The sequence below is a fragment of the Romboutsia sp. genome (assembly GCF_056995035.1).
Genome location: NZ_JBXKIW010000074.1, coordinates 115,344 through 173,014 on the forward strand (window position 1 = coordinate 115,344; position 57,671 = coordinate 173,014).

57 protein-coding genes and 1 riboswitch (2 of these 58 cut by a window edge) are annotated in these 57,671 nt (G+C 27.2%); of the genes, 46 read left to right on the plus strand and 11 right to left on the minus strand.

The annotated features are described in order from the left end of the window. The 4 genes from AC11VW_RS11935 to AC11VW_RS11950 all read left to right on the plus strand — a co-directional run. A protein-coding gene (locus AC11VW_RS11935; RefSeq protein ID WP_484301648.1) for a hypothetical protein crosses the window boundary here: on the plus strand, window positions 1-141 show its 3' portion. 504 nt of this gene lie to the left of the window's left edge; only the last 141 of its 645 coding nucleotides appear in the window; its start codon lies beyond the left edge, outside the window; its stop codon occupies window positions 139-141. Between the two features lie 203 nt (window positions 142-344). Continuing rightward, entirely contained in the window at window positions 345-869 is a 525-nt protein-coding gene (locus tag AC11VW_RS11940) for a dihydrofolate reductase family protein (RefSeq protein WP_484301649.1), read from the plus strand. Window positions 870-882: 13 nt separating this feature from the next. After that, complete coding sequence (locus AC11VW_RS11945; RefSeq protein ID WP_484301650.1) at window positions 883-1,041, plus strand: hypothetical protein; 159 nt, start codon at window positions 883-885, stop codon at window positions 1,039-1,041. Between the two features lie 525 nt (window positions 1,042-1,566). Then, entirely contained in the window at window positions 1,567-1,704 is a 138-nt protein-coding gene (locus AC11VW_RS11950) for a DUF2651 family protein (protein ID WP_484301732.1), read from the plus strand. Window positions 1,705-1,746: 42 nt separating this feature from the next. Here the strand turns inward: AC11VW_RS11950 and AC11VW_RS11955 are convergent, their stop codons facing one another. The 5 genes from AC11VW_RS11955 to AC11VW_RS11975 all read right to left on the minus strand — a co-directional run bounded on the left by AC11VW_RS11955 (window position 1,747) and on the right by AC11VW_RS11975 (window position 3,117). Further along, entirely contained in the window at window positions 1,747-1,893 is a 147-nt protein-coding gene (locus AC11VW_RS11955; protein ID WP_147540072.1) for a YvrJ family protein, read from the minus strand. 98 nt (window positions 1,894-1,991) lie between these two features. Next, window positions 1,992-2,123, minus strand: a complete 132-nt coding sequence (locus AC11VW_RS11960) for a DUF2922 family protein (RefSeq protein ID WP_484301651.1) — start codon at window positions 2,121-2,123, stop codon at window positions 1,992-1,994. A gap of 136 nt (window positions 2,124-2,259) precedes the next feature. Next, a complete protein-coding gene (locus AC11VW_RS11965; RefSeq protein WP_484301652.1) occupies window positions 2,260-2,472 on the minus strand; it encodes a hypothetical protein in 213 nt (70 codons plus the stop codon). A 17-nt stretch (window positions 2,473-2,489) separates the two neighbouring features. Beyond that, the gene (locus AC11VW_RS11970) at window positions 2,490-2,702 is read right to left on the minus strand and encodes a helix-turn-helix transcriptional regulator (protein WP_484301653.1); all 213 of its coding nucleotides are present in this window, start codon (window positions 2,700-2,702) and stop codon (window positions 2,490-2,492) included. 13 nt (window positions 2,703-2,715) lie between these two features. Continuing rightward, window positions 2,716-3,117, minus strand: coding sequence for a DUF2178 domain-containing protein (locus AC11VW_RS11975; RefSeq protein WP_484301654.1), 402 nt, complete (start codon window positions 3,115-3,117; stop codon window positions 2,716-2,718). Between the two features lie 487 nt (window positions 3,118-3,604). Here AC11VW_RS11975 and AC11VW_RS11980 point away from each other — a divergent pair, with 487 nt between their 5' ends. The 4 genes from AC11VW_RS11980 to AC11VW_RS11995 all read left to right on the plus strand — a co-directional run bounded on the left by AC11VW_RS11980 (window position 3,605) and on the right by AC11VW_RS11995 (window position 8,988). Beyond that, the gene (locus AC11VW_RS11980; RefSeq protein ID WP_484301655.1) at window positions 3,605-4,402 is read left to right on the plus strand and encodes an alpha/beta fold hydrolase; all 798 of its coding nucleotides are present in this window, start codon (window positions 3,605-3,607) and stop codon (window positions 4,400-4,402) included. Window positions 4,403-5,000: 598 nt separating this feature from the next. Continuing rightward, window positions 5,001-5,089, plus strand: a riboswitch (ZMP/ZTP riboswitch). Window positions 5,090-5,150: 61 nt separating this feature from the next. Continuing rightward, entirely contained in the window at window positions 5,151-7,385 is a 2,235-nt protein-coding gene (pflB, locus tag AC11VW_RS11985) for a formate C-acetyltransferase (protein ID WP_484301656.1), read from the plus strand. 105 nt (window positions 7,386-7,490) lie between these two features. Next, complete coding sequence (pflA, locus tag AC11VW_RS11990) at window positions 7,491-8,234, plus strand: pyruvate formate-lyase-activating protein (protein ID WP_484301657.1); 744 nt, start codon at window positions 7,491-7,493, stop codon at window positions 8,232-8,234. A 208-nt stretch (window positions 8,235-8,442) separates the two neighbouring features. Beyond that, window positions 8,443-8,988, plus strand: a complete 546-nt coding sequence (locus tag AC11VW_RS11995; RefSeq protein ID WP_484301658.1) for a histidine phosphatase family protein — start codon at window positions 8,443-8,445, stop codon at window positions 8,986-8,988. Between the two features lie 334 nt (window positions 8,989-9,322). Here the strand turns inward: AC11VW_RS11995 and brnQ are convergent, their stop codons facing one another. Beyond that, entirely contained in the window at window positions 9,323-10,612 is a 1,290-nt protein-coding gene (brnQ, locus tag AC11VW_RS12000) for a branched-chain amino acid transport system II carrier protein (protein WP_484301659.1), read from the minus strand. A 443-nt stretch (window positions 10,613-11,055) separates the two neighbouring features. On the opposite strand from brnQ, the gene AC11VW_RS12005 reads away from it, so the two are divergent. The 9 genes from AC11VW_RS12005 (at window position 11,056) to AC11VW_RS12045 (ending at window position 15,424) form a co-directional block, all read left to right on the plus strand. Further along, window positions 11,056-11,286, plus strand: a complete 231-nt coding sequence (locus tag AC11VW_RS12005; protein ID WP_484301660.1) for a sigma 54 modulation/S30EA ribosomal C-terminal domain-containing protein — start codon at window positions 11,056-11,058, stop codon at window positions 11,284-11,286. Window positions 11,287-11,479: 193 nt separating this feature from the next. Then, window positions 11,480-11,776 carry a hypothetical protein gene (locus AC11VW_RS12010; protein WP_484301661.1) on the plus strand — a complete coding sequence of 99 codons (297 nt, stop codon included), beginning with the start codon at window positions 11,480-11,482 and terminating at the stop codon, window positions 11,774-11,776. 549 nt (window positions 11,777-12,325) lie between these two features. Further along, window positions 12,326-12,646 carry a MazG-like family protein gene (locus tag AC11VW_RS12015; RefSeq protein WP_484301662.1) on the plus strand — a complete coding sequence of 107 codons (321 nt, stop codon included), beginning with the start codon at window positions 12,326-12,328 and terminating at the stop codon, window positions 12,644-12,646. A gap of 130 nt (window positions 12,647-12,776) precedes the next feature. After that, window positions 12,777-12,908 carry a hypothetical protein gene (locus tag AC11VW_RS12020; protein ID WP_484301663.1) on the plus strand — a complete coding sequence of 44 codons (132 nt, stop codon included), beginning with the start codon at window positions 12,777-12,779 and terminating at the stop codon, window positions 12,906-12,908. A gap of 266 nt (window positions 12,909-13,174) precedes the next feature. Continuing rightward, window positions 13,175-13,507: a hypothetical protein gene (locus AC11VW_RS12025; RefSeq protein ID WP_484301664.1), complete on the plus strand. Its 333-nt coding sequence runs from the start codon at window positions 13,175-13,177 to the stop codon at window positions 13,505-13,507. Between the two features lie 31 nt (window positions 13,508-13,538). Then, on the plus strand, window positions 13,539-14,069 hold the full coding sequence (hpf, locus tag AC11VW_RS12030; protein ID WP_484301665.1) for a ribosome hibernation-promoting factor, HPF/YfiA family: 531 nt from the start codon (window positions 13,539-13,541) through the stop codon (window positions 14,067-14,069). Between the two features lie 254 nt (window positions 14,070-14,323). Then, window positions 14,324-14,527 (plus strand): hypothetical protein, encoded by a 204-nt coding sequence (locus AC11VW_RS12035; RefSeq protein ID WP_484301666.1) that lies wholly within the window; start codon window positions 14,324-14,326, stop codon window positions 14,525-14,527. A 57-nt stretch (window positions 14,528-14,584) separates the two neighbouring features. Next, the gene (locus AC11VW_RS12040; RefSeq protein ID WP_484301667.1) at window positions 14,585-15,121 is read left to right on the plus strand and encodes a YcxB family protein; all 537 of its coding nucleotides are present in this window, start codon (window positions 14,585-14,587) and stop codon (window positions 15,119-15,121) included. Window positions 15,122-15,208: 87 nt separating this feature from the next. Then, window positions 15,209-15,424: a hypothetical protein gene (locus AC11VW_RS12045; RefSeq protein ID WP_484301668.1), complete on the plus strand. Its 216-nt coding sequence runs from the start codon at window positions 15,209-15,211 to the stop codon at window positions 15,422-15,424. Between the two features lie 737 nt (window positions 15,425-16,161). Here the strand turns inward: AC11VW_RS12045 and AC11VW_RS12050 are convergent. Then, entirely contained in the window at window positions 16,162-16,401 is a 240-nt protein-coding gene (locus AC11VW_RS12050) for a hypothetical protein (protein ID WP_484301669.1), read from the minus strand. 190 nt (window positions 16,402-16,591) lie between these two features. Continuing rightward, window positions 16,592-16,738 carry a YvrJ family protein gene (locus AC11VW_RS12055; protein WP_484301670.1) on the minus strand — a complete coding sequence of 49 codons (147 nt, stop codon included), beginning with the start codon at window positions 16,736-16,738 and terminating at the stop codon, window positions 16,592-16,594. Between the two features lie 455 nt (window positions 16,739-17,193). Between AC11VW_RS12055 and AC11VW_RS12060 the strand changes: the two genes are divergently transcribed. The 23 genes from AC11VW_RS12060 to AC11VW_RS12170 all read left to right on the plus strand — a co-directional run bounded on the left by AC11VW_RS12060 (window position 17,194) and on the right by AC11VW_RS12170 (window position 47,289). Next, a complete protein-coding gene (locus AC11VW_RS12060; RefSeq protein WP_484301671.1) occupies window positions 17,194-17,391 on the plus strand; it encodes a helix-turn-helix transcriptional regulator in 198 nt (65 codons plus the stop codon). Between the two features lie 27 nt (window positions 17,392-17,418). Then, window positions 17,419-17,805 carry a hypothetical protein gene (locus AC11VW_RS12065; RefSeq protein WP_484301672.1) on the plus strand — a complete coding sequence of 129 codons (387 nt, stop codon included), beginning with the start codon at window positions 17,419-17,421 and terminating at the stop codon, window positions 17,803-17,805. 36 nt (window positions 17,806-17,841) lie between these two features. Then, complete coding sequence (locus AC11VW_RS12070) at window positions 17,842-18,366, plus strand: DUF2815 family protein (protein ID WP_484301673.1); 525 nt, start codon at window positions 17,842-17,844, stop codon at window positions 18,364-18,366. Beyond that, complete coding sequence (locus tag AC11VW_RS12075; protein ID WP_484301674.1) at window positions 18,363-20,276, plus strand: DNA polymerase; 1,914 nt, start codon at window positions 18,363-18,365, stop codon at window positions 20,274-20,276. The genes AC11VW_RS12070 and AC11VW_RS12075 overlap by 4 nt, the downstream gene beginning before the upstream one ends. Before the next feature lie 94 nt (window positions 20,277-20,370). Continuing rightward, window positions 20,371-22,842: a virulence-associated E family protein gene (locus tag AC11VW_RS12080; RefSeq protein WP_484301675.1), complete on the plus strand. Its 2,472-nt coding sequence runs from the start codon at window positions 20,371-20,373 to the stop codon at window positions 22,840-22,842. Window positions 22,843-23,225: 383 nt separating this feature from the next. Beyond that, a complete protein-coding gene (locus AC11VW_RS12085) occupies window positions 23,226-23,489 on the plus strand; it encodes a Mor transcription activator family protein (protein ID WP_484301676.1) in 264 nt (87 codons plus the stop codon). Window positions 23,490-23,817: 328 nt separating this feature from the next. Beyond that, window positions 23,818-24,612 (plus strand): RES family NAD+ phosphorylase, encoded by a 795-nt coding sequence (locus tag AC11VW_RS12090; protein ID WP_484301677.1) that lies wholly within the window; start codon window positions 23,818-23,820, stop codon window positions 24,610-24,612. A 48-nt stretch (window positions 24,613-24,660) separates the two neighbouring features. Continuing rightward, complete coding sequence (locus tag AC11VW_RS12095; RefSeq protein WP_484301678.1) at window positions 24,661-26,397, plus strand: hypothetical protein; 1,737 nt, start codon at window positions 24,661-24,663, stop codon at window positions 26,395-26,397. Between the two features lie 272 nt (window positions 26,398-26,669). Beyond that, window positions 26,670-26,813, plus strand: a complete 144-nt coding sequence (locus AC11VW_RS12100) for a winged helix-turn-helix domain-containing protein (RefSeq protein ID WP_484301679.1) — start codon at window positions 26,670-26,672, stop codon at window positions 26,811-26,813. A 278-nt stretch (window positions 26,814-27,091) separates the two neighbouring features. Next, the gene (locus AC11VW_RS12105) at window positions 27,092-27,622 is read left to right on the plus strand and encodes a restriction endonuclease (protein WP_484301733.1); all 531 of its coding nucleotides are present in this window, start codon (window positions 27,092-27,094) and stop codon (window positions 27,620-27,622) included. Window positions 27,623-27,658: 36 nt separating this feature from the next. Further along, entirely contained in the window at window positions 27,659-29,116 is a 1,458-nt protein-coding gene (locus tag AC11VW_RS12110; RefSeq protein ID WP_484301680.1) for a hypothetical protein, read from the plus strand. Window positions 29,117-29,228: 112 nt separating this feature from the next. After that, the gene (locus AC11VW_RS12115) at window positions 29,229-30,146 is read left to right on the plus strand and encodes a sce7725 family protein (protein WP_484301681.1); all 918 of its coding nucleotides are present in this window, start codon (window positions 29,229-29,231) and stop codon (window positions 30,144-30,146) included. A gap of 459 nt (window positions 30,147-30,605) precedes the next feature. After that, window positions 30,606-33,584, plus strand: coding sequence for an SIR2 family protein (locus tag AC11VW_RS12120; protein WP_484301682.1), 2,979 nt, complete (start codon window positions 30,606-30,608; stop codon window positions 33,582-33,584). A gap of 182 nt (window positions 33,585-33,766) precedes the next feature. After that, window positions 33,767-37,696, plus strand: coding sequence for an AAA domain-containing protein (locus AC11VW_RS12125; protein WP_484301683.1), 3,930 nt, complete (start codon window positions 33,767-33,769; stop codon window positions 37,694-37,696). A 199-nt stretch (window positions 37,697-37,895) separates the two neighbouring features. Then, complete coding sequence (locus AC11VW_RS12130) at window positions 37,896-40,826, plus strand: DEAD/DEAH box helicase family protein (protein ID WP_484301684.1); 2,931 nt, start codon at window positions 37,896-37,898, stop codon at window positions 40,824-40,826. A gap of 182 nt (window positions 40,827-41,008) precedes the next feature. Next, window positions 41,009-41,167 (plus strand): hypothetical protein, encoded by a 159-nt coding sequence (locus AC11VW_RS12135; RefSeq protein ID WP_484301685.1) that lies wholly within the window; start codon window positions 41,009-41,011, stop codon window positions 41,165-41,167. Between the two features lie 30 nt (window positions 41,168-41,197). Beyond that, complete coding sequence (locus AC11VW_RS12140; RefSeq protein ID WP_484301686.1) at window positions 41,198-41,362, plus strand: hypothetical protein; 165 nt, start codon at window positions 41,198-41,200, stop codon at window positions 41,360-41,362. A 526-nt stretch (window positions 41,363-41,888) separates the two neighbouring features. Continuing rightward, on the plus strand, window positions 41,889-42,635 hold the full coding sequence (locus AC11VW_RS12145) for a nitroreductase family protein (protein ID WP_484301687.1): 747 nt from the start codon (window positions 41,889-41,891) through the stop codon (window positions 42,633-42,635). A 209-nt stretch (window positions 42,636-42,844) separates the two neighbouring features. Beyond that, entirely contained in the window at window positions 42,845-43,888 is a 1,044-nt protein-coding gene (locus tag AC11VW_RS12150) for an ADP-ribosylglycohydrolase family protein (RefSeq protein WP_484301688.1), read from the plus strand. Window positions 43,889-43,910: 22 nt separating this feature from the next. Next, window positions 43,911-44,558 (plus strand): hypothetical protein, encoded by a 648-nt coding sequence (locus AC11VW_RS12155; protein WP_484301689.1) that lies wholly within the window; start codon window positions 43,911-43,913, stop codon window positions 44,556-44,558. A gap of 399 nt (window positions 44,559-44,957) precedes the next feature. Continuing rightward, window positions 44,958-45,350, plus strand: coding sequence for a GntR family transcriptional regulator (locus tag AC11VW_RS12160; RefSeq protein WP_484301690.1), 393 nt, complete (start codon window positions 44,958-44,960; stop codon window positions 45,348-45,350). 14 nt (window positions 45,351-45,364) lie between these two features. Then, on the plus strand, window positions 45,365-46,762 hold the full coding sequence (locus AC11VW_RS12165; RefSeq protein WP_484301691.1) for a PH domain-containing protein: 1,398 nt from the start codon (window positions 45,365-45,367) through the stop codon (window positions 46,760-46,762). A gap of 113 nt (window positions 46,763-46,875) precedes the next feature. Beyond that, window positions 46,876-47,289 carry a peptide deformylase gene (locus AC11VW_RS12170; RefSeq protein ID WP_484301692.1) on the plus strand — a complete coding sequence of 138 codons (414 nt, stop codon included), beginning with the start codon at window positions 46,876-46,878 and terminating at the stop codon, window positions 47,287-47,289. Window positions 47,290-47,327: 38 nt separating this feature from the next. Here the strand turns inward: AC11VW_RS12170 and AC11VW_RS12175 are convergent, their stop codons facing one another. Then, the gene (locus AC11VW_RS12175) at window positions 47,328-47,489 is read right to left on the minus strand and encodes a hypothetical protein (protein ID WP_484301693.1); all 162 of its coding nucleotides are present in this window, start codon (window positions 47,487-47,489) and stop codon (window positions 47,328-47,330) included. Window positions 47,490-47,508: 19 nt separating this feature from the next. Between AC11VW_RS12175 and AC11VW_RS12180 the strand changes: the two genes are divergently transcribed. After that, the gene (locus AC11VW_RS12180; protein ID WP_484301734.1) at window positions 47,509-47,856 is read left to right on the plus strand and encodes a DUF559 domain-containing protein; all 348 of its coding nucleotides are present in this window, start codon (window positions 47,509-47,511) and stop codon (window positions 47,854-47,856) included. Between the two features lie 458 nt (window positions 47,857-48,314). Here AC11VW_RS12180 and AC11VW_RS12185 read toward each other — a convergent pair whose 3' ends face one another. After that, complete coding sequence (locus AC11VW_RS12185) at window positions 48,315-49,151, minus strand: cupin domain-containing protein (protein ID WP_484301694.1); 837 nt, start codon at window positions 49,149-49,151, stop codon at window positions 48,315-48,317. A 185-nt stretch (window positions 49,152-49,336) separates the two neighbouring features. On the opposite strand from AC11VW_RS12185, the gene kynU reads away from it, so the two are divergent. The 5 genes from kynU to AC11VW_RS12210 all read left to right on the plus strand — a co-directional run bounded on the left by kynU (window position 49,337) and on the right by AC11VW_RS12210 (window position 57,021). Then, window positions 49,337-50,620, plus strand: coding sequence for a kynureninase (gene kynU, locus AC11VW_RS12190; protein ID WP_484301695.1), 1,284 nt, complete (start codon window positions 49,337-49,339; stop codon window positions 50,618-50,620). Window positions 50,621-50,696: 76 nt separating this feature from the next. Next, the gene (locus AC11VW_RS12195; RefSeq protein ID WP_484301696.1) at window positions 50,697-52,037 is read left to right on the plus strand and encodes an APC family permease; all 1,341 of its coding nucleotides are present in this window, start codon (window positions 50,697-50,699) and stop codon (window positions 52,035-52,037) included. A gap of 479 nt (window positions 52,038-52,516) precedes the next feature. Further along, window positions 52,517-54,064 carry a diguanylate cyclase gene (locus AC11VW_RS12200; protein WP_484301697.1) on the plus strand — a complete coding sequence of 516 codons (1,548 nt, stop codon included), beginning with the start codon at window positions 52,517-52,519 and terminating at the stop codon, window positions 54,062-54,064. A 266-nt stretch (window positions 54,065-54,330) separates the two neighbouring features. After that, on the plus strand, window positions 54,331-56,532 hold the full coding sequence (katG, locus tag AC11VW_RS12205) for a catalase/peroxidase HPI (protein WP_484301698.1): 2,202 nt from the start codon (window positions 54,331-54,333) through the stop codon (window positions 56,530-56,532). A 66-nt stretch (window positions 56,533-56,598) separates the two neighbouring features. Next, window positions 56,599-57,021, plus strand: coding sequence for a YbaN family protein (locus tag AC11VW_RS12210; RefSeq protein ID WP_484301699.1), 423 nt, complete (start codon window positions 56,599-56,601; stop codon window positions 57,019-57,021). A gap of 311 nt (window positions 57,022-57,332) precedes the next feature. Here the strand turns inward: AC11VW_RS12210 and AC11VW_RS12215 are convergent, their stop codons facing one another. Continuing rightward, a protein-coding gene (locus tag AC11VW_RS12215; protein ID WP_484301700.1) for an N-acetylmuramoyl-L-alanine amidase crosses the window boundary here: on the minus strand, window positions 57,333-57,671 show its 3' portion. 366 nt of this gene lie beyond the right edge of the window; 339 of the gene's 705 nt are visible here — the last part of the coding sequence; the start codon falls outside the window, past its right edge; the stop codon is at window positions 57,333-57,335.

Below are 57,671 nucleotides of genomic sequence, written 5' to 3' on the forward strand. Positions count from 1 at the left end.
GGAATAAGCTTAGGTAATGACAGTTATAGCAGTAACAATATAGAACTAGGAGTTCCTATTGATAGAAAAAATCTTAAGCAAATTGTAAAGAAAACTGAAGGAGAAGTTTTTATTAAACTTGTATATAAAGAAGCTAAATAGCAATTATGAAAAAACTAGGGTAAAACCTAGTTTTTTGTGAGCATATTTAATTCAGCTAATGGGATATGTAAAAGTATTTATATATATTTATCATAATATTATTTAACATAGCCTAATTTTATTAATTAAGAATATAAAAATTCCACAAACAAACAATAAATAAATTATGAATTTAAATATATATAAATGAGAGGATTAATGATATGGGCAGAAAAATAATATTAAATTTAGCAATGAGTGTTGATGGATATATAGCATCAGAGGATGGTGGATTTGACTGGATAGTTGGAGATGGTGATGATAAATTAGATACTGAAAAAAAATGGGACTATGCTGAATTTGTAAATAATGTAGATGTTGTAGTGATGGGTAAAAACTGTTACGAACAAAATTTCCATAATGACTTTAAGGATAAAAAAGTATACGTAGCAACTTCACAAAACTTAGAAGACTATGAAAATATACATTTTGTAAATGGTGACATATGTAAGGTAATAGAAGAAGAAAGAAAAAAAGAAGGTAAAGATATATTCTTATTCGGTGGAGGAGGCCTTGTTGACAACTTTATTAAGGCTGATATTATAGATGAATATATAGTTGGTATAATACCTACTATCTTAGGAAAAGGAAAATCGTTATTTTTAGAAAATAACCCGAAGATAGATTTACATTTACAAGATTGTATTATAGATAAGGGTGTAATGATATTAAGGTATTCAAAAAGATAAAGTAATTGGAACTATGTTGCTAGTTATTGGAATATTTTTATCATCTATATTCTTTGGACTATGTCATGCTAAAGATTCTATCGTAGATAAGTTAGCAATAGGATTTAGAAAATTCGATGAACCAATTACAGTGGGTAAAGAGTTTTTAATTTATGATGGACATAAAGTTTAATAAATAACTGTATCTTAAAACGTAAAGTATTGGAATTACTAAGATATAGTTATTTTCACAGCGTATTTATCACAAAGTTAGCTAACATAGCCAAAATTAATAGTAAGTGCCTTATGCTCTACATTAATTAGGCAATAAAAAAAGACTGTTTCCGTTACAGTCTTCATCAAAAGGGGGTATGGGATTATAAATATTATTTATGGGGGATAATATCTATATTTTTAATATTCAAAGGGGATTGAAGAATATTAATTTTGTTTTTAAATTAAGTCAACGCCTAATGCTTATCATTCCATGTCATTTCTTGTTGTCTATGTATACAATATACCAGGATTTCACACATAAGTCTATAGTATAAATAAGATTTTATATATAAATTACATTTTATTTTGTTTTTTTTAATAAGTTTTGCATTATAAGTATTAACGTACCTTATATTAAAATACATTTTAAAATTTCAATTAAATTATAATGTAAAATTCGAGTGCGCTTTATTTTTACACATAATAAAAACACATTGTTTTTATAGGATATTTAATTGCTACATTTACTTTATTTAATTCATCTTTCCTAATATGGTGTTTTGTTTATACAGGTATATCATTAGTTGGAACGCTTATTGCAGATTTAATTCTTAAATACAAGAAAGAATCTACAGTGTAGGTCTTATCACTATATAATAATGTAACAAAATAAGTTTAAGCTTTATTTCATACTAATTATATTTTTTGACAATTCATTAATACTATCAGATAAAGCTTGTAATTTTCCCTCTATCCTAACGAGTAAATACATACTAAGGGCAATAGGAAAGCCTACAGAAGCTATCAAAGTTTGAATTTCTGAATTCATAAAAAATACACATCCTTTCAATATATTTATATATTACAAAATTTCCTTTACTAAAAAAGCTATGCAAGGGATTCCCAAGCATAGCCTTAAATTTTATACTACCCTATAACTAAGTCATAAGGCGTAGTATCTGTAACAACAACCTTAGCTTCAACAGCTGATACCAAATCCATTCCATTTGGAGCGAATATGTTTTTAGATACTACTAAATCCACAACAGCTTTTAACATATAACACGGATTTTACTTACAATATATAACTCAATATATCTATTTCGTATTGTTTCAATTGTAGAATAGTTCTCAGTAGTTACTAATCCTAAAAATAATTCATTAATCTTTAATATATATTTTTCCTTCTTTGTAATTATTTAATTATGAATGAAACAATTCCTATGATTATGCATAATACTCCGCTTACAAATTGTCCTATTCCAGATGCTTGACCTGTTAATAGTAGGTTAAATATGTTTCTACTTTTTTGATTTTTTCCAAATAATCCGTCATCAGTTTTCATTCTGTGCATACCCCAGAATACTAAAATTACTCCGAATAATATAAATAATAGTTTTTGAATCATGATATATTTCCTCCAATTTATTGTTGTATTTGATCTTCTTCTTCAAATATAAAAGTTTCTTCAATTGATAAATTAAAAACCGAAGCTATTTTATATGCAAGTAGAACTGATGGATTATATTTTTGTTTTTCTAAAGATATGATTGTTCTTGAAGACACACATACTTTATCAGCTAATTCTTGTTGCGTTAACCCATGTTCTAATCGTAATTCTTTTACTATATTTTTCATTAAATCACCCTAACTATATAGTATGGTTATAATATTTTCTAGATAATAATTCAGTAACCATAAAAGATAATAAAACTCCAAATAAAGCAGTATTAGTTGGAATTACTATGAAATTAGATAGAAACATTGTAAGTAAAATTACATATATTATAATTTTCAAGGTAAAGTTTGAAACTTTTCCGTCTATCAACTCATCTCTTTCATCATATTCTTTTAATAGTTCTTGGTCTAATTCTTTCTTATTATTTTGATATTTAATATAAGAAACTAGAGTACACGCGAAAATAATACCGCCTGCAAGTATGTAAAAATAACCAAAATTAAACTCTGTTGATGTTTTAAAAAACATTTCAATTGCTCCCATTATAACAACTGCCAATGAAAATAAAACACGATTTATAAACTTATTTTCCAAAAAACTCACTCCTAACCTTAGATGAAATTAACTTCATATGAAACAAACTTCATGTGAAATTAACTTCATATGAAACAAACTTCATGTGAAGTTAATTTCATATTATAGGATTTATAAGTAAATGTCAATAAGGTTATTATTAATATTTAGAATAAATAATAATATTTGTTAAACAATGTACCCTAAAAATACATTTAATATAGTTATATCGAATCTTATTTTTATATGTTCGTTAAAACATTTCTTATCGTGAACAGTTTTTCTGCAATCTCCCTAAGTTGATAAAATATTAAAATATCCAAGCTTGCTTACAACTATTTAATTTGTGAATGTTTCTTAGAGATTTAAAATTATGGATAATGCTCTTTAATAATTGAACAATGCGGTATTAAAAATAAGATATGTGATTCATCTATTTGCTCCCAAGAGAATAAGCTAATAATGAAGAAATTTTATTAATGGAGGTATTTGCGTGGGATACTATGTTATGGTAGAAGTAAATGTAAAAATCTATGTAGAGGATCTTAACCCATATGGAAAGAAGACAATTTTGTTTTTACACGGTTGGCCTGGTAGCCATAATTTATTTGAATATCAGTTTGATCAGCTTCCAAAGATGGGATATAGGTGCATAGGAATAGATACCAGAGGATTTGGAAACTCGGATAAGCCTTATGGAGGTTACGACTACGATCGATTATCAGATGATGTTAGATGTGTGGTTGATGCATTACAATTACATGATTTCACACTGGCAGGACATTCAACTGGGGGAGCTATAGCTATTCGATACATGGCTCGACATAAAGGACACGGAGTATCTAAACTTGCTCTTTTTGCAGCAGCAGCTCCTAGTCTTATCAAGCGTCCAAATTTCCCATATGGTTTAGAAAAAGAAGACGTAGTCAAAATTATTCAGGGAACATACACTGATCGTCCTAAAATGCTGAGTGATTTCGGTGACATTTTTTTCTTTCAGCATATAACTAAACCATTCTCTGAGTGGTTCTTTCAATTAGGCTTACAGGCAGCAGGTTGGGCAACTGCAGCCATTGCAAATACTTGGATAAAGGAAGTACTATTTTCTGATCTAGCAGAAATAAATGTTCCAACCTTAATTATTCATGGCATTCATGATAAAGTTGTTCCATTTCAACTAGCTAAAGTACAAAACCAAGGCATTAAAAATTCAAAACTTGTGCCATTTGAATTAAGCGGCCACGGATCATTCTATGACCAGCGAGACAAATTTAACGAAGAATTGATGAAATTTATTGAAGAATAAAATTTTGTAACATAGAATGCCTTAATAAAAATATTCAAAGTCATAATTTATTTAAATACCGTATTATGCTAACATTACCACAATATCTAACTTTAATCCAAGTTTAATATCATTCACAAGATTTTCTATATCTTTTTTTGTAGTATTAAATGACGTTACAAACCCTATTAACCCATCATTTTCATCTATTGTATAAAATTTTGTTTGTCAAAAATTTTTCGTGTGCCATAACTTAACAGTATTGATACTGTTAGTACTATAAAGTGTGCAGTAAAACATCACCTTTACTGGGCAACTTACAATTTAATAAATTTTCATTCTTTTTTATTAGTTAATTTTGTTGTGCTACAATTGCCTTAAAGGGGGACTAATATGAAAAAAATTAGTGCATTACTAAGTGGACTTATCTTAATGACTTGAGCAGGTTCAGGTAGAAGTTAATAAGTTCAAAATAACTTAAATTTGACATATTACTGACTCATTATAAAGCGAAACTTAATTCAGATGGAGTTTTAGAACTTTTAAATTTTGAGTAAATGTTATTTTGTACATTGACAATAACTTAACATAGTGATACGATAAAAACATATTAAAAATTAAACAATCACATAACTGGCGGATTGCGTAGAATTAACTACGAGGGAATGTGATTTTAGATTAAATAAGCCGACCGCCTGGGCAACTACTATGTCCAGGCGGTCTTTTTTTGTACCTCTGGGCAAGTAACTAACGTCAAGGAGGTATTTTTATGTTAAGGGAAGAATGGAATGGATTTAATGAAGGGGCTTGGGTTAAAAGCATTAATGTAAGAGATTTTATTCAAAATAATTATGAACCTTATGAGGGGGATGAAACATTTTTAGTTGAAGCTACAGATAGAACTAAAAAATTATGGAATAAGGTTTCAAATTTAATTAAACAAGAGATTGAAAAAGGTGGAACTCTTGATGTTGATACTAAAACTGTTTCAACTATAAATTCTCATAAAGCAGGGTATATAGACAAAGATTTAGAAATAATCGTTGGACTTCAAACGGATGCTCCGCTTAAAAGAGCTGTAATGCCTTTTGGTGGAATAAAAATGGTTGAAAATTCATGTGAAGCTTATGGATATGAACTTGATCCTTCTATCAAAGAAGCTTTCACTAAATATAGAAAAACTCATAATGATGGGGTATTCGATGCTTATACTCCAGAAATGAGAGCGGTTAGAAGTGCTGGGATAATAACTGGTCTTCCAGATGCTTATGGTAGAGGTAGAATAATAGGAGACTACAGAAGAGTAGCTCTTTATGGTATAGATAGATTAATAGAAGATAAAGAAGCTCAAAAACAATCTTTAAATGTTATGTCAATGGATGAAGATACTATAAGATTAAGAGAAGAAATATCTGAGCAGATAAACGCTTTAAAAGAATTTAAATTAATGGCTGCAGAATATGGATTTGATATAACTATACCTGCTAAAAACGCTAAAGAAGCTGTACAATGGACTTATTTTGCTTATCTTGCAGCGGTTAAAGATCAAAATGGAGCTGCAATGAGTTTAGGTAGAGTTTCAACTTTTTTAGATATTTACTTTGAAAGAGATATAAAAAATGGAGTTTTAACTGAAGAAGAAGCTCAAGAAATCATGGACCACTTTGTTATGAAGCTTAGAATGGTTAGATTCTTAAGAACTCCTGAATATAATGACTTATTCTCTGGAGATCCAACTTGGGTAACTGAAGTAATTGGAGGTATGGGTGTTGATGGAAGAACACTTGTTACTAAAAACTCATTTAGAATGTTAAATACTTTATATACTTTAGGAGCTGCTCCAGAGCCAAACTTAACTGTACTTTGGTCTAAAGACCTTCCAGAAAATTTCAAAAAATTCTGTACTAAGGTTTCTATAGATACAAGCTCTATCCAATATGAAAATGATGATTTAATGAGAGTATATTATGGAGATGATTATGCAATAGCTTGTTGTGTTTCTGCAATGAAAATAGGTGAGCAAATGCAGTTCTTCGGAGCTAGATGTAATCTTGCTAAGGTACTTCTTTACTCTATAAATGGTGGTAAAGATGAGAAAAAAGGAATTCAAGTTGGTCCTAAATTCCAACCTATAACTTCTGAATACCTTGAGTACGGTGAAGTTATGGAAAAATTCGATGTGTTTTTAGATTGGCTTGCTAATATATATATAAATACATTAAATGTAATTCATTATATGCATGATAAGTATTCGTATGAAAAAGCTCAAATGGCTTTACATGATAGAGATGTATTTAGAACTATGGCTTGTGGTATAGCTGGACTTTCTGTATGTGCTGATTCTTTATCAGCAATAAAATATGCAAAAGTTAAGGTTATAAGAGATGAAAGTGGTATGGCTGTTAACTTTGAAACTGAAGGAGATTTTCCTAAGTTTGGAAATAATGATGATGCAGTTGACTCAATAGCTAATGATTTAGTAGAAAGATTTATGAACAAGATAAGAAAAAATAAAACTTATAGAAATTCTTTCCCTACTCAATCAATATTAACTATAACTTCAAACGTGGTTTATGGTAAAAAAACGGGAAGTACTCCAGATGGAAGAAAAGCTGGAGAACCATTTGCACCAGGTGCAAATCCAATGCATGGAAGAGATACAAAAGGGTGCTTAGCTTCTATATCTTCTGTTGCTAAACTTCCATATGAGCATTCGCAAGATGGTATTTCTTACACATTCACTGTTGTTCCTAAAGCTATAGGAAAAACTGGGGGAGAAAGAATAAATAACTTAGTATATTTACTTGATGGATATTTTATTCAATCAGGACATCATATAAATGTTAATGTATTTGACAAAGAAATGCTACTTGATGCTATGAATCATCCAGAAAACTATCCTCAGCTTACAATACGTGTATCTGGTTATGCAGTTAACTTTATAAAATTAACTAGAGAACAACAATTAGAAGTTATAAATAGAACTTTCCATGGGGAAATGTAATTTAAATACAGCCGAGAGAAGCAATATTTTCTCGGCTAAAAATTTAGTTGGAGTAAAAACTTCATCTGAATTAAGTTTCACTTGATGAAAAAGGAGGAGATTTTTATGTCAATTAAAGGTAGAATTCATTCTATAGAAACTTTTGGAACTGTTGATGGTCCAGGAATAAGATATATAGTATTTACTCAAGGTTGTCCTTTAAGATGTAATTATTGTCATAATAGAGATACTTGGGATACACAAGGTGGTACAGAATATACTGCAAATGAACTTATTGATGATGTTAAAAAATATATTCCTTTTATGAAAACTTCTGGAGGAGGACTTACTGTATCGGGTGGTGAACCTACTCTTCAACCAGAATTTTTAAAAAGACTATTAATAAAAGCTAAAGAGAACGGCATTCATACAGCTGTCGATACTTCTGGATTTGTAGATATAGAGGTTATAGATCCTATTCTAGATTATACAGATTTGGTTCTTTTAGATATAAAACATATAGATAGAGACTCTTTTAAAGATTTAACAGGTGTATACAGTGATAAGACTTTAAATTTAGCTAAACATTTAGAAAAAAGAAATATACCTGTTTGGATAAGATATGTATTAGTTCCTGGTGTTACGGATAACCAAGAAGATATTAAAAATCTTGCAAAATTTGTTTCAACTCTTGGAAATGTTAAAAATATAGAAGTACTTCCTTATCATTCAATGGGAGAATTTAAGTGGAAAGAGCTTGGACATGATTATCCTCTTAAAGGAATTTCTGATGCAACTTCTGAAGATGTTGAAAAAGCAAGTAAGATATTAAAAAAATACGGATTAACAATAAAAGCAAGAAAAGCTTAATAAAACACTTATAAATAAGTAATTGGTTCGTAGTTTTATTAAATTGCAAACCAATGGATATTAATAGTATGAAATATTAAGATATCAAATTTAGGTGACCTATTTATAGGTCATTTTTTAATGGTAAGTTTAATCTGATTAACAATTCAGAGAGAATCTCATACACTGTTAGTAGTGTTAAGAAGTATATGTGGGAGGAGAAACTAAATTGAATAGATCGTTATTAGATTTACTGAGAGGTGGAGGCTATATATTATATGTTAGACATGGAGAGGCAACAGTAGGAATAGATCAATCTAATTTAAATTACCAGAACTGTCTTACTCAAAGAAATCTTTCTGAAAAGGGAAGAAGGCAAGCAATTTACTATGGGAAAATTCTTCGTAATTTAGAAATTCCTATTAGTTATCCTGTCCTTAGTAGCCCATTTTGTAGAACCATAGAAACAGCACAATTAGCTTTTGGATGGGCAAATGTTCAAGTTAATCCATTTTTGTTTCAAGTTTATAGGTTAAGTGGAAATTTATCTAAAGTAGAACAAAAAAGAATATTAGACTATCTTCAATCAAAGTTAGAAATTAAACCACCACAGGGAAGTAATAAGGTTATTATTGCTCACAGTTTTCCAAACAAAATTGGTTTAGGGCAGATACCAAACATGGGAACAGTCATTGTTAAGCCGAGAGGCCGAGGGGAAGGTTATGAAATTATTGATAGATTATCCTTGATAGAACTTGAAAATTTGATAAGATAATTCAAGCATCTAAAGGAATAAGCTTAGGTAATGACAGTTATAGCTGTAACAATATAGAACTAGGAGTTCCTATTGATAGCAAAAATCTTGAGCAAATTGTAAAAAAAGCTGAAAGAGAAGTTTTTGTTAAACTTGTATATAAAGAAGCTAAATAGCAATTATAAAAAAACTAGGGCAAAACCTAATTTTTCTGTAACATATAGACATAATCAAGTAGCATAGAAGATAGGCTCCTATGCTACTTGATTATGTCTATAAAAATATTAAAATAGTTTTTTAAACACTTTTGTATTAGATTTAATAACTTAAAACTAATAAAATTAAAAACTAAACATTATGAAACCTTATTCATTGAAATTATAGATTTATCTTTAAATAAGAAAGTACCTAATATACCTCCTATTATTGCTGGTATTAGCCAGTTAAATCCTAAGTTAGCAAAAGGAAGAGTACGTACAAAGTTTATACTAATACCTAAACTGTCAATAACAGTAAGGATACTTATAGTTAAAGTAGCGTAAGCTGCACCTTTGTAAGTAGAATCCTTAGTAAATACATTTTTGAAAGATGCCATTAAAACTAAAACAATAGCTACTGGGTAAATTACTATTAATAGAGGAGCTGCTATAGAAATTATTTTATCAACACCTAAATTAGAAACAACAGCACTAAACACACAAATTAATGTAACTATATGTTGGTATTTAACTTTTTTATTAGTAAAATCTTCAAAGTACTTAGCAGTAACAGATGTCAGACCTATAGATGTAGTAAGACAAGCAAAAGCAACAACTACACTTAATAAAACTGCTCCCTCAGACCCTAACAAATGTTTTGTTATATTAATTAATAATGCAGTTTGAGATACGCTATCATCGTAAATAGTAGAAACAGTAGCTCCTAAGTATGCTAGACCACCATATATTAATACAAGTCCAATACCTGCTACTAAAGACGCTTTTACAGTAAGGTTTGCAACTTCTTTTTTATCTTTGTATCCCTTAGCTAAGAATGAAGTCATAATAAGTGCAGTAACTCCACCTAATCCAAGAGCATCCATAGTTTGGTATCCTTGAGTAAGTCCAGTTGAGAATAAGCTTTGTGAATCAATAGAAGTATTTAATTCACCTACAGGAGAAACTATTCCTTGTACTATTAATGCAGCTAAAGCAATTAAAAGTACAGGAGTTAAAAATTTACCTATAATATCAATAACTTTAGTTGGTTTTACAGTTAACACAAATGTTAAACCAAAGAATAAAATAGAGAAGATAACTGGGTTAACTGAACCAAATAATGGAGAAATACTCATTTCAAAAGTTGTTGCACTAGTTCTTGGAACAACAAGAATTGGTCCTAAACAAAGCATCATAATAACTTCCAAACCAAGTCCAAATTTTTTACCAGCTCTACCTACAACTCCTTGGTAAGAACCAGCCTTTGCAACAGCATTAATAGATAAAAGAATCATACCTATATCTGCAATAACAAATCCTAAAAAGCTTACTAACCAACCACTACCAGATGTTACTCCTATATATGGAGGGAATATTAAATTACCTGCTCCGAAGAACATTGAAAACAATGCGAAACCAATAATAAGAATGTCTATATTTTTTTTCATAATTAAACCTCTTTCTTTTATATATATAAAAAAGCCACATAGATACACTATGTGACTTTTATTTGCCTAGGATAAAAGAAGCCACATAGCATTCATCTATGTGGCTTAAATAACGAGTTAAATTACATAACGAGTTAAGCTTAGCCATCATAGATACAAATCCAACGGTTTGTATCTATGATGATTATCTTTATCATAAATACAAACCTAACTAAAATAGCTAAACCAATAATAGATATTTAATTTTAAACTGTTAGTTACGTTTATATTAGTTATCATATAAAAAACTCCTTCTAATCAATATTTATACTAATATTACATATATAATTTAAAATTGTCAATAAAAAATGTGAAAATTTAAAATATTCATATAAATATAAACTCATTATTTGGGGTATTTTTGATAAACTCGGTAGGGCATATTGTTCAAGTGCATTTATTATTTGGAAAGAAGAAAAGTATTTAAAATAGATCCACCTATGACTGAAGAAGAAGCAATCATGCAAATGGATTTACTAGAACATAATTTCTTTGTATTTAGAGACTTGAAAACACAAGAAATAAGCATAGCGTATAAGCGACATGATGGATATGGTATCATTGAACAAGTAGAAGGGATTATAAAAAGGACTTTTTTCTTTACAGTCCTTTTTTGGTTACAAGGAAACTTATAGCACTTTAAAATCTGTGTATAACCTGTGAATCAAAGTAATATCAATATATTTAAAAAATATAAAAGTGACAAGAACCTATAAAAATAAGTGTTCACGAAAACATCTGTTTTAGTGGACACACACGAAAATATAAATTCTGCTATAATTAAATTAACAATTGTTAAAAAGTAAGAAATAAGAAGGGAGAAATACTATGATATCCTGTCCTAAATGTAATAACAAATTTAGTTTTTCATCTAGATTAAGATCTGTAAATAAGTTAGTAATAGAGTGTGAAAAATGTAAAAATAGATATGAAATGAAGTATTCAAGATTACTTATGTTTATTAATGTATTCTTAATTGGTATAATTTCACCTCGATTAAAGTCACTTTTTCCAGACACTACTTTTTTAATTTCAATGATAAGAAGCCTAGCTATAGTTATTATTTGGTCTTTCATAGTATTTTTTATACTATCATATTTTATTAAATATGAAGAAATAGAGTAGTGATATACAATTTCTACTCTGTTCAATAAAACATATCTTTTTTTGTACATATTCAAGTAGCAGAGAAATATCTAAAAGCACTTAGAATAATATCGAAACTGTTCACGAAATTACAAACACCTTTTTAATGTACATTTTGGGGATTAAAATTTAAAAGAAAAATGAAATAATATCTTTAAAGCTCCTATTTTTTATTTGAATTTATCGAAGTTATTTCTTTTCTTGATAGGCTATTTTACATACAAAAAAGCCACAACTTGGGGAAATTGTAGCTTTAAAACTAAATGGGGGATATAGGTCTTACTTTTATATCCGTATCATATTTTTATTATCATCAATTCTAAGAAAAAAAATATATATATTTAAAAAAATTGAGCAAAATAAAAAGTTACATAGCTTTTTAAGGTTCATAAATTAATAAATGAAAATTAAGCACTTAGGTATATTTGTGTTTTTATTGAAAAAGTCACCAAACTAACTTTAATATAGTCTAAGATTTATAAAATTTAAAATAATACAATTTAAAATTGAGAAAAAAGAGGACCTAAAATGGAAAATGAGACATTAGTAAATTTTGAAGAAATACAAAAATTAACTTCGATAGATAAAAAATCATTAGTAGAAAGAACATTAAAACTATCAGAAGAAGTAGGAGAAGTTGCACAAGCAGTTTTAAGTTATTCTAATGCCTGTGGATGTGGATATAAGAACAAGTCAAAAGAGGATATAATTGAGGAATGTTTAGATGTTATAATAGTAGCAAGTTCAATAATAAGCCAAAACTACGATAATAAAATAGATATAGAAAATATAAAGAAGATATACCATGAGAAGCTTGAAAAATGGAAAGATAAGTGTGAATGTGAATAGAGAAGGAGATTATTTAAGTTGAGTATTATTTTTGTGAAATATTGTTTGTAGTATTTTTAAGTATGGGGGTATAGTAAAAAAATTAGTATTTATGTAGCTTTAAAATATAGATAGAAAAGGATAGGGGATTATGAATATACAATTGCTATTATCTGAGGTTTCACAGATTTCAAAGAAGTATGAACTAATAAATCAAAAAACTGGGGGATATTTTAATATATTTGATATAGCCAATATATCTACGACTGACTTGACGATATAAGGTTAAATTAAAATTATAGATTGTATAAAAATATGTGAATCAACTATTAAAAAAGCTTTGATATCACTTAATATAAAGTATATTTGGTAAAAAATCTCGAAAAAAATAGCTGCTCATATTATATGTATAATATGAGTAGCTATTTTTCACCCCGTTAAATACTATATTATCAGAAAATTCGATGAAATAAAAGACTTTAATTGTAAAAATTTTCTAGGTATAATTGATTTATAAAATAAATTCAATTAAAGAAAGAAGGGTTAGGAATGAAAAAAGCAGCAGCTATAACATTAGTATTATGTAGTGGTTTATTTATATCAAGTACAGAAGTAAGTAAGGTATTTGCAAATGAAAATATTAAAATAGAACATATAAATGTCCTAACTCAAAATGAAGCACTAGATATTTTAACTAAAAACAACGATAAAATTAATTATATATACCAAGGAAATGAAAATGACTTTGAACAATTAAAAGAGATTGGTAAAATGGGTTATGTATTTTTAACAGATATAGAAACAGATTTAGGATACTTTGTAGATGCAAATACAGGAGATGTTTATTACTTCCATCCAAGTGGATATATGGAGTTAATATAAAAAATAATTGTAATAAGTGGAGGAACTCAATATGAAGATGATAATAGTTTCAAAGAAAACAATTATAACAGATGGAATTAAAGAAAAAATTGAAAGTACACTATTAAGATTCGAAAAGTATATTAATGATGATACCGAAGTAAAAATAAAAATAGATGTTAAAAAGAAACACCAAAAAATAGAAGCTACAATATTTGCTAAAGAGGGCGTAATAATAAGAGCTGAAGAATCAACAGAAGATTTATATTCAGCAATTGACTTAGTATATGATAAGTTATATAAGCAATTAAGAAAATATAAAACACAATTAATAAAAAGAAATAAGAAAAATGAAAGCATTAGATTTGACAATATAGCAGAATATGTAGCATGTGATACTGATGATAATGAGATAAAAAGAAGAAAAGGATTTAAAATAGATCCACCTATGACTGAAGAAGAAGCAATAATGCAAATGGATTTACTAGGACATAACTTCTTTGTATTTAGAGATTTAAAAACACAAGAAATAAACATAGCGTATAAGCGACATGATGGATATGGTATCATTGAACAAGTATAAGGGATTATAAAAAGGGCTGTTTTCTTTACAGTCCTTTTTTGTTGGTAACTATTTTTTATAGGTATACTTATCATATTTTTGAAAAAATGAATAAAAGTTAGTTTAATAAATGTATACTAAATGACTATATTTTAAAATATTGTTGCTAACTATAAATACATAGATTTAATTTTCAATAAAGTATATAATTAATTGTAAATAAAAGGGAACAATTATTAAAATTTGTTCATCGATTTTAAAGGGGGTCATGAACTTTGAAAAAAACAGGTTTTAAAATCACAAGTTTAATTACTGGAGTACTGTTTATATCAATAGAATATATATATAAATTTAATGGCATATTGGGTTATAGTATAACTACTATAGGAACTTTAGCAATATTATTTCCAGTGATTTTCACTGCAAAGTTACGAAAATTTTTCATAGAGTTATTCTCTAATTTTTGGTGGATAGGTTAAACAATCCGAAATTTTTGATCATATGATTTATAATAAAGCTCAAAAGGTGGCGTAAGAATGAATGATAATAAACTATTTACAGTAAAAACTGCTATGGAAAAGAAAGATTACCATAAATTTTTATACATATCAACATTTCTAAAAAGTAAAACAATGATTCTCTTTGTACTTTTATTTTCTACTTTTGCATCTGCATTTCTTGCTTATAGTGAAAATCAATTTTATATAAAAGATTTTTTTATTTTTTGGATTGTATTAATTATTACAACAACTTTAATAACTATACTTAAGGTTGAAATAAGATTTAAACAAAGAATAAAAACTGACAAAACAGGAACATTCAATTCACAAGAAAAACTAGATTTTTATGAAAATTTTTTAATTATAAAAAGTACAGTATTTGAAGGAGAGGGCAAAATTAAGTATAATCAATTTTATAAAGTATTCGAGTCTAAGGATTATTTTATTACTTATTTTAATATCAACCAAGCAACTTTAATAAGAAAAAAAGATATAGAGAATGAAATTATTGAAAGTTTAAGGGCTTTGTATAAAAAAAATCTTAGAAAAAAATATAAAAGAATAAAGATATAAAAAATCAATTATAAATGAATAAGTCTATCATCAATGATAGTTATAAGGGTATATCTATTTTATATTAAGAACTAATCGGGGGATACAATGGAATTAAGAGATGTGTTAAGGATATGTTCTGGAATACTAGGACTTTGTTTTTATGGTGTTGCAATTATAGGTAATGAAAAGTTGAAAAAAGTAGTTAAACAAGATGAATTAGAAACCTTGAGGGAAAAAATTCTAAAAACTACTTCTAGAAATATAGTGTGTAGTATACTAGGTACTATATTTAGTTTATTTTCTATTTTCCTTTTACATTAGATAATTTAATTACTTGCAATTGCTGTTGATTCATAGTTGTGTAATATTGTGAATTTATAAATGAAAAAGGGGGGATTTGGTGAGTAGTTTTATTATAATAGGAGGAATATTTATTCCAGGTTTCATATTTTATAATTTTTGGTGTATAAAAAATAAGAAAATATCGATGTGGATAGATAAGAAGTTTGAAGTTACTCAAGATAACTATTTTAAATTTCAATTTAAAAGCAGTATATTTACATGTATACTTATGGCACTATTTATTCTGGGAGCGGTTGTTTTAAAATTGAACGAGAAATATATTTTTTTTATAGTATTTATATTTCATATTTCAATTTATATAACAAAAACTATTGCAATAAAAAGAAACTATATTGCTAAAAATTAATATATTCTTAAGTTGGAAATAAATGGTGTTTTGGTGGCTAGTGATGATGTTTTCAATTATAGTTATAGATTTATTTTGGATGTACTTAATTGTTAAGGATTAGGTATTTAAATTGAGCTACTAATTAAAATAACTCTTTTTTTATAATGATTATAAAAAAGGTACAAAAAGTTTTATTGTATCATAAATAGTTATGAAAAATACTAAAGGCTATAGTTTGTATTATACAAACTATAGCCTTAGTTGTAAATTTATTAATTATAACTTCGGAAATTTTAAGTATATGAAAACAAATGTTTTATTGAATATATTAAATACATAACTTAAAATTATGCCTGATGCTTTATTATTATTTTTCAGGAATTACAGCATATATAGCTATATCTTCCTTTGATAAATGACGGATTACTTCAGGTATTTGTTGAATTGCTATTATTACTTTAAATCCATATTCTAAATATTGAACACTATCTATAAAAGATATATTTTCTATAATTGTTTTTGCCATTTCAATACCGCCTATTTCAAAGTAAACAGTTACTTTATTATCACTATAATCAAATGGAGTTCCTTTAACATTAATATTCATAAACATATTACCCCTCTATTAGTATTTTTAATTTTAATTATAACATTAATTAGATAAATACTATACTCTAAAAATACATTTAAAACATATATATAATTTGTGTCAATATAGTGATATTAATATTTTTTTTTATTAGATCTTGATAACTTTAGTATCGCTATGTACTACTTAAACAAAATAAGTTTCAGCTTTATCTCATACTAATTATATTTTTTGACAATTCATTAATACTATCAGATAAAGCTTGTAGCTTTCCCTCTATCCTAACGAGCAAATACATACTAAGGGCAATAGGGAAACCCACAGAAGCTATCAAAGTTTGAATTTCTGAATTCATAAAAAATACACATCCCTTCAATATATTTATATATTACAAAATTCCCTTTACTAAAAAAGCTATGCAAGGAAGTCCCAAGCATAGCCTTAAATTTTATACTACCCTATAACTAAGTCATAAGGCGTAGTATCTGTAACAACAACCTTAGCTTCAACAGCTGCAACTAAATCCATTTCAGTTTCTATCTCAGCTTCACTTATATCTGTTATAAAATAAAATGCCTAGGAACGAATGTTTTATAGTTTAATAGTAAAAATAGGCATTAAAATAATTATTTTTTTAAGTAGATAAATATTATTCTTAAAAAAACATAAAGTTCTACGAACGCATAAGGGAAAATTAAGAATATGTGTTTGAGAAAAACATTGACTAAACAAACTACATCTAATATCATTATGTTAAAAGGAATGGTAAAAAAACTTAAAAAAGTTTAAAAAATATAAAAGGGGAAAGATATGCGAGTAAAATTAAAAAGCTTAAGAATGCAAAAAAATCTAACTCAAGAGCAAATAGCCGCCAAGCTACAAATAACAAGAGCCTACTACACAAACCTAGAACAGGGAAGGGGAAATCCCTCACTAAAGTTAGCAAGTAAAATAAAAGAAATACTAAACTACGAAAAAGACGACATATTCTTTGAGCAAAGCATATAAAAGTATATAAATTTAAGGGGGAGTATCATGGAAATAAAAATAGATATAAACTTAAACCTGCAAAACATAAATCAAATAATAGACAAGCTATCATACCTAATAAATAAAGGCACTTACATAGAACCAAACCCATCTACTAAGAATATATCACAAGAAGTAAGCAATAAATCAGATTTACAATCTTCAAATAATATAAAATCCGAAATTAAAGAAATAATTCCAGAAGCAAATGAAAATAAAGTAGATCTAACAATAGATGATATAAGAAATAAAATATCAAATCTATCTCAAATAGGGAAAGTATCAAAAGCCAAAGAAATATTATCAAAATACAATGCAACTAAAGTATCACAAATAAATAATGAAGATTATGAAAACCTATACAAGGAACTAAACTACGAATTAAGTAATTAAATTTATAATTTTAATGAATATTACAAGGGGGATAACATGAAAGTTATAACAGGAAAAATCAGAATGAACTATACAAATTTATTCACACCAAAAAAGCTAGAAGAAAGCGACGAGCTAAGATACTCGCTATCTATACTAATACCAAAGAATGATATAGAAAGTATAGAAAAGATAAATGAAGCAATATTTAATGCAAAACAAAAAGGCTTAACTATATGGCAAGAAGTAAATGATGAAATAAAAACACCACTAAGAGATGGAGATTTAGAAAAAGGTGACAATGAAGTATATAAAAATCACTATTTCCTAAATGCAACTAGCAAATACAAACCAGGAATAGTTGATAAATCATTAAATGAAATAAAAAACCAATCAGAAATTTATGCAGGGTGTTATGGAAGAGCTAGTATAAATTTTTATCCATTTTATAAAAATGGTATATGTGGAATAGGGTGCGGTATAAACAATGTACAAAAGATAAGTGACGGAGATCTAATAATAACAAACTCAAGACCAGAAGATGACTTTAGCATAATAGAAGATGAGGATATATTATCATGATAATGAGCATTGATATAGAAACTAAAAGTAGTGTAGACCTTGCTAAATGTGGGGTCTATGCTTATGCACAGGATAAAGACTTTGAAATACTACTTCTTGCATATGCTTTTGATGATGAAGAAGTAAGTGTAATTGATTTAGCAAATAACAAATTAATTCCCAGTAGAGTAAAGAAAGCCATCTTAAACCCAAACATAATAAAATACGCTTTTAATGCAAATTTCGAAAGAGTATGCCTAAGTAAATACTTTAATACTAAATTAAATATAGAAAGCTTTAGATGTAGTCAAGCCATGGCGCTTAGACTTGGACTTTCACACGGCTTACAAAATGTAAGTGAAATATTAGACCTAGATGTTAAAAAAGATAAAGAAGGTAGAGCATTAATAAAGTACTTTAATAGTCATAACCCAAGTGAGGATCTATTAAAATGGGAAAGTTTTAAAAATTACTGTAAAACAGATTGTATAGTAGAAAGAAATATAAGGCAGAAACTAGATAAATATGAAACCACAGATTTTGAAGTTCAAATATATATACTAGATCAAAAGATAAACGATAGAGGCGTTACTATAGATACTAATTTAATAGATAAAGCCATAAACTTGAATTTATATAATGAGAAAATACTAAAAGAAAAATTAAAAAACTTAACAAATATAGACAATATAAAAAGCCCAGCTCAAGTTAAAAAATATCTAAAAGATAAACACAACATAGAAGTAAATAGCTTATCTAAAGAAAACGTAGAGAAACTAATACAATCTACCAATAACCAAAAGCTAAAAGAAATACTAATTCTAAGACAATCATTAAACAAAACATCCATAAAAAAGTATGAAGCTATGAAAAGAACTATAACAAAGGATAAAACTATAAAAGGATTATTCCAGTACTATGGAGCAAATAAAACCGGAAGATGGTCAGGAAGACTTGTTCAAGTTCAAAATCTACCACAAACAAACTTAAGTAACATTGACATACCAAGAAACATATTAAAGCAATACAACACAGAGGATGCACATGAATTACTAGAAATACTATATGATAATACAGGGCATATACTTTCAAATCTTATAAGAACATCATTCATACCAAAAGAAAATAAAAAGCTAATAATATCAGACTTTAGTGCAATAGAAGCAAGGGTACTAGCATATATTGCAAATGAAAAATGGAGAATAAATGTATTTAACTCCCATGGCAAAATCTACGAAGCTAGTGCAGCTAAAATGTTTAAAGTAGACATAAATAAAATAACTAAAGATAGCCCATTAAGGCAAAAAGGAAAAATAGCAGAACTAGCACTTGGTTATCAAGGAAGTGTAAATGCACTTATATCTATGGGTGGCGATAAAATGGGACTAAGTAATGTAGAAATGGAAAATCTAGTTAAAAACTTTAGAAGCTCAAATAATAATATAGTGAACTTTTGGAAAAGTGTAGACATGATAAGTATAAATACCATAAAGCATAAAAAAAATATAAAACTAAATTCTATAGAATTTATATATGATCCAAACTATTTATTTATAAAATTACCATCTAATAGATGTCTTGCATATTACAAACCACAAATAGAAATAGATAAAAAATTTAATAGAGAAATAATAACATATAAAAGCATAAACCAAACTACCAAGAAATTTGAAAAAAACTATACTTACGGAGGGAAGCTAACAGAAAACATAGTACAAGCAATAGCTCGTGATATATTAGCCGCAAAAATGCTAGAACTAGATAAAAAAGGCTTTGATATCATAATGCATGTACACGATGAAGTTGTGTTAGAAGTTGATGAAGCTGTAAGTATAGATGATATAAATGAAATAATGGAGGCGGAAATACCTTATCTTAAAGGACTTAATTTAAAAGCAGATACACAAATAAGTTATTACTACAAAAAATAGATTTTATTAATATAGATCTTATTAATTATTAATTTTTTTCCTGGGCAATAAGAAACAAATTTAGGCAAATTAAAGAATAAAATGGGGGATAAGCATGATAAACATAGCGCTTTGTAACAATAGAAAAGATAAAACATATAAAAATTATGAAATACCATTTACAAAACTTATAGAAAAACTAAAACAAACTACCTACACAAATGAAACCTATAAAGAATACTTAAACCTTCCAAAAGACCATCAAGATAATATAAAAGATGTGGGTGGATTTGTAGGGGGATACCTTATAGATGGCAAAAGAAGCAAATTAACAGTTAAAGATAGAAGTATATTAACATTAGATGTAGATTACGGATACCCGGGTATGATGGAATTTATAGAAATGAGTGCAGAGTTTACTTGCGCTATGTATACCACTCATAAGCATAATAGGGAAAATGAAAGATTTAGAATAGTAATACCACTAAGTAGAAAAGTTGACATTATAGAATATGAAGCATTAGGAAGAATTGTAGCAAAACAATTTGGAATAGACTACTTCGATGATACCACTTACGAACCAAGTAGACTTATGTACTTTCCATCAACTAGTAAAGATGGGGAGTTTAAATTTATACATATAGATGAAAATTATCTAGAGGTAGAAAATTATTTAAATGAGTACGAAAACTACAAAGATAAAACACTATGGCCAAAATCTTCAAGAGTAGAAAAAATACAAAACCTAGATAATCAAAAGCAACAAAATCCACTACAAAAACAAGGAATAATAGGAGCCTTTTGTAAGACATATAACATTCATGAAGTAATAGAAAAATATCTAAAACAAATATACACCCCTACAATAGAAAAAAACAGATACACATATAAGCAAGGCTCATCCTATGGAGGACTTATAGTATATGAAGACTGCTTATTTGCATACTCACATCACAGTACTGATCCTTGTTGTAATAAACTATGCAATGCCTTTGACTTGGTTAAAAATCATAAATTTAAAACATTAGAAGAAGAAAAAGCCTTTGAAAATATGGTAGAGCTAGTATCAAAGGATATAAATGTTATAAAAACCTTAGGGCAAGAAAGCCTTAAAATAGCTGCATCTGAATTTAGTATGCATGAAGATACAGACACAGATAAAACAAATATAGCTATAGAAAATAAAAATAAAAAAATTGAAGATAATTCTAAAAATATCGTTACAGAAGTTAATAAACAAAGTGAAACAAACCTATGGGTTACAAAACTTGAAGTAAATAAAAAAGGAATTTATACAAGTACTATAGATAACATAGTTTTAATAATGGAAAATGACGAAAACCTAAAAGGTAAAATAGCATTAAATGAATTTTCACATCAAATAGTTATAAAGAAGAACTTACCTTGGAGGAAAATTAAAAACGTACATTCTGGAGATACTTGGTGTGATAATGACGATAGTAACCTTAGACATTATATAGAAAGAGTATACAAGATAAAATCTCAACAAGGCATATATGATGGAATAAGTGTAGTTGCTAATAAACATTGCTATCATCCTATAAAGGATTATCTAAACGCTGTAAAATGGGATGGTGTTAATAGAGTTGATAATTTATTTGTAGATTATTTAGGAGCAGAAAAAAGTAAATATACAAGTGCAGTAACAAGAAAAATTCTAGTAGCTGCAGCTAGTCGTATATTTAATCCAGGAGTTAAATTTGACAATATGGTTGTATTTGTAGGAAAGCAAGGACTTGGAAAAAGTCACTTTCTTGACTTGATAGGTAAGGAATGGTACTCAGATTCTATCAATACAGTAGTAGGAAAAGAAGCTTATGAACAATTACAAGAAGCATGGATAGTGGAAATGGCAGAACTATCAGCTACTAAAAAAGCAGAAACAGAAAGTGTTAAGCACTTTATATCTAAAAGAGAAGATGTATATAGAGTTGCTTATGGAAGAAGAGTTGAGAAGTTTAAAAGGCAATGTGTGTTCTTTGGTACTACTAATGATGATGAGTTTTTAAAAGACAAGACAGGCAATAGAAGGTTTTGGCCTGTTAAGATTGGAGTAAATAAGATAGAAAAGTCTATATTTAAAGCGCTAAATGATTATGAGATAGATAATATTTGGGCAGAGGTTGTGGAGATTTATAAGGGTGGAGAGAGCTTGATACTTAATAAGGAAGAAGCTAGTATGGCTCTTAGGTGTCAGGAGCAACATTTGGAGGTTAGTCCTAAGGAAGGTATGATTAGGGAGTATTTGGAGATGTTACTTCCAAAGAGCTGGGACAAGATGGATATTGCTGCTAGAAGGATGTATGTTCAAGGTGGGGATTTTACTTCTTTTGAGGAAGGTAGTGTAAAGAGGGAAAGAGTTTGTGCTATGGAAATATGGGTGGAACTTTTTAGTGGTGATCCTAAGTTGTTGAGTCCTTTTAATGCGAGGGAGATTAATGATATTTTGAGAAATGTTGAAGGTTGGAAGGCTTATGATAAGGGCTCTGGGAAGCTTAGATTTGGTAGTATTTATGGAAATCAGAGGGCATTTGTTATAAATGATGGATGTGATTGCGATGATTAAAGGTGTAGCTATAGGATAGAAAAGTGTGTCCATAGAGCTTGAAAAGTGTGTCCATAGGTGCTAAAAATGTGTCCATAGAGCTTGAAAGTGTGTCTATAGGTACTAAAAATGTGTCTATACAAAGAGGAAGTGTGTCCATAGAAATTATATGTTGATTTTAAATTTTTAGTTCTTATCATAGGTGAAGGTAAAAAAGTGTGTCCATGTGTCTATATTATTTTTGTAAGGACACACCTATGGACACGCCTTAGATTAAGTAATACCAATGGCTTTAGTTAAAGTGTGTCTATGTGTCTATACTTTTATATATATAGTTAAATAAGTAGATATATATAGATAATATAAGAATAATTAATATATATATTATATAAGGGGGAACGGGTATGAATTTTGAAGAGTTAGTTGTTAGTGATGATTTTCCAGAAGGAGTGAAGGATTTTGTGGAGGTTTTGGGTATAGATGTTGCTATGGATATTGTTGATTATTGTGGTGGGAGTATGTTGTATTTTCCTAGTAAGAGATCTGTGGTTAGGTGCGCGAGAAACAGGGTTATTAGGAGTGAGTTTAATGGGGCAAATTATAGGGAGTTGGCTGGAAGGTTTGAGATTAGTGAGATGCAGGTTAGGAACATTGTGAAGGGAATATAGTATATTTATAATTAAATTCCAATATGTGGAAGTATTATACTTGTGTAGAACTTATAACAATGTTATTATATTATGTGGAAAAGGTGATTTTTATAACACTGAAGGATTAAAAAGATAAAATTGTATAAGTGAAATATATTAGTATGAGCGAGATAGATATGAAAGTGGATATAATCAGGAAATAGTTTTGGACAGGGGTTCTACTCGTCTCGTCTTCACCATTGAAATCTACGAAATACTCATATTCGTATTGATATGAGTATTTTTAGTATATATAGATATATTACACTATAATATTAACAGTAAATTATTAATAAAGGGGATTAGCATGAGAGTTAAACTATTAAGTGAATTAGATAAAGATATATCTAGTAAAAACTCACACGAAATATTAGAAAAATATATTACTATATTTAAAGAAAATATAGTGAAATTACATAAAAAGGAAATAAATATTGGAGAAGAATTTTTTAGGGCAAGGGTAGGCTGTGGAAAATTTAAAGGAGCAATAGATGATTTAGATATAGAGGTTGATATCCCATACTTTCAAAGAGATATAGAAGCAGTGCCTATATTTTTTGCTGCTGGGGGAAGATTTAATAGAAAAGGAAATTCATTTTTGTACTTGGCATCTGATATTAATACTTGTGTATCTGAATTGAAATTAGAAAAGAATCAAATCTGTAGTATTGGTAAATTTAAATGTGTTAAAAACCTAAAATACCTTAATTTAACTATTAATAGTACAGATAATTTTTTTAATGAAGTTAAGGAAACAATGCTTCAACCAATTCATAATGAAATTAGGTATAAATATTTAGTTACGCAATTTATTTCAGATATTATAAGAAATATTGGCTTTTCTGGAATTATATACGAAAGTACTCAAGGAAAAGGTGAGAATATAGTATGTTTTGATAGAACAGCATATAAATTTATAGATTATAGTGATGAAATGTATAAAGTCACTAAAATAATTTATGAAGTGAGTAAGGTAGAAGAAGAATACAAAAAGTACAGAGATTATGATAAATTATTGAACTCCTGTAATTTACATGAAGAAGATGAGCAAGATAAGGTTTTTGATTACATACAAAATAAGATAGATTATGAAAAGATATAAGTTTATATACAATATAGAAATATTTTAACAATAGAAGAGGGGCTTATTATGCAAGAAATAAAATTTTTATGTGATGACCTAAAGATAAATACAACATGTGAAGAATGTTTAAATTTTGAAAATATAGAGAATGTATTTTTTTATATTATAGATGATATTGAAGTAATTGGGAGTATAGATGGTAAAAACATGAACTATGGAATATATTCAAATATTAATCCCGATGATAATCTAATTACTTTAAATTTTAAAGTATTATTTGAAGGTGAAAGATTTGAAGTTGATTTACATAAACAAACATATAAGATTAAAGATATCCATTTAGATACACTAGAAGTTTTGATAATATCAAACGAAAAAAGTGATAAGTTATATGAATTTAAAATATTGATTAAGAATATTTTAAAGAAGTATTTTAAAGAAATTCATATAATAAGAGATGATGAAAATGAATTATTATGTACTAAACTTTATCATAAAATTCATAAAATAGAAAATTTATTTAGAAGTGCAATTAATAATTATATGTTACGAAAGTATGGAATTTCATGGTTTAAGAACAACATAGTAGGGGATTATCAAAGTAAAGTAAATATATATTCACAATGGTATAATAGAAAATATGGCACATTTAGAGATATAAGACATGAATTATTTAATTTACAGACTGATGATTTAATAAAAATGTTAAAAAGTAGTTATATTGACCAATTATCAAAACCTAACATTGAAAGTATAAATAAATTAAAAGAAATTTTAGGAGAGAATGCAGCTACTGTTATAAAAGAAAAATATATTGGTTTAGAGTCTATATGGGAAACTGATATTAGTTCTTTATTACCAAATGACTTTGTAGATATATGGGAAGAATTTTCTAAAATGAGAAATATGATAGCTCATAACAAACCAATATGTAATGATTTGAAAAGGGATATTGAGGCAAAAGTTGAAGACTTGTCTAGAATTATAACTACTTTTGAGAATAGAATTAATAGCAGATTGAAATCTATTGAGAAAAAAGAAGTTGAAAGAATAGAACATGAAATGCATTATGAGTTAGAGTGTGAAGAAGCTGGAATATCTACACTTAAAGATAAAGATGATGTGTTAAATGAAATTTATGAAAATGAAGAGTGGTATTCATTCTGGGGAGAATTAGAAGAACATTTGAGTCAATATAAAACTAAAGTGGAGGATTTGTCTTGTAGTTTATTAAATATATTTGATGACAATACATTTAGTGACTACACTATAGAAGAAATAAAAAGATATGTAAAGTCAATTTATGAAATATTAGAATCTATTAGCATAGAAATAGGAGAATATCGTTTTAATATACTTGACACAATAGAAACTGATGCTCAAAAACATATAGTATTAAGTGATTTAATAAATATCCTTGAAATGTGTAGTCAGATAGAAGAGAAGATAATATATACAAAAACTGAAGACTTAGACGGATTTGAAAATTTACTATTTAATTTTAATGATTTATTAAATAATAATATTCAAATAGTATCATTAGGTGATATATACCCTGAACATGGATGTAGTAATGATTTAGATATAATATTAACTTTTAACGGGGAACGTATTGGACTTGGAAAGATAGAAATAACATACGGAGATTATGAGATGAATTTTGATCAAGGATATAACATGCCGATACTAGAAGATGAATTAGGAATTAATTTAGATGAAATTAATGTAAATTTAAGACAATATTTTGAAGAAGAAATAAAAAAAATAGACAGGTATTATAATATTATTAATAATTCTAAATAAAAATGAATTTATAATTATAAGACTTGTATCGTGGGTATTATTCCAGCGAATCGTCTCCATCATTGAAATCCACGAACACTCATATTCATTGAATATGAGTGTTTTTAATATGTTTAGAAACAGAGTAGAAATTCATCTAGTATTTTAATAGTGTATCAAACAAAACCACAGTAACAAATATTAGTATAAAAGTTTAATAATTGTGATGATTATATGGGTATGATAAACTTAAAATATAGAATTATAAAACATAAAATAAAGGTGGGGAAGATATGCCAATTCCAACATATGAAGAAGTAATGTTACCTCTGTTAAAAGTTATATATGATGGGAGAATATATACTAATAAAGAGTGCGAACAGGAACTAAGTAAAATATTTAATTTAACAGAAGTAGAATTAAATGAAAGAGATTAAATGAAAGATTATCTAGTGGTAAAAAAACTTTTTATGATAGATTAAACTGGGCTAAAACATATTTGAAAAATGCAGGATTAATAGAAAGTGCAAAAAAAAGAGGTATATTTAAGATAACTAAAGAGGGAAAGTTATTAGTTGAAAGCAAACGAGAATGTATAGATTCTAAATACCTAAGAAAATATCCTAAATTTATTGAATACATAGAAAGAAGTAGTAAAAAGAAATTACCACAGGAATTAAGAAGGGAAGTTACAACAATACAAGATATACCTAATATAAAAACACCACTTGAAGAATTAGAAGAAGCATACATAGCAATAAAGGAATCTCTCAGAGATGAATTATTGGAGAAATTAAAGCAGGTAGATTTTTATAAGTTTGAAAATATAGTAGTTGACTTGATAATCAGAATGGGGTATAGAGGATCAAAATCAGAAGCAAAAAGAAGTCTTACTAAAAAAGGTAGCGATGAAGGCATAGATGGAATTATAAATGAGGATAGGCTAGGTTTAGATAGGATATATGTACAAGCTAAAAGATGGAAAGAGAATAATGTGAGCAGACCAGAAGTTCAAAAATTTGCAGGAGCATTGGATGGACAAGGAGCAATAAAAGGGATTTTTATTACGACTTTTAACTTTACTAAGGAAGCAGTAGAGTTTTCAAATAATCTATATAATAAGAAGATTATATTAATAGATGGATATAAATTAGCTGATCTAATGATTGAGTTTAACGTAGGTATTTCAATTGAAGTAACGTATGAAATTAAGAGAATAGGTAGTGATTATTTTTCAGATGAGTAATAAAGAATAGATTATAAAATAAAGGGGGGCAATTAATTGAATGTAAACATAATAAGTGATTTAATTAAATATCAAGATGAATATAATATCAATATTAAAAGTGAAAAAAATGTAATTAAATTGTTAGAGGATCTAAATAGTTTGAATAAAGATGATAAATATATTATACAAACACAATACATAAATTATGTATATAAAATATATTTTAATTTGGGTAAATTTTATAATGAAAGTAATGCTCCATTTAAAGCAAAGCAAAATACATTCTATTATATTAAGTCTATATTAGATAAATACAATACGGATTATACTAAAGGTAATGTTATTATTGTATTGAATATACTCTCAAGAAATTCACTAAAAAGTTTTATTTTCAATAATGATAATCAAGAACTAAATGAAACTATTAATATAATAAATGAAATAAATGAATATTTGAATTTAGATATATATAAGAACAATGAGGTTAATAAATATTTAGAATTAATTAAGGATAAAAAATTTGAGTTTATAATGTCATTTATAATACCATTCCCTATATATATAAGTTCTAATACTGAGTTAATAAGTAAAATAGATGATAAAATATATAAATTTAAATTTGACTTAATGCCTAATAAAGAAAATTTTATTCAGGGAGAAAACTCATTTGTAATATATGATAAAGATAGATATGGATTATATAATAAAAGTGTTGTTACAATAGAAGGTGGATTGAACTTAAATAATAAATTGTGTAAAAGTGATGCTTACAATTATAGTTATTTAGTAGATGAAAGTGTTAATGTTATAAATAAATTTATCGACTCTTTTAGATTAATAGACGATTTTTACTGGGTCCAACGAATAAATAAATATATGTTAGCAGGATTTAGTTTAGAGATAAAGGGAATAAATGAAAAATTATACAGAGTAGAATATTCAACTTATAAAGATGAATCTATTAAAATTACAAATGATATAACTTCTATAATAGAAGAAAAAAGTATTAATATTCTTGAGAATAAATATAGCAACGGGTATAAATTATGGGAATCAATATTATCTGATTCAAAAGACTATTATGAAATAGGTAAATATCGTGAAGCTATAATTTTAATAAATAATGCATTTGAAAATTATATTGAAACAGAAATAAAATCAAAAATGCTATCCATTATAGGAAAAGAAGAAACAGAAAGTCTATATAATGGAGTATTAAAATATGATACATGGAAATTAAAAGATAACTTTACAAATGAAGAGTTTACAAAGTTTAAAGAATTAGAGTTAGTAAAGAATGAAAAACCAACAACCTTTAAAATCGTAAAGGAATATACTAAATTAGCTAAAATTGAAATATCCAATACAAAATTAGATCGGATTATTAGAAAAATAAGAAATAAAAGAAATGATATAATTCATGGAAGGGTACATAATTTTGATGAAAAAGAATTAAATTATATTTCAAAAGAAGCTATATATTACTTTGAAGAATTTATTAGTATAGTATAAATTAAGTAATAAAATAATTATATATTTGAAATTCTAATACTTGTAATAGGTTTATAATTTAGAGAATACAATTAATCAGTAGTTATATTAAATAATATGATGGGGTGATTATTTGTATTTTCCATTTTTAAGAGGTAAGCGCAATGAATTTTGGGCATTAGAAAAAGTAGAAAAGCTTATTTTAGAGAATGAGGTTATTCCTATAATAGAACTAGTGGATAAGACAAAGAACTTAAAAACACTAAATGATAAAGAACTTAATATGATAATAATAGTAAATCCTTTAGTAGGAGAACTTAAAGAGAATAGTAGTTGGATAGAGAATGAAATAATTAATAATCTTAACAACAAAGAAAATATTATTGTTGCATATCAAATAACTAGTACAAGTAAAAAAAGAGATATAAAAGAATTTTATAGAAAGTGGAAAAATTATAGTATATGCTTTATACATAAAGAAGAGATTGAATATATTGATTGGTTTTTAGATGAATATATGAAAGAAGATATACTAAATATAGTAGAAATAGATTATATAAGCAATTATTATTTAGAAAATATAAAAATAAACTCATCTAAAGTAGTTATATTATCAGATGGATTTGATAAAAAAGAGACAAATAAAGATTATTTAGACTGGAGTAAATTTACAACATATAATTACACCTATAAAAATGAAGGTTTTTATGGTTATTCAGATTATTTAATGATAGGTAGAAAATATGTAGAGGGTGGTGGACCTCCACATACTATAGCTATACACTATACTTATCTAAAAGCTGATGAAGTAATTATGAAGCATTTTACTTCAGATAATAAAATTGGAGCAGATAAAAGGAATGAAAAGATTTTTGAAGCATTAGTAAAATTAAATAAATTCATAAAGATGGAAGAGCCATATAATACAAGAGGTACTAAGATATTTCAGGAATTATATGAAAACCAACACAGTACCTCATTAGAAAAGCTAAAACAATATTCAATAGAGCATCATATAGAAAGTATTACTTTTAGTATTAAAAATGCTTAATGAAAATATTTTTATATAAATTAGTAATAATGAATTAAATTAATAGATTAATATTCATATATTAAAGCTACAATGTGGAATAGTGATATTATTCTTGAGTTTTGTCTCCAACATTGAAATCCGCGAATACTCATATCCATTGGATATGAGTATAATTTATAATGCTAAAGAATTATGAATTATACACTTGTGAATAATTATCTTTTAAAAATAGCATTGCAACAAAATATCAATTAAGATTTTTGGAGAAGTGTTTATTAGAATTTTGTAAAATTAGTTTTTAATGTAGAAGAGTTAAAAAGAACATAAATAAAATCAAAAGAAGAATTAGAAAATTTATTCAAACCATTAATGCAACAATCATTCAATGGAGAATTATAATTAAATAGTGTAAAATGGTAAGAGGGTAGAAAATTCTACTCTCTTTAAATATATAAATTTCAACTAGGGGGAGTATTTATGGATATACATACGTTAGAATCTATAAGAAGAATAAAAGAAGCTTCAAAAAATGGAAAGCTTGTAATGTTTGTTGGTGCTGGGGTATCGGCTTTGTCAGGATACCCAAGTTGGGGAGGATTAATAGAAAAATTAGATTTAAGTAGAGAAAAAAATGGATACTACTCTGATGAGGACTATCTTACTATACCACAAAAATATTACAATTCTAGGGGACATAAAGAATACTACGATATAATAAAGCAAACTTTTGATGTAGAACTAGAACCCAATTTTATTCATGATGAAATTTTAAGGTTAAAACCTACACATATAATAACAACTAATTATGATAACTTAATAGAAAAAGCTATAACTAAAAAAGGAATGTTTTATGATGTTATATCTAGAGATAGAGATGTAGCAAATACTAAAAGTAGAAATTTTATCATAAAAATGCATGGTGAGATAGAGCATGAAAATATAGTGCTTAAAGAAGAAGATTTTATAAATTATGATAATAATTTTAAGCTTATAGAAACTTTAGTTAAATCTGTAATAGCCTCAAATTTAGTAGTATTTGCTGGATATTCAATAAAAGAAGTGAATGTAAAGAAGATATTAAGTTGGGTAAAAGAATTACAAGGTGAGAGTTTCCAGCCTACATATTGGCTATATATTGGGAGCCCTAATAGAGATAAAGATAAAATTACAAAAGAAGATTATGATTATTATAAAGGTAGAGGTATAAATATAATAGATTATAATGATTTAAAAGAAAGTGAAAATAAGATAGATAATTATGAAAATAGATATAAATTAGTATTAGATAGTATATTAAATTATGAGAAAAATAAAGAAGTACAAGGTGTTAGAGGGATTGAACATTTATATAATAAGCTATTACCTTTAAACAAACTTAATAGAGTAAGAGTAAAAGATTTAAGAGATAAAATAGGTGATGATTATATTATTGATGAAATTGGAAGGATAGACAACCTATCTGCATACTCAGAAGAAGATAGGTCTACTAATTATATTGAAAAATTTAATCAATTATATACAAAGGTTGCTAATAATGAAAAAATAGATAATAACGAAAAATACAAAACTATAGCAAATATATTTAAAAAAGGTAATATACTAGCATATATATCAAGAGAAGATAAAGAGAATATAGTATATAAATTTGATAATAACTTATGCAAAAGTGATTACTATGAATTTAACTACTTAGATATGAATGAGTCAATTATAAAAATAAATACAGATATTAATAATGACTATATCAAAGCATTTAATTTATATAAACTAGGAAGACATAAAGAATCTTATAGCCTATACTCTAATGTTTCTATTAAAGCTTTTGAAACTAAAAACTATTTACTATACTATTTATCACAAATAAATAGATATTGGGTAGGAATGTTAATTAAAGGATATAAATATAGATATGAGGAAGAATTTGTAAACAAGGTTATGTTAGATATAGAAAATATTGATTTATCTAGTTTATTTAATAGTTTACCAACAACATTTAAGAATGATTTTAAGACTCTTGAAGATATAGCTAACTTTAAATTTGTACATAATAATTTATTTAATGTGTCCAATATAGGCAAAAAAGTAGATTATAATAGAGAAAGTTATGTTGCTGAGTTTGGACTAACTAAATTAAATAAATTATTATACTTAATAAATGAAATCCTAGAATTTTTAAATGAAAATTATATTATCCTAGATGATTTTAGTGAAGTTAAACTTTTATTTACAGAATATACAAGAGTAATACTTGCAGAGTACTCATCTAAGTTTAACAAAAAATTAGTGATAAATAATACAGCAGAACTTTTTGGAACTCAAGATAAAATTAATAGGATTACAATTGATTATACAGATATACTGATTATGACTAGGTATATAGAAAATAAGGAATTAAAAAATATATTTGATAAATTTAGTATTACGATACTAGAGATTAATGACACATCAAAATGTATATCTATATTTGAAAATGTTTCAAACTATTTAATAAATATGAAATATATAGATATATATTTAAGACAAAAACTAAAGAATGAGTTAGAAAATATAGTATTTTTATTAAGATATATGAGGCTATCCACAGACGAATATATTAAAATAATCGAAGTACTGTCTGTTATAGATGAATCAATTTTATCTATGAATGATAAAATTATGTTTTTAGATAAACAGGAAGTTTATAATCAAAATAAAGATGTAAGAATAATTCATAAATTAGATGAATGGTTATATAATGAATTTTCAAACTATAATATATTGAAAAAAAACAATAATGCTAGGTATACTTCTATTGGTCAATATGTACATGTCAAAGATAGTAATTATATATCTAAGATTGATGATTTAGCAAATAGTCAAATTAATTATACTGATAATGATGAGTTGTTAAATATAATTTATTTAAGTATAGTATTATCAGAAAAAACTATAGAAAAATTAAAAAACAAAGTAATAAATAAGTTAAAAGAGGAATTTAGCTTTGATTTATTTAAGTCAGGTGTTATGTATAAGGTTATAGATAAGAGTGAAATTTTTGAAGATGACATTTATAAATATATAAAAGAATTAGAAAAAAATCGAAATACTAGTGTAAGAGTATATCCAGATGAATTTAAAGAAATATTAGAATCTATTGGTATTATTATCTTTAGAAATGAATTATCTAAAGATAAATTTAAAGAATTTATTAAATACAGTGATAAATTAAACTTTTTAATTGATCCAGATGGATTTGATTATAGTGATTTTAAAGATGAATGGATTCTAGAGTATAACAAAGTTTTTCATGAAGCTATATCAAAAACAAAAGCTGGATTGAAAGTTAAAAAAATATTAGAAAAGTACATAAGTAGTGGTCAAAGTGATAAAGAGATATTAGATTTATACTTTGAAGTATACCAAGAATTAAGGTTTATAAAGCCTAAAAAAAGAATTCGTAGGAAATTTATAAAGTGATTTAAAAGATATTATGTATAATATATAGTAGAAATCCCTAGAAATCTAGGGATTTTATTGTTTTGCATTAAATTGTATAATCTATAAACTTCATCCAAAATATTAAAAAATGAATACCACATAAAAAACATAGAATAAATAAACCTCACATGTTAATAAACTTGATATGAGAGGTGAAAAAAATGGAAGACATATTAAAGTCATACAAAGAAAGATTAATAAAAATAAGTGGAAGAAACAGAAGCTTATGCTGTAAAAAACTACCTAAAAAACGAGGATTTGACTTACAAAAGATAAATGAAATAAAAAACGAAGAACTTAAAAAATGGCTAATAAACAGACATGAAAAAAAGTTCAATATAATAGATGATCCATATAAACTATCAACCTCAAAATTAAGAAAAATAAAAGAAGAATTAGAAACAAAAGAAAAACTAGAAATACAAAAACTAAAGCAGAAATACTTAGATAAATTAGAATGTGAAGAATTAAAAATAAAAATAGATGAAATAAATCAAAAATATAGAAAAGTACTACAAGATGAAGAAGAAAAACTTAAAAATCAATTAGATAATATATTAGCATACACACATAGTTTAAAATCTTTATCTAAAGAAATAACAGCATTAAAGAAAGAAACAGGAAGAGATGAACTATATATAGGATATCCATTTGTAGAAGGGAAGTTTAAAGATAATTCATTTGTAAGAGCGCCACTATTTTTATTTCCAGTATCAATAAATATAAATGGGTCTACAGTATCTTTATTAAACAACGTAGATAGTCCAATATTACTAAATAAAGTGTTTATACTAGCACACAGTAAATTTAATGAAACTAAGGCATTTGATATGGAAGTTAAGTGTGAATCTCTTAATGAAGACTTTATACAAGACACCTTAAAAGAGCTAAAGAAAAATGATATCCATATAATATATGAGAATAATGAATTTGAAAAATTTAGAGAATACACAGAAAAGAATATACCAAATTATAATATAGGCACATTATTTATAAAAAACTATACTGTTTTAGGACAGTTTCCTATATCAAACTCTATATACACAGATTATGAATGTTTAGAAGGTAAAGATAAAGGTCAATTATTAAAAGATTTATTACATACTAAAAATAATGTAAGTATCGGAGATTATGAAATAAAAGAAGAACATGGTAAGTTATCTTTTAGTGAAAAAGACTTATATTTTGTGTCTAATTTAGATTATAGTCAAGAAAAGGCTGTTAAAAAAGCTAGTGAATCTAAAAATTTAGTAATCTATGGTCCACCAGGTACTGGTAAATCTCAAACTATTGTTAATATAATAGCTGATGCATTGGCAAAGAATAAAAGGGTTTTAATGGTGTCACAAAAAAAGGCAGCACTAGATGTTATTTATAATAGGTTAGGGCCATTAAATAGTAAAGCTATAATAGTACATGATGCTAATAAAGATAAAAAGGCTTTTTACGAGAAAATAAAAAATGCTTTAGAAGATGTAAAAGTAAATGATATGAACTTAGAAAATAATATAAGCTTAAATGCTGAAATAATAGATGAACATATACAAATGCTAGAGTCTTTGGCAAAGGTATTAAATGAAAAAAGAGATTATGGTATATCACTTCAAGAGATGTATGCAATTAGTAGTGATATAGTATCTAAAGAAGATTATAGGTATGAAGAATTTTTAAAGTTTAGAAGAAAAAATAGTTTTAAAAGTTATAAGTATCAACAATTAAATGAAGTAGTTAATAATTTAGATGATACAAAGTTAAGTGCATTTATAAATTACGAAGATATGAGAATTAAAAATTCTTATATAGAAGATATAAATTATAAAATGAATTTTATGGATATAGATGAGCTTATTAGAAATATAAAAGAGTCTAGAAAATCTATAAATATGATAATGCATAAGAGAGATTCTAATAAACAAATCTATGATAGTATAATGCTTATGTTTGAAGGTAAAGAAATTAATTTAGAAGAAAAAAGAGTATTAGATTTTGCTAAGGATTTAAATAGTAAAAATAATGGTTATATTTTGCAAAAATTAAACAATGGTAGATGGTGGAGTGTTTTTTATTGGAGAGATTATTCTAAGAATAAGAAACAGGAAGAGGAAAATAAGCTTTTATATATGCAAAAGGAAAATGAAATATGTAATAAATCATTAGAGATATACAGGGATATTTTAAAGATATTAAATGAATTAAGTATAGTTAAAAAAGCTATTAATGAAAGAGCTTATAATACAGTTGTTCAAGAATTTTTAAAGTGCAAAGATTTAACTAAGCACTTTGAAAGTATTATAGAAGCTTTAAACTTTGTAGAAAAGCATAGAAAGGATTTAGAAATAGTTTCAACTTTTAATAAGTTAGAAAAGCATATACTCACTCATTGTTATGATAGAAATAAAGATAATTATAAAAAGAATTTAAATAATTTAGTGGAGTTTATTACATTAGATCATATACATGAAATTGAAAAAGAAAATAAAGTTGAAGAAAACTTGAAAAGAATAGATAAGTTTAATGATATAGTAAATAAAATTAAGAGTACTATAGAAAAGAAAAAAGAGTTAACTGGTGAATATATATTAAATAAAGGATATAAAAACACATATAAAGTTACTTTACACAAAACATATAAGGATTTCAAACATCAAGCTAATAAAAAAAGAGCTTTATATCCGATAAGAAAATATATAGAAATCTATGATAAGTTGCTTTTAGATATATTCCCTTGTTTTTTACTTAGTCCAGAAACTGTATCAGAGATAATGCCTTTAAAGAAGGAATTATTTGATATGGTAATATTTGATGAAGCTTCACAGATGTATGTAGAAAATGCAATACCATCTATATTTAGAGCTAAAGGGGTAATTGTAGCAGGTGATGATAAACAATTAAGACCATCATCAACTTTTTCATCTAGATATATAGAAGAAATTGATGATGATGATGAGGAAAATAGAGAGAAATTAGCTGCTTTAGAGGAAGAAAGCTTATTAGATTTAGCTAAAATTAATTATGATAATGTACATCTTACTTACCATTACCGTTCACAAAGTGAAGAGTTAATAAATTTTTCAAATTATGCTTTTTATGATGGGAGGCTTCAAATAGCTCCTAATGTATGTGAAAATAATGATTATGGATTGCCTATTGAAAGAATCAAAGTTGATGATGGTATGTGGGAAAATAATGAGAATATAAAAGAAGCTGAGGAAGTTATTGATTTAGTAGGTAAGTTATTTAAGGAAAGAAAAAATAAGGATACTATAGGTATAATTACTTTTAATAAAAAGCAACAGGATTTAATTGAAGATTTACTAGAAAAAAGAGCTCAAGAAGATGATGAGTTTAAAAAGGTATATATAGAAGAAATAGATAGAGTTGATAATGATGAGGACGTAAGTTTATTTGTTAAAAATATTGAAAATGTGCAAGGTGATGAAAGAGATATAATAATATTTTCAACGGCCTATGCTAAAAATGTAAATGGTAGAGTGTCAAGCAACTTTGGGACATTAAATCACGACGGTGGAGAAAATAGATTAAATGTTGCTATAAGTAGAGCAAAGAAAAAGATATATGTAGTTACATCTATAGAGCCTGAAGAAATTTTAGTTAAAAATCCTAACAATAAGGGTGCTAAATTATTGAAGAAGTATTTGCAGTATGTAAGAGCTGTTTCAAATGATAATAAAGAAGAACAAAGATTTATACTAAATGGTTTACTTGATACTTCTATAAAAAGTAATGGCTTAAGAAGAGATTATGATAGTGATTTTGAAGCAGAAGTTTATGATGAGTTGGTTAAGAGGGGATATGAAGTTCATACTCAAGTAGGGGTATCTGGATATAAAATAGACTTAGCTATTTATGATAAGAAAAATTCAAAGTATGTACTTGGAATTGAATGTGATGGAGCTACGTATCATAGTTCTAAGTCTGCAAGAGAAAGAGATATTCATAGACAACAGTATTTAGAGTCTAGAGGATGGATGATATGTAGAATTTGGAGTAGGCATTGGTGGAGAAATCCTAAGTGTGAGATAGATAAGATAGATAAGTTAATTAAGTGTGTATCTAAAAGATGTCGTTAAATACGGCATTTTTTTTGCTTAAATACAGATAAATCGATTTAGATATTTACTGGCTTAAAGAAAAATAAAAAGATTACTAAAAGTAATGGAAGTGGCTGGAATGTAGAGATATCTAGAAAGTAAATGTATTATAGGATATAATAGTACATATTGGAAAAAAATAGTAAAAATATTTATGAATATTAGTAAGGAGAAATATATGGGGATAGGATATGATTTTGCAGGAAAGGTACAAGTTTCAGAGTCTAGCAATCCTAGAAGTTTGTATGTTCATCAAAAAGAAGCTATAAAAGCTTTAACAGAGGGAAGTAAGGAAGATATATTTAAGTCATTATTAGTTATTCCAACAGGTGGAGGAAAGACTTTTACATCTGTTTATTGGGTATTAAAAGAAATTATAAATAATAATAAGAAAGTTTTATGGTTAGCACATAGACACGAACTTTTAAATCAAACACTTAAAACGGCAGCTCAAAGTGCATATAAAGATGTTTTACCAAATAGAGCTGAATTTTCATATAGAATTATTTCAGGATCATCGGCACATGATAACCCTGTTAATATAGATAAAGATGATGATTTCATTATAGCGAGTAAAGACAGTTTAAATTATAATAAAGAATACTTGAAAATGTGGTTAGACAATAATAAAGATAATGTATGTTTGATAATAGATGAAGCACACCATGCAACTGCAAAGACATATAGAAATATAATAAATATGGTTGAGGATACATGTCAAAATAATTTAAAGATAATAGGTCTTACAGCAACACCTATGAGAACTAATGAAAAAGAAAAAGGATTCCTAGGTAAAATATTTACAGATGGAATTTGCTATAGTGTAGATTTAAAAACGCTTATCAATAATGGAATACTATCAAAGCCTATAATTAGAGATTTAAAGACAGCGTTTAAAATGAAAAGAGAGCTTAACAATAATGAACTAAATGCTTTACGAAATTTTAGGAATTTACCAGATACAATAGCTAAAGATATTGCAATAAATAAGGAAAGAAATAGTTTTATAGTTAATAATTATATAGAGAATAAAGATGAGTATGGAAAGTGTCTAGTATTTGCAGTTAATATAGACCATGCAATAGCTTTAAATGCTCTATTTAATAATAAGGGAGTAAAAAGTGATTTTGTAGTTTCTAGTATAAAAGATGGTATAACTGGAGTTAGTATAAGTACAGAAGAAAATGAAAGAAAGATTGAAGATTTTAGAAACAATAAATTAGATATACTAGTAAATGTTAATATACTAACAGAAGGTACTGATATACCAGATATACAAACAGTATTTTTAACTAGACCAACAACTTCATCTATACTTATGAATCAGATGATTGGTAGAGGTCTTAGAGGTGAAAGAGCTGGTGGAACAGAAGACGCATATGTAGTAAGTTTTATAGATGACTGGCAATATAGAATAAATTGGGTTAGCCCTAAAAATTTACTAAGTTTCGGAGATTTCGATGAGAGTACAAAGGGTGATAAAAGATATCTTTCAACAACACTAGTTCCTATCAAGATGATAGAAGAGTTTGCAAAACTTATGGATTCATCTATTGAAAAGAAAAAAATAGGATGTAATTACTTAGACTTAGTACCACTAGGATCATATTATTTTAATATATTTGATGAAGACGAAGATATAGATAAAAACTGTGAAGTTTTAGTTTTTGATAATTTGAAACAACCTTATGAACAATTGATAGAAAACTTAGATTATATATTTAAGAAGTTTAATGTTATAGACAATAAAGTTACAGAAGAAAAGTTAAATCAAATGTATGATTATATTTTGAGTGAAATATTTGAAGGATATGATTTAGATATAGGATTCAATGAAGAAGATATAAAAGATATTTTAAGATATTATGAACTAACAGGAGAATATCCAGAGTTTATACCTTTTGAAGGAAGAGAAGATTTTGATATATCAAAGTTAGTAGATGAGATTCTAGAGAAAAGATTTAATAGGATAGAAGAAGCTGAATATATAAGAAATAAATGGGAAGATAAATCACTAGGTTGGAATATATATTTCAATGATGATTTTACATTATTTAATAGTGAAATAGATAGAGAAATTAGAAATAGATTTGCAAAACAAAGTACAAAAGCTCCAGTTGTTAAGCAAAATCCAATAGATTTTAAAAAATTAAGTATGTATCAAATAAAGAAATTAGATATAAATCTATGGAGAGAAATATCTGACGCTGTTTACAATAAGCATAAAGATGAAGAGGATTATTATAACAGCGCTAGTGGAGGATATAGAAGTAAAAATAAAAGGTACTTCCAAATAGATCATATAAAACCACTTTCTAAGGGTGGATTAACTGAAGTTGATAATTTACAACTTTTAACTAGATGGGAAAATACTATAAAAGGAAATAAGTTAGATTTTAGATTTGAAAATCTAGATACTGAATACAAGGAAGAAGCATTAATAGAATGCTATTATAGTGCAGATCAAAAAAAGGCACAAGAAATTATAAAAGTACTTCTAAAAGAAAATGAAGAAGATATAACAGCATTGAATTTTAGAGCTAAAATACAGTTTGACAATGAAAAATATACAGGAGCAATAAAAACATCAAATCAAGTATTAGAGATTGAGGAAGATAATATTTATGCGCTTTATACCAAAGCTGATTGTTATTTAAAACAAGAGAAATACGAAAAAGCTATGGAAGTGGCAGAGTATATAACAGAAGTTTATGAAAATCAAAGTGATGCATTTATAATATTAGGCGATTGTTGTTATGAGTTAAGAAAATATAATATTGCAATTAACTATTATCATAATGCATTAGATATAGATAGTGATATTCATTGGGCTAATTTTAGATTAGGATGGATATATGCTAGAAATAGAAGATATGATTTATCAAATCAGTATTATTTAAAAGCATCACAATTAGATGATGAGTGTTCTCAATCATTAAATAATATAGGGTGTAATTTCCTAAAAGTTAATGAATATGAGCAGGCATTAAAATATTATGAAATGGCTATAGACATAGAATCAGAAGAATTAGTTTATAAGGAAAATAAAAAAACAGCATTAAAAGAATTAAAAAAATTAAATAAAGATAAAGCTAAATGTAATGCATAAATGACTTTTATAGAATATACTAATGAAAGAGTAAATTAATTGATATTATCTCTTAAATTAAATATAACATATGACTATTTTAAAGCTATAGGACATGGAGATTATTATATACAGAAATTTAATGACTAATAGTAACATACTTAGCTAAAAATATTGCAGATGAAAATAAACAAAAAATAGCTATGAAAACTTCAAAAAATAATATAGGTAAAATAATAAATAAAAATACTACTAATACTTTTGAAGTCAAAAATAATAAATCAAATAGAGTAAATCTATCAAAACAAGAAGAGAAGTTAAAAAGTAAGTTAATAAAAGAAATAGATGTATTAATAGGATAATATATTGATCATTTATGTGAACAAAAGATATTGAGAAGAAATGAATATATATATGGGAAAATATATAATGTAAAGGATGGTAGTTTAATCGAATATAAGCAAGTTACCATTAAAAAAGATGAATTTGAGGTAATTAAGGACATACCTAAAGTTGCTATTAATGAACTTATAGATAAAGGATATGTAGTAATTTAAACAGCCTTCTCAAATATGAGAGGGCTTTAATAATTTCTAAAAATAATATAAAATCTAAGGGGAGGAACGTTTTGTTTCGTAGGTGGCAAAATATTGCACAATCGGAATTGATTTTATATTTTAAAACAGAAAGAAGGGTCATTTGATAGTGTTATTACTTGAACATTTACTGAAATTAGTTCTTGCATCTTTTATAGGATTTTTGGTTGGTGTAGATTATCAGGGGGATTTCTATAGAATTTAAGTTTACAGTATTCCAATAAGACTTTACTTATTGGAATTACATAGATATAAAAACTATAGGAATGAAATAATGCTATAGTAAACTAAATAGAGGAAAATAAGTCAGACTACCCATGAAAGAGGTGGTTTTTTTACATGTAAGGAAACTATAGCACCTAATTTTATATGGATAACCTTTGAATAAAAGTAGTACCAAGGATTATAAAATTAAAAAATATAGATAATTCAAAAATAATATAATACTATTTATTATATATAAATAATAGAATTGGGGGTAATAGGTATGAATGATGTTATAAAAAATATAAATAATAGAATGTCGCTTAGAAGGTATAAAGATAAGGAAATAAGCAAAGAACATTTAGATATAATAATAGATAGTGCAATAAAAGCTCCAACGGCAGGAAATATGATGATGTACTCAATACTAAAGATAACCGATGAAAAATTAAAAGAAACTTTAAGTGAAACCTGTGACAATCAACCATTTATAAAAAATGCAAAAGTAATATTAATATTTTTAGCAGACATGCAAAAATGGTATGACTATTTTAAAATATGCAATGTAGAAAATATAAAATCTCCAGGTATGAATGATTTTATGTTAGGTGTAAATGATGCACTAATAGCTTGTCAAAATGCAGTTATTGCAGCCGAAAGCTTAGGCATTGGTACTTGTTACATAGGTGATATAATGGAAAATTATGAAAAACACAAAGAACTTTTAAACTTATCCAATTATACTTTCCCAGCAGCGATGATAACACTTGGATATTATCCAGAAAATATTAAAAGAGTTTATAGAGATAGATTCGATAAAGAATATGTTGTATTTGATAATGGATATAAGAGATTAGACGAAGATGAACTAAAAGATATGTTTAAACGTAAAGAAAAAAATATGCCAAAAACTAACACGCATGATCCGGATAACTTTGGTGAATTAATGTATAGCAGAAAAACAAGTGCAGAGTTTTCAATAGAAATGGATAGATCTATAAAAGAAGGAATAAAACACTTTACAAAATAAATAAACTATATCTGAAAAAGAAGATTAACCATATAGTTATAATTATGGGGAATGTATGCTATGGATCAAGCATTAAGATATAGAAATGGGAGATTATTAGGTAGATATTATACAAAATAAAATAGAACAGTTGATGCAAATGGAAGAACTGTTGGGAAAGGAAATCTGATAATATATTTGCTTAATGAATAATAAGAAGGTGGTAATACATGAAAAGAAAAGAGCGTTATTTAAAAGGATGCATACTAGGGGGAGCTATAGGTGATGCTTTAGGTTGGCCTGTTGAATTTATTTATTTAGATGAAATACAGGATATATACGGATTAAGGGGAATAACAAATCTAGTAAAAAATAGAAAAGGTTTAGCAGAAATAACAGACGACACACAAATGACTATATTTACAGCAGAAGGAATACTTAGAGCACACTCGCGCGGAAATCAAAAAGGAATATGCCACCCACCATCAGTAGTTTACTATGCCTACCTAAGATGGCTATATACTCAAGATAAAATACAAAGATATGATAAATGGATGTACAATAGTTATCTATTAAATTATGATGAACTATTTGAAGATAGAGCAGCAGGTAGATCTTGCTTAACTGCACTTAGAAGTGGGAAAATGGGAAGTATAGAAGAACCAATCAACAACAGTAAAGGTTGTGGTGGAGTCATGAGAGTAGCTCCTATAGGGTTACTATTTAACAAGGAAAAAGCTTTTAAAATAGGATGTGAATGCGCTGCTATAACTCATGGACATCCAAGTGGATATCTATCAGCAGGAATGCTATCTTGTATAATTGCATGTATTATAGAAGGAATGGGAATTGTAGAGGCAGTAAAATATTCTATAGATATAGCTAAGAACTTCAAAGGTAGCGAGGAAAGTATAGATATAATTGAAAAAGCTATGAATCTGGTAGATAGTAATCTATCAGATAGTGATGCAATAGAAAGGATCGGAGGGGGATGGGTAGGAGAAGAAGCTTTAGCAATAGCAACATACAGTTCTATAAAATATAAAGATGATTTTAAGGAAGGTTTAATTTGTTCAGTAAATCATGACGGGGATAGTGACAGTACTGGGGCTATAACAGGAAATATATTAGGTGCATATATAGGAATAGAAGGTATACCGACAAGTTGGGTAAAATGTATTGAATTAAAAGATTTATTAGAGAAAATATCAGTAGATTTATTAATTAGGTATGAGGAAAATGATGAATGGATAGAAAAATATCCAGGATACTAATATAAGACCGGGGGAATGTAATATGGAATTTGCAAAGGAGTTAATAGATGTAATAAAAGAAGATTATGATATACCTAAATATAAATGTGAAGTGGTTGTAGATACTTTGTTATCTATGTTTAGTGTGGAGGAAATAGTAAACAAATGTGGGTTTGATGGAAAAGAAGAAGGAATAAAATTTGTAGCAAAAGAATTTCCTTTTAAGTATGAGAATAGTAATCAATCATTTAATATAGATTATTTATTAATAAATGAAGTTAAAAAGACATTATATTTAGTTGAACTTAAAACAACAAAAACTATATGTACGAAACAAATGGAAAAATATTTAGAAGTTATAAAGAAAATTAAAGACAAGAAAAGTGCAGAATTTTTAATGGATGATTTTAATAAAATAAAAGCAAATTCAAACAAGAAAAAGAAATATCAAAACTATGAGGATAAATATCTAAAAAAACTAAATGACAAAAGAGCATTCAAAGAAATAGACAATGTAGAATTAATATACATTTCACCAGAAGATGAAAATGTAACCAATTTATGTAGAAAGAAATATGTAAAAAATATAACATTTAAAAATTTATATGAAGATATGAAATTTAATAAAGAAGATGAAAATGCTAAGTGGAATAATATTAAGGATATTTTTGAATTTATAGATACTAAATAGTTAATTATTAAAAAATGAATATCACATAAAAAAATATAGAATAAATAAACCTCACATGTTAATAAACTTGATATGAGAGGTGAAAGAAATGGAAGATATATTAAAGCCATACAAAGAAAGACTAATAAAAATAAGTGGAAGAAATAGAAGCCTATGCTGCAAAAAACTACCTAAAAAACGCGGATTTGACTTACAAAAGATAAACTAGAAATACAAAAACTAAAAGAGAAATACTTAGATAAATTAGAATGTGAAGAGTTAAAAATAAAAGTAGATGAAATAAATCAAAAAATAGAATATGGAAAAGTATTGAAACAAAGTATTATTTGTATTATTATATATAATACAAATAATACTTTGTTTTTGATTGCAAATTATTTTAAAATTGAGGTGATTTTAATGATTATTAATTTGAATTTTGAAGGTGAAGTTCCTATTTATTTACAACTTAGAAATGAGATTGTAATAGGAATTGGTAAGGGGGAATTTATTCAGGGAGAAGGTATTCCTACTGTTAGACAGATGGCTGAGGATTTAGGGATTAATCCTATGACTGTTAATAAGGCTTACGGCCTTTTAAAAAGAGAAGGTTTTATCACAATTGATAGAAGACATGGGGCTAAGGTTAATTTACTTTCTGGTGGAAAGTTAGAGTTTAAGGAAAAGCTAGAGGAAGACTTGAATTTAGTTATATCCGAGGCGAGTATCAAAGGGGTAGAAAAAAAAGAGTTTATGGATATGTGTGAGAATATATTTAGTCTGATGAAAGGTGTGTCGTTAGATAATAAATAGGGGGAATAAAGTATATGATGAATTTTATCTTAATGCCTGCATTTGTCATGATTACAATTGTGGTTTATGTTACAATGAAGAGTGCAACTAAACCAAGAAGAAATATCTTATTTGGAGTTACCCTTCCAACTCAAGCTTTATGTGATGATGATGTTTTAAAGATGATTGATGATTATAAAAACAAAATCAATATATGTAATTTAGTAGTTGTATTAACTGGATTACCAACATTTTTTATAAATAAGGAAGTTTTATCAATAGTATATTTTATTATATGGAGCCTAGTTGTGGCAGAATGGTTAGTTAGGCAACCTTATGTACTTATGAATAGAAAGCTTACAAAGTTGAAAAAAGATAAAGAATGGTTTATTGGCGAAAAAAGAGCTGTAAATATGGATACTAAGATAAGTAAGTTAAAAGATAAGATGCCTTTACCTGATAAGTATATGATTATACCTTTTGGTATATCTTTGATTCCACTTATTATATCTATAGTTAAGTATGATGAAGATTTAAAGTATACAACTTTTATAGCATTTATATTAATAGGTATATTAATATTATTATATTTTGTAGGATTTAAAGGAAGTAATAAGATTAGATTAAAAGTATATAGCCAAAATAGTGATATTAATTATATATTGAATAAAGAAGAAAAATACTTAAATTCAATTGTTTGTTTTATTACATCTCTAACTTCAAGTATAGTTTTCTTGTTTACATATTTATTAATATTTGAAGTTATTAATATAAGTTATTACTTTATAACTATTATAGCTATTTTAGGCTCTATAATTACTTTTGTAGGATTTATTTATACTAATAATAGAATAAAAAGTTTAGAAGAAGAGCTACTTAAAATGGATAAGGAAATTATTTATACAGATGACGATGAGTATTGGATAGATGGATATAAATATTATAATGAAAATGATTGTAATTCAAAAGTAAGCCCTAGATTTGGATTTAATGTATATACTTATAATTTAGCTACTAAAAAAGGTAAATTATCATATTATTCAGGACTTATAATATGTGCAGTGCTTTTGATGCCGTTATTTTTTAATTTATTAAGTATGGAATTTACTAATCATAAGATTAATATATCAAATGAAAGTGTAAGTGTTGATTATCCTTCTTATGATTATGAATTTAGTGAAAGTGATATAGAAGAAATTAAGTTAGTAGATGAGGTTAGTTTTGGGCTGAGAACCAACGGTATAGGTACTGATGAATATAGTAGAGGTAATTTTAAATCTGTAGAATATGGAAAATGTAGAGTATATATTTATAATAAGAGTAAACCATATATTATTGTAAAATTGAAAAATAACTATTTTATATATAACGAAAAAACTAAAGATGAGACTATGAATGTATATAATCAGTTACAAGAGTTAATAAAGAATTAATTTTAATCTTTTTATTTATCAAATATTCTATTGAGATTAATAACTAGTATATTGAATTGATAATATAATAAACTGATATTAATTCAGACAAATAAATTAGAAAGGTTGGAAGAATGATGATAAGAACAGTTGTAAAAGATACATCATTTTTAGAACAAAAATCAGAACTTGCAACGAAAGAAGATGTAGAAGTTATTAATGATTTAATCGATACATTAAGAGCAAATTTAGATCATTGTGTAGGTATGGCAGCTAATATGATAGGAGTAAAAAAACGTATACTGGTATTTAGTGCAGGTAATATTATAGTTCCTATGGTAAATCCAGTTATACTAAAAAAAGAGAATCCTTATGAGGCACAAGAAAGTTGTCTATCTTTAACTGGTTCTAGAAAAACAACGAGATATGAAACAATAGAGGTACAATATCTAGATATAAATTTCAAGAAGCATAAACAAGTATTTACAGGATTTACTGCACAGATTATTCAGCATGAAGTAGATCATTTCGAAGGTATAATAATCTAATAGATAATATAGCACCGAGGGATGCAATTATTGTAGATTTATAGAGCAAAGAAAAAGATATATGTAGTTACATCTGTAGAACCTGAAGATTTTTCAGTTGAGAATTCTAAAAATAATGGTCCAAAGTTATTTAAGAAGTATTTACAGTATGTAAGAGCTGTTTCAAATGATAATAAAGAAGAACAAAGATTTATACTCAATGGTTTACTGCATACTTATATAAAGAGTAATAGCTTAAGAAGAGATCATGATAGTGATTTTGAAGCAGAAGTTTATGATGAGTTGGTTAAGAGAGGATATGAAGTTCATACTCAAGTAGGGGTGTCAGGATATAAAATAGACTTAGCTATTTATGATAAGGAAAATTCAAAGTATGTACTTGGAATTGAATGTGATGGTGCTACTTATCATAGTTCTAAGTCTGCAAGAGAAAGAGATATTCATAGACAACAGTATTTAGAGTCTAGGGGATGGATGATATGTAGGATTTGGAGTAGGCATTGGTGGAGAAATCCTAAGTGTGAAATTGATAAAGTAGATAAGTTAATTAAGTATGTATATAATTAGAGAAATAAGAAGAAAATTAGACTATAAAGCTCTCAATATATGAGGGCTTTTGTGATATAATCAAATAAAATGGCAATTAAAAAAACATGAAACTATAGATACAAAAATATAACTAGATGCAAGTAAATAATAAAAAATTAACTGATATTAAAATAGTACAGGAGGTACAAACAAGAGAACGCTAATAGCAGACGCTCCAAGTTCTACATATAAATTTTTTTTATTGCTTATAATAATCCCTTGCACAATAAATAGCATTAGAAACCATAAGAAAAGTCAAACCAAAATATCTTCACTATATTAATTTTTACCATATGCAAGTATTTACTAATTCAGCTAATCTATACATCGACTAAAAGGGTGTAAATCCAATACAGTATTTTTTTCCTGTATCTACTTTAAGGGGTTCAGTTCAATCATTTTTAAGGCTCTTTTCTTAAGATTTATGTTTTCTAAAATTATAATCTGGATTCAAATGGTGAATGAACCCATAAGAGCTCACAGGGTTTAGTTCCAGTATTTATCCAATTATGATAATCGAATGATTTAAAATACATTGAGTCGCCTTTCTTAAGCTTATAGACATCATTATGATTTAATGTTATTTCTATTTTACCCGATAGTATATATATAAATTCTTCACCATGATGTCTGTGTGTTTCAGAATTACTACCAGGTTCAATTGTATAAAACATGGAATCAAGAATGTGATTCTTTTTAGATATAAGAGATTGTATCTTAACACCTGACAAACCTATCTCAGCTATTTCTCCACATCCCTTTTTAACTACATGATTGTCATTATCCTCTTTTTCGAAAAAGTCCAAAATACTTCCTCCATAAAAGTTTGCCAATTTATTTAATACCTCAAATGAAACATTTGATTGATTATTTTCTAATTTACTTAGGTATGAGTAAGATATACCTACTTGACTACTAACTTCCTCAAGTGTCATATTTAAATTTTCTCTACAAGTTTTCCATTTATCACTAATAAATTTTTTTGAATATTCCGTTGGAACAACCTTTGAGGGAGTTGGCGTTTGTGGCATATTTGATATCAACATTTTTTTTATTGCATTACTTCCCATCTTTTCTTCAAAAGAAAGCCTTTTAATTTTTTTCAAAATCTCAATATCATCAAAGCTATAAGCTCGATAATTGTTATCTTTTCTTCTTGCTATGAAAAGACCCTTTTTTTCCCAATTACGTATTGTTGTTGGTACAACATTAAGTATTTTAGCTGCCTCATTTATATTAAAAAGTAATTCATTATTACTTATATTATTTTTCATTTTAAATCCCCCCCTATGAACATTATATACATACTAAAGAGAATTAAGTAATTGTTTTAATAACTATATAAAAAGTATTTATAATATTAGGAAAAATAATGTAACAATTATTTTAATAAGTCATATAAATATATTAACAACCTTAGGAAAAATCAAAGATAAGTAAATTAAAGGGGGATATCTAAGTGTATACAAAATTTGAATTGAGTGAAGAGTTTTCAAGAAAAATGGATGCAGAAGATTCGTTGGCAGAATTTAGAAATAGGTTTTATCTTAATGAAAATGAAATTTATATGGATGGGAACTCATTAGGTCTTATGTCTAAGGATGCTGAAAAAAGCTTACATAGGGTTATAGAGGAGTGGAAAAACCTTGGTATAAACGGATGGTCAAAGGCAGATGTACCATGGTTTTATTTTTCAAAGGAATTGGCTAAACTTATGGCACCATTAGTTGGGGCGGAGGACGATGAAATCACAATTCATTCATCAACAACAGTAAATATTCATTCAGTGATATCAACATTTTTTAAACCAGAGGATAAGAAAAATAAAATATTGGTAGATTGCTTAAATTTTCCAAGTGATAGATACGCCATTGAAAGCCAATTATTGCTTAAGGGATTAGATCCCAAGGAACATCTTGTAGTTGTAGAAAGCAAAGATGGAAGAACTTATGACGAAAATCATATAGTAGAGCAAATGACAGATGATGTTGCATTAGTCATTCTCCCTTCTGTTTTTTATAGAAGCGGGCAATTATTGGATATGGAGTTTTTAACTAATGAAGCACATAAAAGAGGTATAATAATAGGTTTTGATTGCTGTCATTCTGCAGGAGCAGTACCCCATTCACTTTCGAAGTGGGGAGTTGATTTTGCTGTTTGGTGCAATTATAAATACCTTAATGTAGGACCAGGAGGACCTGCTACTATATATATAAATAAAAAACATTTTGACCGAGAACCTGGTTTAGCAGGGTGGCATGGATATGTGCATGAAAAACAGTTTGATTTACTAAATGAATTTGAATCAGCTAACAATGCAGGTGGATGGCAAATAGGAACACCTCATATGCTGAGTATGGCACCATTAGAGGGATCATTAAAGATGTATAAGGAAGCGGGAATAGAAAGGATTAGAGAGAAGTCTTTAAAAATCACTAAATATATGATGTATTTAATAGATAATGAACTATCACAATATGGATTTACAATTGGAAACCCAAGAGATGATAAGAGAAGAGGGGGGCATGTTGCACTAGAACATGATGAAGCAGTAAGAATAAATGCAGCATTAAAGGATATGGGTGTAGTACCAGACTTTAGACGCCCAAATGTTATTAGGTTAGGACCTGCTCCGCTTTATGTTTCCTATCATGATGTATGGGTTGTAATTCAAAAAATCAAGGAGATAATGGATAAAAAAATATTTGAAAAATATGAAAACAAAAGGGACTTTATAGCTTAACTCATAAGAATCCTATCAGCTACTATTTAAGGAAAATAGTAGCTGAATTAAAATTGAATAAATCGGGAGTGATAGAATGAGTAATAATACGAACAATAGTCAAGAGCAGAATCTTAAGAAAGTTATTGGTTTTAAAGAGGCTATGGGGATAAGCGTTGGTCAAATTATTGGTGCTGGAATTATGGCATTGACAGGTATTGGTATTGGATTAACAGGTAAGAGTATAATATTTGCATTTCCATTGTCTGCAATAGTAACATTAATAGCTATATTTCCAGCTGCATTTTTAGGTGCAACTATACCTACAACTGGAGGACTTTATAAATACTCAAGTAGATTATTATCTCCAAGATTTGGTTTGTTTTATCTTATTATTTTTATGATTAGTAATATTGCAATAGCAATTTATGCAATGTCCTTTGCTCAGTATTTTGAGGGAATTGTACCTGAAGTACCATTTAAGCTTGTTGCAATTGGAATACTTACATTCTTTTATATCTCTAATATTCTAGGTGTAAATTTTGCAGCTAAAATACAAGGAGCAATGGTTATAATATTAATTGCGGGTTTAGTTGTTTTTGTTGGATATGGAATTCCACAAGTAAACTACGATAAATTGTTTACAGAATCATTATTTACAGGTGGAGTAATGGGATTTTTTAAAGCAACAGCCCTTGTTTCCTTTGCTACTATAGGTGCACAAGTTATAACTGAGCTTGGAGGGGAGATGAAAAATCCAAAGAGAGATATACCACTAACAATTATTATATCTACAATTGGTGTTGGATTTGTGTACTCAGTTGTAGCATTAGTAGCTTCTGGGGTATTGCCAGTAGAACAAGTGGCATTTAAACCACTTACAGATGTAGCAAGAGCGGTACTTTCTAAACCATTATTCTTATTCTTTATAATTGGTGGGGCAATGATGGGTCTTGCAACTACGTTAAATGGTACATTGTCTTGGGTTACTAAAAGTGCTTTAATAGCATGTGGAGACGGATTTTTACCAAGATCACTAGGAGTAGTAAATAAAAAATATGGTACACCTCATAGATTACTAACAGTGTTTTACTTTATTGGTTTAACACCTATAATATTTAATATGTCATTAGGTCGTGTATCAATGATTGCAACTGCACTAGCATTGTTATCTTTTATATTCCCAGCATTAGCTGCTAGAAAGGTTCCACAAAAATATCCTGAATATTATGAGAAATCTTTAATGAAGATTCCACCAAAATTATTAAACGTCATTTCATATGCAGCAGCAATTGCATTGTGTACTCAAAGTATGTTGCTGATTTCAGATTTACCTAGTATGGATAAAATTGTTATAGTTGTAATTTTAGTTGTTTCAGCGGTATTCTGTAGATTAGTTAAAATTGACAATAAGACAATTTCAAATACTTTCAATTAAAATATATAAGAATAAAAGAACACTTAAATTAATTATTACAATGATGTCGTTAAATACGGCATCTTTTTTACTTAAATACAGATAAATTAAAGTGGTTGTAAATATGCTTAATAGTGGCATATCTATTAAATGAAAGGAAGAATAAAGTTGAAGATTTATGTAAAGCTTGACAGTGGAAGAAGCTTTAAAATATTGGCACCAATAGGTATTGTGAAGGACAGTAGTATATTTATGATAAAGTAGCAATTCTTAACATAGGTGTATACTTGTTTGGAATTTATAACAATGTTATTATATTATGTAGTAATTTTAATTTGAATAATAAAATCAATATAAGGAAATTGTAGAAATAATCAGGAAATATAAAGATATTTCCATTAACATTATAAGCTATCTTATAAATACTGAATCTAGGAATCTGTGTAAAATTAAATTTCAATATTGTATCAAAATTTAGAGGTTGTTAGGAGTTAGATAAAATGTATAAAAGTATATTTCAATATAAAGATATTTCTAAGAATATAAGAAAAAGATATATATTTGCTCTAAGTGTAATCGTATTTGCTCTTATATTCAGCCAGATTGTAATACAATATCAGCTATATGCAGAAAAAAATCAGTCAAGGGTTGTAAATATTTCGGGAAGGCAAAGAATGCTTAGTCAGAGGATTTCTAAGGATGTATATGCCATATACCTATCTAAAGATAAGAAAACAAAGGATTTTTATCTTAATGAATTAAAGTTATCTGTAAATATGTGGGAAAAATCAAATAATGATCTTAAAGTTGGAAATCCAAAAGAAGGTCTTCCAGGAAATAATAGTAGTAAAATAATGGAACTTTTTTCGGAAATTGAAATAAACCATGAGGAAATGTTGAATGCAGCTTATGCTATAATAGCTATGCTTGAAAGCGAAAGTTACAGTAACGGATTGCTAAGGGATAAAATAAAAATAATTGAGAGTAATGAAGGACAGTTCCTTGAAGGGATGAATAATATAGTTTTTCAATACGATTTGGAATCTAAAGAAAAAATAAAACTAATAAAGAACACAGAATTATTTTTGTTATTTTTAACGTTAATAGTAATTTTACTAGAAGCATTATTTATATTTATACCAGCAGAAAAAAGTTTATCAAAAGCTTTTAAAGAAATAATGGTGAGTGGTGAGAATTTAATAAAATTATTTCAAACCGCACCTGTGGCCTTGTTTCTTATTGATGAAAAAACTTCCCAGGTATTACTTATGAACAAGCAAGCTGAAGAGTTTGCACATGTAAATAATATTGATAATAAATCCGTGAAGTTTGAAAATGTTATAGAAGGTCAAGCTGATAATTATGATAAAATTCTTGAAAAAATTAAAATTAATGAAAAAATAGAAGATTTGGAAGTGATTTTTCGTGTAAATGAAAGCGAAAAGATTGTTGCTCTTCTTTCATCTGTAAAAATTTATTTTAATAAAAAAGCTTCAATTTTAATTGGGTTATCAGATATTACCGAGCAGAAACAGGAAGAGGAAGTGTTGAGAACAATTGCTATTACAGACAGATTAACAGGTTTGTATAATCGCTATTTTTTTGAAATAAGAATAATACAAGAAATCGAACGTTCAGATTGTTATAATGATCCAATTTCTTTGATTATTTTTGATTTGGATAAATTTAAGCGAGTAAACGACACATGGGGACATCCAGTAGGAGATGAAATCATAAAACAAACTGCTATAATAACAAGCAGCATAATACGCAAGTCGGATTTGATGATTAGATTAGGTGGTGAAGAGTTTGCAGTACTAATGACACATACTACTATAAATGATGCAAAGGTGGTTGCAGAAAAACTTTGTGAAGCTTTGGATAAACACACACATCCTGTTGTTGGCAAATATACATGTAGTTTTGGAGTTGGAGAAAGATTAAAGGGTGAATCTTTCGAAAGCTGGTACAAAAGAGTGGACAAAGCTTTGTATGATGCTAAAAATAAAGGAAGAAATTGTGTGGTTAGTAGTAATGACTCACTATGAGAAGCCTTGGATTTTAACTAGAAAGGGTCTTAAAAAAAATGCAGATGTTCAATAATATATGACATTGAAAAAGGAATTAAACATACTTTACAAAATTTTATAAGGTCTTGGCAACGGGAACTGATGAAGAGACTAGATTAATTTATAGTCTTTTTTATATACAAATAAATAAACAATATGTCCCCATATTTAAAAAAGTATAATCAAAAGAATACTCACATATTATTTAATTAAATATGTAATATTCAAGGGGGGATAATCACTATATGAGAGAAATAAGATGCCCATTTACAGGCAAAACAAGTAACTCTACACCAATGAATAGAAGCTCAGACAACAATATGTGCTCAGATCCACTAAATCTAGATAGTCTTCATCAAAACTCAAATCTTAGTAACCCAATGGGACCTAGGTATAATTATGCGAAAGAATTCTCTAAACTGGATTATTACGCATTAAAAAAAGACTTATATGACTTAATGACAGACTCAAAGGATTGGTGGCCAGCGGATTATGGTCATTATGGACCATTCTTTATTCGTATGGCATGGCATAGTGCAGGAACATACAGAATAGGTGATGGTAGAGGTGGAGGAGGAGATGGATCTCAAAGACTTACACCAATAGATAGTTGGCCTGACAACATAAACTTAGATAAAGCTCGTAGATTAATTTGGCCAATCAAACAAAAATATGGAAACAAAATATCATGGGCAGATCTTATGATATTAACAGGTAACTGTGCTTTTGAATCAATGGGACTTAAAACAATTGGATTTGCTGGTGGGCGTGAAGATGTTTGGGAACCACAAGATATTTATTGGGGAAATCAAGAAGAGATGCTTTCAAGCAATAAAAACCCTAAAACTGGTAACATTGAAAATCCACTTGCTGCTGTTCAAATGGGATTAATTTATGTAAACCCAGAAGGACCTGATGGAAAACCTGATCCAGTTGGTTCTGCAAAAGATGTTAGAGAAAGTTTTTTACGTATGGCTATGAATGATGAAGAAACTGTAGCACTTATAGCTGGGGGTCATACATTTGGTAAGTGTCATGGAGCAGCATCTCCTACATATGTTGGTCTGCCACCTGATGAGGCTAGTATTGAAGAACAAGGACTTGGTTGGAAAAATAGTTATAAAACAGGTAAGGGTATAGATACAATCAGTAGTGGAATTGAAGGTGCATGGAAACCAAATCCAACAACATGGGATATGGGGTATTTTAAAACATTATTTAAGTATGATTGGGAATTAGTAAAAAGTCCTGCTGGAGCATATCAATGGAGAGCTAAAAATGTGCGTGAAGAAGATATGATAATAGATGCACATGATAAATCAAAAAAACATCCTCCTATGATGACAACCGCAGATTTAGCTATTTTATATGATCCAATGTATAATAAAATTGCTAAAGAATATTTAAATAATCCTAATAAATTCACTGATGACTTTGCTCGTGCTTGGTTTAAATTAACACATCGTGATATGGGTCCTCTTTCAAGATATCTTGGACCAGAAGTTCCTAAGGAAGAATTTATATGGCAAGATCCTGTGCCAAAAGCTGATTATAAAATGGTTAATGAAGATGATATTAAATACCTTAAAAAGAAAATATCAGATTCTAAGTTAACAATACCTCAACTTGTTTATACAGCCTGGTCATCGGCATCTACATTTAGAGGTTCTGATAAACGTGGTGGTGCAAATGGAGCTAGAATTCGTCTTGAGCCACAAAGGTCCTGGGAAGTTAATGAACCAGAACAATTAGATTATGTTTTAAAAATTCTTGAACAAATAAAGAAAGACTTTGATTCTTCACAGACACAAAATAAAAAGGTATCTTTAGCAGATATGATTGTTCTTTGTGGATGTGTAGGTATTGAAGAAGCAGCGAAAAATGCTGGATATAAAATCAGAGTGCCTTTTATACCAGGGCGTACAGATGCATCACAATCACAAACTGATATTGAATCATTTGCAGTACTTGAACCAAAAGCAGATGGATTTAGAAATTATGTAAAACAAAAATACTCAGTATCAGAAGAAGAAATGTTAATTGACCGTGCACAACTTTTAACTTTGACTGCTCCTGAGATGACAGTTTTATTAGGTGGTATGCGTGTATTAAATGCAAACTATGAACAATCTGAATATGGAGTTTTCACAAATAGACCAGAAGCTCTTACTAACGATTTCTTCGTAAATCTTTTAGATATGAATTTAGTTTGGACACAAGACCCAGACAATGAAAGAATATATGAAGGACGAGATAGAGAAAGTGGAAAGTTAAAGTGGAGAGGAACAAGAGTAGATTTAATATTTGGATCTAATTCTCAACTTCGTGCTATTTCAGAAGTATATGCAAGTGAAGGTTCTCAAGGTAAATTCATAAAAGATTTTGTGAGTGCTTGGAATAAAGTAATGAATGCAGATCGTTTTGATATAGATAAATCTAAAAAATAGAATAATATTACCAATAATAAAGGGCAGTTTTCTGCCCTTTATCTTTATTCTAAGGAGGTCGTAGTGATGAAATTAAATTGTATAAAAAAAACTATATATATTTTTTTTGGAACATTATCATTAGTTTTAGGGGTAACTGGTATATTTATTCCTGTACTTCCTACAACTCCATTTCTACTGCTTGCTTCAGTATGCTATCTTAGAAGCTCTAAAACAATGTATGATTGGCTAATTAACAATAAAATGCTAGGAAAGTATATATATTGTTACATGAATTATAAGGCTATTCCTGAAACTACAAAAATTGGAGCAATAATTTTTCTATGGTCAACATTAAGTATTTCTATATTACTTATGCAATCAATGTACATTAAAATGTTTTTAGTTCTAGTTGGTATAGCTGTGACATGGCATGTAACTACCATAAAGACTTTGAGTGTTGAGGAACTTAAAGAGCTTAACAATTTGTATCCCAATCAAAAATATTGATTATTTTTAAAAAATTATTATACGTTAAAATTCACTGAATAGATTGTAAAATTTGTGGATAAAAGTATAAATTTAAATAGTGGGTATTATTTATGCGAATCATCTCCACCATTGAAATTCATGAAAGGGGGTTGTCTCAAAATGATTTTTATAATCATTAGAGACTTTAATCTCTATTAGGTTAACGGCTATGGGTCTCCCCACATAATGAGCTATACCCCCTTAGTACTGACCCAAATTTCTATCTAAATATATAAATAAAAAATCTCTTAGGTTAAAATATTTCATATCTAAGAGATTTATAATATGTGTTATTCTTTTTTATAAACAGCTATAAATGCATTATCAACGCCTAAATCTTTTAATTGTTCTACTTTTTCTTCTGCATAAACTTTATTATTAAAAGATCCACAAACTACTCTATAAAAAGTTTCACTATCATTTATTGGTGGATTTATTGGTGGATTATTGGGTATTTCTGGTTTATATTCTATATTTAAATATTTACATATACCTTTTGCAATCCCTAATGCTAAATCATCTTGTTTTTTAGTAAGAATTTTAATATCATCAACATTATCTATAAAACCTAATTCTATCAAACAAGCTCTCATATTCGTATTTTTTATTACATAAAATCCAGCAGTCTT

Coding starts and splice junctions, on each gene's coding strand:
- AC11VW_RS11940 (WP_484301649.1), top strand. CDS start 345: ATGGGCAGAAAAATAATATTAAATTTAGCAATGAGTGTTGATGGATAT.
- AC11VW_RS11945 (WP_484301650.1), top strand. CDS start 883: ATGTTGCTAGTTATTGGAATATTTTTATCATCTATATTCTTTGGACTA.
- AC11VW_RS11955 (WP_147540072.1), bottom strand. CDS start 1,893: ATGAATTCAGAAATTCAAACTTTGATAGCTTCTGTAGGCTTTCCTATT.
- AC11VW_RS11960 (WP_484301651.1), bottom strand. CDS start 2,123: ATGTTAAAAGCTGTTGTGGATTTAGTAGTATCTAAAAACATATTCGCT.
- AC11VW_RS11965 (WP_484301652.1), bottom strand. CDS start 2,472: ATGATTCAAAAACTATTATTTATATTATTCGGAGTAATTTTAGTATTC.
- AC11VW_RS11970 (WP_484301653.1), bottom strand. CDS start 2,702: ATGAAAAATATAGTAAAAGAATTACGATTAGAACATGGGTTAACGCAA.
- AC11VW_RS11980 (WP_484301655.1), top strand. CDS start 3,605: ATGGTAGAAGTAAATGTAAAAATCTATGTAGAGGATCTTAACCCATAT.
- pflB (WP_484301656.1), top strand. CDS start 5,151: ATGTTAAGGGAAGAATGGAATGGATTTAATGAAGGGGCTTGGGTTAAA.
- pflA (WP_484301657.1), top strand. CDS start 7,491: ATGTCAATTAAAGGTAGAATTCATTCTATAGAAACTTTTGGAACTGTT.
- brnQ (WP_484301659.1), bottom strand. CDS start 10,612: ATGAAAAAAAATATAGACATTCTTATTATTGGTTTCGCATTGTTTTCA.
- AC11VW_RS12010 (WP_484301661.1), top strand. CDS start 11,480: ATGATATCCTGTCCTAAATGTAATAACAAATTTAGTTTTTCATCTAGA.
- AC11VW_RS12015 (WP_484301662.1), top strand. CDS start 12,326: ATGGAAAATGAGACATTAGTAAATTTTGAAGAAATACAAAAATTAACT.
- AC11VW_RS12020 (WP_484301663.1), top strand. CDS start 12,777: ATGAATATACAATTGCTATTATCTGAGGTTTCACAGATTTCAAAGAAG.
- AC11VW_RS12025 (WP_484301664.1), top strand. CDS start 13,175: ATGAAAAAAGCAGCAGCTATAACATTAGTATTATGTAGTGGTTTATTT.
- hpf (WP_484301665.1), top strand. CDS start 13,539: ATGAAGATGATAATAGTTTCAAAGAAAACAATTATAACAGATGGAATT.
- AC11VW_RS12040 (WP_484301667.1), top strand. CDS start 14,585: ATGAATGATAATAAACTATTTACAGTAAAAACTGCTATGGAAAAGAAA.
- AC11VW_RS12045 (WP_484301668.1), top strand. CDS start 15,209: ATGGAATTAAGAGATGTGTTAAGGATATGTTCTGGAATACTAGGACTT.
- AC11VW_RS12050 (WP_484301669.1), bottom strand. CDS start 16,401: ATGAATATTAATGTTAAAGGAACTCCATTTGATTATAGTGATAATAAA.
- AC11VW_RS12055 (WP_484301670.1), bottom strand. CDS start 16,738: ATGAATTCAGAAATTCAAACTTTGATAGCTTCTGTGGGTTTCCCTATT.
- AC11VW_RS12060 (WP_484301671.1), top strand. CDS start 17,194: ATGCGAGTAAAATTAAAAAGCTTAAGAATGCAAAAAAATCTAACTCAA.
- AC11VW_RS12065 (WP_484301672.1), top strand. CDS start 17,419: ATGGAAATAAAAATAGATATAAACTTAAACCTGCAAAACATAAATCAA.
- AC11VW_RS12070 (WP_484301673.1), top strand. CDS start 17,842: ATGAAAGTTATAACAGGAAAAATCAGAATGAACTATACAAATTTATTC.
- AC11VW_RS12075 (WP_484301674.1), top strand. CDS start 18,363: ATGATAATGAGCATTGATATAGAAACTAAAAGTAGTGTAGACCTTGCT.
- AC11VW_RS12080 (WP_484301675.1), top strand. CDS start 20,371: ATGATAAACATAGCGCTTTGTAACAATAGAAAAGATAAAACATATAAA.
- AC11VW_RS12085 (WP_484301676.1), top strand. CDS start 23,226: ATGAATTTTGAAGAGTTAGTTGTTAGTGATGATTTTCCAGAAGGAGTG.
- AC11VW_RS12090 (WP_484301677.1), top strand. CDS start 23,818: ATGAGAGTTAAACTATTAAGTGAATTAGATAAAGATATATCTAGTAAA.
- AC11VW_RS12095 (WP_484301678.1), top strand. CDS start 24,661: ATGCAAGAAATAAAATTTTTATGTGATGACCTAAAGATAAATACAACA.
- AC11VW_RS12100 (WP_484301679.1), top strand. CDS start 26,670: ATGCCAATTCCAACATATGAAGAAGTAATGTTACCTCTGTTAAAAGTT.
- AC11VW_RS12120 (WP_484301682.1), top strand. CDS start 30,606: ATGGATATACATACGTTAGAATCTATAAGAAGAATAAAAGAAGCTTCA.
- AC11VW_RS12125 (WP_484301683.1), top strand. CDS start 33,767: ATGGAAGACATATTAAAGTCATACAAAGAAAGATTAATAAAAATAAGT.
- AC11VW_RS12130 (WP_484301684.1), top strand. CDS start 37,896: ATGGGGATAGGATATGATTTTGCAGGAAAGGTACAAGTTTCAGAGTCT.
- AC11VW_RS12135 (WP_484301685.1), top strand. CDS start 41,009: ATGAAAACTTCAAAAAATAATATAGGTAAAATAATAAATAAAAATACT.
- AC11VW_RS12145 (WP_484301687.1), top strand. CDS start 41,889: ATGAATGATGTTATAAAAAATATAAATAATAGAATGTCGCTTAGAAGG.
- AC11VW_RS12150 (WP_484301688.1), top strand. CDS start 42,845: ATGAAAAGAAAAGAGCGTTATTTAAAAGGATGCATACTAGGGGGAGCT.
- AC11VW_RS12155 (WP_484301689.1), top strand. CDS start 43,911: ATGGAATTTGCAAAGGAGTTAATAGATGTAATAAAAGAAGATTATGAT.
- AC11VW_RS12160 (WP_484301690.1), top strand. CDS start 44,958: ATGATTATTAATTTGAATTTTGAAGGTGAAGTTCCTATTTATTTACAA.
- AC11VW_RS12165 (WP_484301691.1), top strand. CDS start 45,365: ATGATGAATTTTATCTTAATGCCTGCATTTGTCATGATTACAATTGTG.
- AC11VW_RS12170 (WP_484301692.1), top strand. CDS start 46,876: ATGATGATAAGAACAGTTGTAAAAGATACATCATTTTTAGAACAAAAA.
- AC11VW_RS12185 (WP_484301694.1), bottom strand. CDS start 49,151: ATGAAAAATAATATAAGTAATAATGAATTACTTTTTAATATAAATGAG.
- AC11VW_RS12195 (WP_484301696.1), top strand. CDS start 50,697: ATGAGTAATAATACGAACAATAGTCAAGAGCAGAATCTTAAGAAAGTT.
- AC11VW_RS12200 (WP_484301697.1), top strand. CDS start 52,517: ATGTATAAAAGTATATTTCAATATAAAGATATTTCTAAGAATATAAGA.
- katG (WP_484301698.1), top strand. CDS start 54,331: ATGAGAGAAATAAGATGCCCATTTACAGGCAAAACAAGTAACTCTACA.
- AC11VW_RS12210 (WP_484301699.1), top strand. CDS start 56,599: ATGAAATTAAATTGTATAAAAAAAACTATATATATTTTTTTTGGAACA.